Origin of the sequence: Methylobacterium sp. J-092 (genome assembly GCF_022829325.1) — a bacterium.
Taxonomy (GTDB): domain Bacteria; phylum Pseudomonadota; class Alphaproteobacteria; order Rhizobiales; family Beijerinckiaceae; genus Methylobacterium.
In genome coordinates this window covers 1-52261 of record NZ_JAKSXU010000199.1, presented here as the reverse complement: position 1 = coordinate 52261, position 52261 = coordinate 1, and the positions used below count along the sequence as shown (strand labels likewise).

Below are 52261 nucleotides of genomic sequence, written 5' to 3'. Positions count from 1 at the left end.
CCCCCGCCCCCCGCCCCACCCAGCCCCCCGCCCGAGCGCGCCCCCCCGGCGGCTCCGCGCCGCCACGCCGGCCCGCGCCGCGAGCGCTTCTAGCCCGGCGCCCGACCCGACCGCGGCGCCGAGCCGCGCCATGGCGGCCCCCGGCCGGATGCGCGCCCCCCGCGCCGCGAGCGGGCGCCCGATCCCGATTCGCCCTTCGCCAAGCTCGCCGCCCTGAAGGCGCAGCTCGAATCCGGCGAAGGCGGCAAGCGCTGAGGCATCACCGGTCCGCATGAAGGAAGGGCGGCAGCGGCTGGACAAGTGGCTGTGGTTCGCGCGGGTGGCGAAGTCCCGCTCGCTCGCCGCCCGCCTCGTCGAGGACGGCCACGTCCGCCTCAACGGAACCCGGACCACGCTGCCTGCGAAGGGCCTGGCCGTCGGCGACGTGCTGACGGTGGCCGCCGCCCACGCCACGATCATCGTGCGCGTCGTCGATCTCGGGACGCGACGCGGCTCGGCCGAGGTCGCCCGGCGATTGTATGCGGACCTGTCGGCCGGCGGCGAGGCGGCGCAGGCCCGATCGGTTTCCGAGCCCGAGCCGCCCCTGAAATCAGTGTAGACAAGTCACACTCCGGCACCGCGGGCCGGTTGCGGCATGGGTGCGCTTGTCAGCCCCCTTGGCAGGGGCTAGAGCCCTTGCCATCCAAGGGCCGACCCAAGGCCCGTCGACACGCAAGCCGAACGCGTCCTCGCCCGCCCGCGAGACCGTTCGAGCCCCCGGCGACCGCGGATGCGGCCAGCGCGGATCGAGGACGAAAATCGCACCATGACCTACGTCGTCACCGACAATTGCATCAAGTGCAAGTACATGGACTGCGTGGAAGTCTGCCCGGTGGACTGCTTCTACGAAGGCGAGAACATGCTCGTCATCCATCCCGACGAGTGCATCGATTGCGGCGTCTGCGAGCCGGAATGCCCGGCCGAGGCGATCAAGCCGGACACCGAGCCGAACCTTGAGACCTGGCTGAAGGTCAACGCCGACTACGCCAAGGACTGGCCGAACATCACCCAGAAGAAGGACGCTCCCGGCGACGCCAAGGAGTGGGACGGCGTGGCCGGCAAGTTCGAGGCGCACTTCTCCGCCGCCCCCGGCACCGGCGACTGATCACCCCCGCATCGGCCCGCGGCCTCGATGCCGCGGTTGCCTTGCCGGCTCGGTCCCGGCCTCAGCCAAACCGTGCATAACGTGCTTCGGACGGTGTCGAACCGTCGGGAGCGCGTCGCGCTGCTTTGATTCGACGGTTGATTTGTGATACACAATCCGCCTGCCGTCGCTCGCGCCTGACGTGCTGCCTGCCGCGTCCAAAAACGCGAATTCCGGATCGTCCAGGATAACAGGTGGCACGCGCTCGACTGCTGGAGGCTTCGCCTTCGGCGGCCGTTCTATCATGGGCTGCGCACGGCTGCGCCTGGGAGCTTTCGCCTGCCCGACCGATCCGGTCGGCGGCGTTGGTCGGGCGGTTGAAGCCGGGTGTCCCACCCCGGAAAGACATGGTCACGCGGGTGCTTGCAACCCCCCGCGCTTTGTTCTGGAGGCCCTTCTCGCATGACAACAGCCAAGAAGCCGACGACGGGCCGCCAGGGATTCAAGACCGGCGAGGCGGTGGTCTATCCCGCCCACGGCGTCGGCCGCATCACCGCGATCGAGGAGCAGGAGATCGCCGGCTACAAGCTCGAGCTGTTCGTCGTCTCCTTCGAGAAGGACAAGATGGTCCTGCGCGTGCCGACCGCGAAGGCCAACAGCGTCGGCATGCGCAAGCTCGCCGAGCCGGAACTGGTGAAGAAGGCCCTCGACGTGCTGACCGGCCGTGCCCGCGTCAAGCGGACGATGTGGTCGCGCCGCGCCCAGGAATACGAGGCCAAGATCAATTCCGGCGACCTGCTCTCGGTCACCGAGGTGGTGCGCGACCTGTACCGCTCGGAGGCCCAGCCCGAGCAGTCCTACAGCGAGCGCCAGCTCTACGAGGCCGCCCTCGACCGGATCGTGCGCGAGATCTCGACCGTCAACCGGATCACCGAAACCGAGGCGCTCAAGCTGATCGACCAGAGCCTGCAGAAGTCGCCCCGTCGCGGCAAGGCCGAAGCGGAGGCGGAAGCCGAGGCCGACGGCGACGAGGCCATCCAGGAAGAGGCCGCCTGAGAGCGCGCCGACCGGCCGGGATCATTCCGGCCCCGTCCCATCCCGATCAGGCCCGGCGCGCGAGCGTCGGGCTTTTTCGTCCGGGCCGTCGCCCGCTCGATGGAGCGGTGGTCGGGTAACCTTCGATCGCGCAATCGTGCGTCCGACGGAACCGGACATCCTCGGCCCTGTTGGATCGCCGGCGGAACCTTCGCCTTCGCCCTCCCGTTGTTCGGTGCCTTGCGTGGACGCCCGGTCGGACCGGTGCCTCCGCAGGACGCGGCCGAGGCCGCAGCAGCGCTCGGAAGGAAGAGGCAGGCGGCATGGCGGAAATCGCGGGAATTCGTCGGCAGTTCATTCGCACCGCGATGGAAGCGCCGTTCCTCCAGCGGGACGAGGAACGCGGGCTGGCGGTGAGCTGGAAGGACGAGCGCGACGAGCGCGCCCTCCACAAGCTGATCTCGGCGCACATGCGCCTCGTGATCGCGCTGGCCGGTCGCTTCCGGCATTACGGCCTGCCGATGGCCGACCTCGTCCAGGAAGGCCATGTCGGCCTGATGGAGGCCGCCGCCCGGTTCGAGCCGGAGCGCGAGGTGCGGTTCTCGACCTACGCGACATGGTGGATCAGGGCCTCGATCCAGGACTACATCCTGCGCAACTGGTCGATCGTCCGCGGCGGCACCAGCTCGGCGCAGAAGGCGCTGTTCTTCAACCTGCGGCGGCTGCGCGCACGCCTGATGCAATCGACCGAGGAGCGCGTCGGCGACGAGATCCACCGCCGCATCGCCACCGCCATCGGCGTCTCCCGCGAGGACGTGGCGCTGATGGACGCCCGCCTGTCCGGCCCGGACATGTCGCTCAACGCCTCGGTCGGCGAGGAGAGCGAGGCCTCGTCCGAGCGCATGGACTTCCTCGTCGACGGCGCGGCGCTGCCCGACGAGACCGTGACCGCCACGGTGGACGGCGAGCGCCGCCATCTCTGGCTGCAGCAGGCGCTGACCGTCCTGTCCGAGCGCGAGTTGCGCATCCTGCGCGAGCGCCGCCTCGCCGAGGATCAGGCCACGCTGGAAGCCCTCGGGCATCGCCTCGGCATCTCCAAGGAGCGCGTCCGCCAGATCGAGAACCGCGCCCTCGAGAAGCTCCGCCGGGCCCTGGCCGACCGCTTCCCGCAGACGACCGGCGCCGCCTACGCCGGGTAGGACGCCTCTCCGCATCGATGACGAGAAAGGCCCGACCGGATGGTCGGGCCTTTCTCGTTTTCGCGACGTCCCGTCTTCCCTCCCCCGCAGCGGGGGGAGGGAGAGCGTCGCCCCCTACTTCGTCGACGTGCCCGTCGAGCCGGTGGCGTCCACCGGGCCCGGCTTGATGCTCCACAGCTCGGTCGGCAGGGCCGCCGGGGCGTCGGGCTTGTGGAAGGCCGAGTCCTGAATGTGCGAGGTCGTGAACAGGATGGTGCCGTCCGGCGCCTCGGCGAAGGTGTCGGGCCAGCGCAGGCGCGGATCCTGGATCAGCACCGTCGGCTTCCCGCCCTTGGCGGACAGGTCGCGGACCTTCACTGCGTTCTCCTCCGGCGCGCTGACGTACATCCGGCCGTCGTGCCGGCTGATGATCAGGCCGTCGGCGGGGCCGTTCTCGCCCACCGTCTCGACCTTGCCCGACAGGCTCTTGTCGGTGAGCGCGCTCGGCACCACCGAAGACGTCAACCACCCGGTCAGCGCGTCGGTCGGGAGGCTGTAGAGCGTCTTGCCCTTGATCGCCTGCCAGTAGAGCGTCTTGCCGTCGGGCGAGAGCGCGATGCCGTCGGCCGCGAACTCGACGCCGCGCCCGTCGGGCCGGCGCAGGGGCTTGCCGTCGTAGGTCACGGTCACGCTCTTGTCGGGCATGGTGGTCGGGTCGCCGTCGAGCAGGCGACGGGCCTTGCCGCTGTCGAGGTCGACCACGACGAGGGCGCCGCTTGCGCCGGAATCGGTGAGGTAGGCGGTCTTGCCGTCGGGCGAGAAGCGCACGTCGTTCAGGTACGAGCCCTGGGGCGCCACCGTCTCGTCGAAGGCGATGGTGCGGGCGGGCTTGTTGGTGGTCAGGTCGATCTCGACGAGCTTCGGCCCGTCCTTGACCACCGCCGCCATCGCGGGGGCGGCCGGATCGAGCACCCAGACGTTGCCCTTCGGGTCGGCGACCACGCTCTGAACGCAGATCCAATGGTTGCGCGCGTCGACCTCGTCCTTCTTCGCGTTGCGCCACGCATTCCACTCGGCATCGGGGAACGGCGTCAGCTTGCCGTCCTTCAGCTCGGCGACCGAGATCGTGGTATCCTCGGTCCAGCGTGGGAAGTTGACGAAGATGCGCCCGTCCTTTCCGACGGTGACGCCGGTGACCTGATGCTCGAAGCTCGCCACCTTGGTCAGCGCCGGCGCGGTGCCGGGCTGGGACGCGACCGTTTCCTGCGCCACGGCGGCGCCGGAGAATGCGGTTCCGGCAAGGAGGGCGCTGCCGAGGACGAGGCGCGCGCGGATGCCGGTGATCGTCATGGTCATGGAGAACCTTTATTCGGGGCGGCGGACGCGCCGCATCAGCCCAGACAACGCAGCCGGAGCCGGCCAAGCTTCATCGGATTGGCATCGTTCCGGGACGATCAGCGATGGTCGGCGCCCGCCGGCCCGGCGGTGGCGGCGAGGGTGCGGGCCATCCGCTCGATCCGCTCGGCGGCCCGCGACACGCCGTCGGAGACGCGGGCCGACCGATCCGCCTCGACCGCCTGCGACGCGGCCACCTCGGCGCGCAGCCGCTCGGCCTCGGCCTCCGCCATCGCGACCCGGCGCTTCAGCTCCGACACCTCGTCGGAGATGGTCAGCGCCGCCATCACCTGCAGGCGCATGTCGCCGATCTCGCCGAAGGCCTTGCGCATGTCGGCGACCCGCGCGCCGAGGTCGGCGGCGAGCGCCGCCAGATGCGCCTCCTCGCCCTCGCCGCAGGCCATGCGGTAGCTCTTGCCGTCGATGGTGACGCTGATCTGGGGCATGCGTGCTGCAGGTCGGCCGAGGACGAGAAAATCGGGACGTCGGCGGATTGGGCGCGTGCGCGCCGCCCGGTCAAGGGTCCGGGCGGGCGAGCACGGTCTCGACGGTGCCGATCGCCCGATCCAGCCGGCGGCCGACCGTGTCGGCGGCGGCCTCGACCTCGGCGAGGCGCGCGCTCGCGGCGTCGAGCGCCGCGGCGAGGCGGGCCCGGTCCTCGGCCATGATCGCGCGCTCCGCCGCGACGTCGTCGGGGTTGGCCTCGGCCTCGAGCCGGCGGGCGACCGCAGCTTCGAGTTGCAGCAGCGCCGCGTCGAGCCTGCGCAGGGCGTCGCCGGTCGGGTCGCCGGTCGGGTCGGTCGGGGGGCTTGCGGCATCGCTCATGTCTGCCGGCAGGTTTCCCCCATGCCGCGAAGGATTTCCAGCCGAATCCGCCGCCGACGCCCAGCCAAATCCAGTCCGGTCAGGCCGCCCGGATTGTTAGGATTTCGCACAGGCGGTCCCCGTCCTTCGCTTTGACAGCCCGGGGCACCATGTTAGAGACCCGCCGCACGCGCCTGACCGGTTCTCGCGCGCGCTTTGTCCGGATACCCGACCCGTGCCAGTCAAGAGGCCCTCGCCCGCATCGTCCGTCTCACGGATGGTCCCCGGCGACCTGTGCCCGGGCCTCGCGTCGGTTCATCCCTGGTTCAATTCGGCGGTTCATAGAGCCGGCCGCAGCACCGGACGGCCGACGCGCCGTTCCGGTACCATCGAACGGCGCCCGCAGGTCGGCGCCTCATCTCGCGAAGGAGTCACGCCGTGACGGTGAAGGTTGCCATCAACGGGTTCGGGCGCATCGGCCGCAACGTTCTGCGCGCGATCCACGAGGCCGGCCGCAAGGACATCGAGGTCGTGGCGATCAACGACCTCGGGCCGGTCGAGACCAACGCGCACCTGCTGCGCTTCGACTCGATCCACGGCCGGTTCAACGCCAAGGTGGTGGTCGACCGCGAGTACATCATCGTCGACGGCAATCGCATCCGCGTCACCGCCGTGCGCAACCCGGCCGAGCTGCCGCACCGCGAGCTCGGCGTCGACATCGCGCTCGAGTGCACCGGCATCTTCACCTCGAAGGACAAGGCCAAGGCCCACCTGGATGCCGGCGCCAAGCGCGTCATCGTCTCGGCGCCCGCCGACGGCGCCGACCTGACGGTGGTCTACGGCGTCAACCACGACAAGCTGACGGCCGATCACCACGTGATCTCGAACGCCTCGTGCACCACCAACTGCCTCGTGCCGGTGGCGAAGGTCCTCAACGACCTCGTCGGGATCGAGCGCGGCTTCATGACCACGATCCACTCCTACACCAACGACCAGCCCTCGCTCGACCAGATGCACAAGGATCTGTACCGGGCCCGCGCCGCCGCGCTCTCGATGATCCCGACCTCGACCGGCGCCGCCAAGGCCGTCGGCCTCGTGCTGCCGGAGCTGAAGGGAAAACTCGACGGCACCTCGATCCGCGTGCCGACCCCGAACGTCTCGGCGGTCGACCTCGTGTTCACCGCCAAGCGCGCCACCTCCGTCGAGGAGATCAACGCGGCGATCGTGGCGGCGGCCGACGGCCCGCTCAAGGGCGTGCTGGCCTACACCGACCAGCCCAACGTCTCGATCGACTTCAACCACGACCCGCACTCGTCGACCTTCCACCTCGACCAGACCAAGGTCATGGACGGCACCTTCGTGCGCATCCTCGCCTGGTACGACAACGAGTGGGGCTTCTCGAACCGCATGGCCGACACGGCCGTGGCGATGGCCAAGCTGATCTGACGAGCCGATCTGATCCGTCTCCCCCGGCCGGCTCGCGGACACCCCGCGGGCCGGCGGTTTCGCGACCCGGCCCGACCATCCGCGAAAAGCCGCGCCCCGCCGGGCCGCCCTCCGAACCGCAGACGAGAAAGGGTCCGTGACGAATGACCGACGCCCCCAAGACCGCGACCGGGCAGGACTTCATCCCGACGACGACTTCGCCCGTCGACACCCGGCCCGTCGATACCCGGCCTGTTGAGGCCAAGCCCGTCGAGGCCAAGCCCGCGGCCGCCGGTCCGGCCGGCGCGACGCCGATCGCCGCCAACCAGCTGTTCGACCAGCTCGCGCGGATCGAGGACAAGACCTCGCGGATCGAGGACAAGTACGCCCGCTCGGAGTCGCTGCTGACCCGGGTCGAGGACAAGGTCGAGGGCGCCTCGAACCGCATGAACGAGGCGGCCCGCCAGTCCGACCTCGCGGCGCTCCGCTCGGAGATGCGCGGCCTGACCGAGCGCCTGCGGCGCCTGCCCGGCACCGGCGCCCTCGTGCTCACCGCGATCATCACCGCCGTGCTGACCGTCGTGCTGATGATCGCCGTGCAGCGGCTCAACCTCGACAGCCTGCTGCCGCCGCGCGCGAACGCGACCGCCGCGGCGCCGGCCCCCGCCCCCGCCCCTTCGCCCGCGCGCTGACCGAAAGCCGACCGGAGCCCGACCGCATGACCGCCTTCCGCACCCTCGACGATACCGGCCCGCTCGCCGGCAAGCGCGTCCTGCTCCGCGTCGACCTCAACGTCCCGATGGAGGCCGGCCGCGTCACCGACGCGACCCGGATCGAGCGCGTGGTGCCGACGATTCGCGAGATCGCGGGCCAGGGCGGCAAGGTCGTGCTGCTCGCCCATTTCGGCCGGCCGAAGGGCAAGCGCGAGGCCAAGGACTCGCTCCGGCCCGTCGTCGCCACCCTGTCGGACAAGCTCGGAAGCCCGGTGGCCTTCGCCGAGGATTGCGTCGGCGAGGCCGCCGCGACCGCCGTCGCCGCGATGCGGGACGGCGACGTGCTGCTGCTGGAGAACACCCGCTACCACGCCGGCGAGGAGAAGAACGACGCGGCCTTCGCCGACGCGCTCGCGACGAACGGCGACGTCTACGTCAACGAGGCGTTCTCGGCCGCCCACCGGGCGCACGCCTCGACGGAAGGCCTCGCCCATCGCCTGCCGGCCTATGCCGGACGCCTGATGCAGGCCGAGCTCGATGCCCTGACCAAGGGTCTCGAGGCGCCCAAGCGCCCGGTGATCGCGCTCGTCGGGGGTGCCAAGGTCTCGTCGAAAATCGACCTGTTGGAGAACCTCGTCACCAAGGTCGACATGCTGGTGATCGGCGGCGGCATGGCCAACACCTTCCTGCACGCGCAGGGCAAGGCGGTCGGCAAGTCGCTGTGCGAGAAGGACCTCGCCGAGACCGCCCTGCGCATCCTGGCCGCGGCCGAGTCCGCGAAATGCCGGATCATCCTGCCGGTCGACGCGGTCGTCGCCTCCGAGTTCAAGGCGAATGCCGCCAACGAGACGGTGCCCGTCGACGCGGTGCCCGAGGGCGGCATGATCCTCGACGCCGGCCCGAGATCGGTCGCCGAGATCGACGCGGCGATCGACGAAGCCGCGACCCTGGTCTGGAACGGCCCGCTCGGCGCCTTCGAGATGACGCCGTTCGATGCCGCCACGGTCGCCGCGGCGCGGCACGCGGCCGAGCGCACCACGGCCGGCAAGCTGGTCTCGGTCGCCGGCGGCGGCGATACCGTGGCCGCCCTGAACCATGCCGGCGTGTCGGAGCGGTTCTCCTACATCTCGACCGCCGGCGGCGCCTTCCTCGAATGGCTGGAGGGCAAGACCCTGCCCGGCGTCGAGGCGCTGCGCGCCAAGGACTGAGCCGCGAAACGATTTCGCGCCGCCCCACGCGATCCAGGCGTGCCGTGGCGGCGTTCTTCCCCCACAGACCCGAACAGAGCTTAGACGGAGCACGGACGATGGCGCGGATCACGTTGAGGCAGCTTCTCGATCACGCGGCCGAGTACGGCTACGGCGTGCCGGCCTTCAACATGAACAACATGGAGCAGGGGCTCGCCATCATGGCGGCCGCCGACGCCACCGATTCCCCGGTGATCCTGCAGGCGAGCAAGGGCGCCCGCGCCTACGCCAACGACATCGTCCTGGCCAAGCTCATCGACGGGCTCGTCGAGATCTACCCGCACATCCCCGTCTGCATGCATCTCGACCACGGCAGCGACGAGGCCACCTGCGCCACCGCGATCCAGTACGGCTTCACCTCGGTGATGATGGACGGGTCGCTCAAGGCCGACGGCAAGACCCCGGCCGACTACGCTTACAACGTCGGCATCACCCACAAGGTGTCGGAGATGGCGCACTGGGCCGGCGTCTCGGTGGAGGGCGAGCTCGGCGTGCTCGGCTCCCTCGAGAGCGGCGAGGGTGAGGCCGAGGACGGCCACGGCGCGGAAGGGGTGCTCAGCCACGACCAGCTCCTCACCGACCCGGACGAGGCGGTGAAGTTCGTCGCCGCCACGAAGGTCGACGCGCTCGCGGTCGCGATGGGCACCAGCCACGGCGCCTACAAGTTCACCCGCCAGCCCGACGGCGACGTGCTCGCGATGAACGTCATCGAGGAGATCCATCGGCGCCTGCCGACGACCCACCTCGTGATGCACGGCTCGTCCTCGGTGCCGCAGGAGCTGCAGGACATCATCAACCGGTACGGCGGCCAGATGAAGCCGACCTGGGGCGTGCCGGTCGCCGAGATCCAGCGCGGGATCAAGCACGGCGTGCGCAAGATCAACATCGACACCGACAACCGCATGGCGCTGACCGGCCAGATCCGGAAGGTGCTGGCCGAGAATCCGTCCGAGTTCGATCCGCGCAAGTACCTCAAGCCCGCCATGGAGGCGATGACCAAGCTGTGCAAGCAGCGCTTCGAGGAGTTCGGCACCGCCGGCCAGGGCTCGAAGATCCGCCCGATCTCGGTCTCGGCCATGGCCAAGCGCTACGCCAACGGCTCGCTCGACCCGAAGATCACCGCGAACTGAGGCGACCCGTCTTCGTTCCAGGCGATCGGAGGGACGAGCTCCACCCGATCGCCCCATACCCGTCATTCCGGGGCGCCGAAGGGCGAACCCGGAATCCGGATCCACCGACGGAACCGAACCGATCGCGCCCTGTGGTTCCGGATTCTGGGCCCTGCCGCGCAGCCCCGGAATGACGAGCGGGCCTGACAAGGTCTGCGCAGGACGGCGGGATCGATCGCCTTCGCAGCCCCTGAAACGTCCCTCTCCGCTTCCCCGACGCGCTGCGCGGCAGTATCAGGGCGCATGACCGACGCACCCCGCCTCACCCTGCTGACGCCGCATCGCATCGGGCCCGAGCATGTCGACGCGCTGCTGCCCGCGCTCGAGCGCGCCTGCGGCGCCGGCGATGTGGCCGCGGTGATCCTGCGGCTGGCGCCGTCCGACGAGCGCAGCCTGATCGCCCTAGTCAAGCGCGTCGCCCCCGCCGTGCAGGCGGCTGGGGCGGCCCTGGTCGTCGCCGCGGCGGGCTTCCCGGGCGACCTCGTCAGCGTCTCGGCCCGCGGCGGCGCCGACGGCATCCACGTCGACAAGCCCGAGGACGGCACGCTGCAGGAGCTGCGCGGGCGCCTGCGCGACGGCCGCATCCTCGGCGTCGGCGGGATCGAGACCCGGCACGCGGCGATGGATGCGGGCGAGGCGGGCATCGACTACTTGATGTTCGGCGGCCTCTACCCGGACGGCGTCGCCGCCGAACCCGAGGCGGTGCGTGAGCGCACCGCGTGGTGGGCCGAGATCTTCGAGACCCCCTGCATCGGCGTCGCCTGCGCCGAGACCGAGATCGCCGGGCTCGCGGCCACCGGCGCCGAGTTCGTCGGGCTGGAGAGCGGCCTGTGGATGGACGATCCCGCACGCATCGCGACGCTGCAGACGTCGCTGTCGGAGGTCGCCTCGTGAGGCGGCTCCGCGCCCTCGGATTCGCACTGCTCATGGCCGGGGGGGCCGTCTCCGCCGGCGGCCCCGCCGTCGCGTCCCCCGGCACGGTCGAGCCGGCCAAGACGCCGGGCACCGATCCGGTGAAGCCGCCGATGCGCGAGCTGCCGACCCCCTACACCATCGGCTATTCCGGCGGCGCCCGCCCGCCGCCGACCGACCGCACGCCGGACTTCGCCTACGGAGCCTATCAGCGCGGGCAGTACGTGACCGCGTTCCGGGAGGCGACGAAGCGGCTCGAGGCCGACCGCAAGGACGCGGCGGCGATGACGCTGCTCGGCGAGTTGTACAACCAGGGCCTCGGCATCAAGCCGGATCCGGTGAAGGCCGCCGACTGGTACCGCCTCGCCGCGGCGCAGGGCGAGCCCGGGGCGATGTCCTCGCTCGGGCTGATGTCCCTCGACGGGCGTGGTGTGCCCAAGGACCCGAAGGCCGGCCGGCGCTGGCTGGAGCAGGCGGCCGAGCACGGCTCGCCGACCGCGGCCTACAACTTCGCGCTGCTGCTGCTCGGCAGTGGCAGCGAGGCCGACCTGACGCGGGCGGCGACGATGTTCCGCAAGGCCGCCGACGGCGAGATCGGCCCGGCCCAGCACGATCTCGGGGTGCTCTACCTGCAGGGCCGCGGCGTGCCGCAGGACGCGACCAAGGCGGCCGAGCTGTTCCGGCGGGCGGCCGACAACGGCGACCTCGCCGGGGAGGTCGAGTTCGCGATCCTGCTGTTCAACGGCAAGGGCCTTCCGAAGGACGAGGGACGCGCCGCCCGCTACTTCCTGCACGCGGCCGCCCGCGGCAACGCCATCGCCCAGAACCGCGTCGCACGGCTCTACGCCACCGGTCGCGGCGTGCCGAAGAACCCGGTCGAGGCCGCGGCCTGGAACCTCACGGCGGCCGGCCAGGGGCTGTCGGATGCCTGGCTCGACCAGGCGCTCGCCGGGCTCACCGCCGACGAGCGCACCCGCGCCGAAAGGCTGGCCGGCGACCGGTCCGAGGCGCGCTGAGCCCGCGCGGACCGGCGGCGGCGCTCAGAGCTTGCAGGCGCCGTCGAGGGCCGCGTTCTCGGCTGCGGTGAACAGGCGCGAGCGGATGTGGAAGCGTTTCTCGCGGCCGTTCTCGAGGGAGAACATGCCGCCGCGCCCGGGCACCACGTCGAGCATGATGTGGGTGTGCTTCCAGACCGCGAATTGCGGGCGGCTGATGTAGAAGTCCGCGCCGCCGACCTGGCCGAGATGGACGTCGCCGTCGCCGGTGATGAAGTCGCCGACGCCGTAGCACATCGGCGAGGAGCCGTCGCAGCACCCGCCCGACTGATGGAACATCACCGGGCCGTGCTCGGCCCGCAGCTCCGCGATCAGCTCGAGGGCGGCGGGCGTCGCGGTGACCCGCAGCGGCGTGCCGTCGACGCCGGCCTGCTCGGCGGTGGTCTCGGTCGTCGCGGTCTCCGTCATGCGTCGCTCCCGTTCGCCGTGCTCGCCCGGCTCGATCCTATGTGGATCGCGCCGCGCCGAAATGCAGGGGGCCCGCGCCGGGCGGCGATCGGAACCGGCAAAAAGCCCCGGCCGTTGCGGGCCGGGGCAAGGTCGTCTCGGGCGACGTCGTCTTGCGGTCGAGACCGAAGCCCCCGCCTTGGCGGCCGGGGCGGTTTCTCGCAGGCCTAGAAGAAGCCGAGCTTCTTGGCCGAGTAGCTCACCAGCATGTTCTTGGTCTGCTGGTAGTGGTCGAGCATCATGCGGTGGTTCTCGCGGCCGATGCCGGACTGCTTGTAGCCGCCGAAGGCCGCGTGGGCCGGGTAGGCGTGGTAGCAGTTGGTCCAGACGCGGCCGGCCTGGATCGAGCGGCCGAAGCGGTAGGCGCGGGTGCCGTCGCGGGTCCACACGCCGGCGCCGAGGCCGTAGAGCGTGTCGTTGGCGATGGCGAGCGCGTCGGCGTCGTCCCTGAAGGTCGTCACCGAGAGCACCGGCCCGAAGATCTCCTCCTGGAAGATCCGCATCTTGTTGTGGCCCTGGAGCACCGTCGGCTGCACGTAGAAGCCGTCGGCCAGGTCGCCATCCTTCACGTTGCGCGCGCCGCCGGTGAGCACCTGCGCGCCCTCCTGCCGGCCGATGTCGATGTAGGAGAGGATCTTCTCCATCTGCTCGGACGAGGCCTGCGCGCCGATCATCGTCGTGGGATCGAGGGGCGAGCCCTGGGTGATCGCCTCGACGCGCTTGACCGCGCGCTCCATGAACCGGTCGTAGATCGACTCGTGCACGAGCGCGCGGCTCGGGCAGGTGCAGACCTCGCCCTGGTTGAGGGCGAACATGGTGAAGCCTTCGAGCGCCTTGTCGAAGAAATCGTCGTCCTCGTTGGCCACGTCCGCGAAGAAGATGTTCGGCGACTTGCCGCCGAGCTCCAGCGTCACCGGGATCAGGTTCTGCGAGGCGTACTGCATGATCAGCCGGCCCGTCGTCGTCTCGCCGGTGAAGGCGATCTTGGCGATGCGGGGCGAGGAGGCGAGCGGCTTGCCGCATTCCAGGCCGAAGCCGTTGATGACGTTGAGCGTGCCCGGCGGCAGCAGGTCGGCGATCAGCTCCAGCACCACGAGGATCGAGGCCGGGGTCTGCTCGGCCGGCTTCAGCACGATGCAGTTGCCGGCGGCGAGCGCCGGGGCGACCTTCCACACCGCCATCAGGATCGGGAAGTTCCACGGGATGATCTGGCCGACGACGCCCAGCGGCTCGTGGAAGTGGTAGGCGACCGTGTCGTGGTCGATCTCGGAGATGCCGCCTTCCTGGGCGCGGATGCAGCCGGCGAAGTAGCGGAAGTGGTCGATGGCGAGCGGGATGTCGGCGTTCACCGTCTCGCGGATCGGCTTGCCGTTGTCCCAGGTCTCGGCCAGCGCGATCAGGTCGAGGTTCTCCTCCATCCGGTCGGCGATCTTGTTGAGGATGCGGGCGCGCTCGCCGGCCGAGGTGCGGCCCCAGGCCTCCTTGGCGGCGTGGGCGGCGTCGAGCGCCTTCTCCACGTCCTGCGCGTCCGAGCGGGCGACCTCGCAGATGACCCGGCCGGTGATCGGCGAGGTGTTCTCGAAGTAGCGGCCGTTCGCCGGCGCGACCCACTGCCCGCCGATGAAGTTGTCGTAGCGGGCCGAGAACGGCGACTTGGTCTTGGCGTCGGCCAAGAATTCCGGCTTGTTCATGGTGCTGTTCCTCCGTGCGGTTCCGGCATGGCGTGCCGGCCTTTTTCGGCTTCTCGCTGGCCGATCGCAGCCAAAGCCAGATGGGAGGCCTTGGCAAGTTGGACTTTTGGCCAACCAGGTCCGCGAGCGCTCGTCGGAGGGTAGCCGGATCGCCGCCGTTTGGCGACCGCCGCCGGCAGCAGGGGTCAGCCGCCGCGATTCGCCTTGCGGGTGGCGGCCGCCTTCCTGGCGGAGGCGGAGCGCTCTTCCGGCGTGCGCGCGGCCGAGGCCTTGCCGCCCGCCTTGCCGCCCTTCTCCCCGCCCGCATGCGCCGCCGGGTGGCCGGTGGCCTTGCCCCGGCCGGAGCCGCCGGGCTTCTTGCCGCCGCCGTCGTCCTTGTTGACCGTCGCCCAGGCGCGGGCCTCGGCCTCCTCCTCGGGCACGCCGCGCTTCTCGTACGAGTCGGCGATGTGCTCGGCCTTCCGCACCTGCTTGTCGGTGTACTTGCCCTTGTCGCCCTGCGGCATGATCGACCTCGCGTCTCCGCCCGATTCACCCGTCCGCCGGCGCAGCGTCCTCAGCCGGTCCCGGTCGGCCCGTCTAGGACGGCGCGCACGCGACGGATCAGGTCCGTGCGGCGGTAGGGCTTGTTCAACACGTCGAACTCGGATCCCCCCGCGTCGGTTCGCTCCAGGCTCGCCTCGGCGTAGCCGGTGGTGAGCAGAGCCTTGAGCCGCGGCTGCCGGCGCCGCGCCTCGCGGGCGAGCATCACCCCGTTCATGCCGCCGGGCATGATCAGGTCGGTGAAGATCATGTCGATGCGGTCGTTGCCGTCGAGGATCTCCAGGGCTTCGCGCCCGTTCCCGGCCATCAGCGTGACGTAGCCGAAGTCGCGCAGGATCGTCCGGGCGAGCTCGGCCACGTCCTCGCGGTCGTCGACGATCAGGATGGTCTCGGTGCCCTGGCGCTCGATGGCGCGGGCCGCCGGCTTCGGCGCCTCCTTCACCCCGGTCTCGGTCACCGGGAACGACAGGCGCACGGTGGTGCCCTCCCCCTGGACCGATTCGATCTGGGCCGCGCCGCCCGACTGCTTGGCGAAGCCGTAGACCATCGAGAGGCCGAGCCCGGTACCCTTGCCCTCCTCCTTGGTGGTGAAGAACGGGTCCATCACCCGCGCCAGCACCGAGGGCGGCATGCCGGTGCCGGTGTCGGTGATCGAGACCCGGACGTAGCGGCCGGCGCGCAAGGGGCCGGTCCCGGTGATGTCGCGCTCGGACACGTCGAGGTTCTCGGTGACGATGCGGATGCGGCCGCCCTCCGGCATCGCGTCGCGGGCGTTGATCATCACGTTGAGCAGCGCGACCTCGGCCTGGGTCGGGTCGACCCGGCAGTTCCACAGGTCCGGCGCCGGGTCGTAGTCGACGGTGATCGCTTCGCCGACGGAGCGGGCGACCATGTCGCGCATGCCCTCGATCAGGGCGTTGAGGTTGACCGCACGGCCTTCCAGCCGCTGCTTGCGCGAGAAGGCGAGGAGCTGCTGCGTCAGCGTCGTGGCGCGCTGCGCGGCCTGGCGGATGTTGTCGGCGGCACGCCCGAGGCGACCCTTGTCGGCATCCGGCTTCTCGAGCCCGGCGCTGAGGATGTCGACGTAGCCGACGATGACCTGGAGCAAGTTGTTGAAATCGTGCGCGATGCCGCCGGTGAGCTGGCCGAGCGCCTCCATCTTCTGGGCCTGGCCCAGGGCCTCCTCGGCGTCGCGGCGGCGCGACACGTCGAGCTGCGAGGCGAAGAAGTACAGCAGCTCCCCCGCGGTGTCGTAGAGCGGCGAGACGAACAGCGCGTTCCAGAAAGTCGAGCCGTCCTTGCGGTAGTTCAGGATCTCGGTGCTGTATTCGCGCCGCTCGTCGATCGCCGCGCGCACCTGCGCGACCGCCTCGCGGTCGGTCTCCGGTCCCTGCAGGAAGCGGCAGTTGCGGCCGACGATCTCCTCGCGGCTGTAGCCGGACATCGCGATGAAGGCGTTGTTGGCGAAGATGATCGGGTTGTCAGACTGGCGCGGGTCCGTCACCGTCATCGGCATGCGGGTCGTCTCGACGGCCGCGAAGAAGATCTCGTTGCGCGGGTCCGACATGGCGGAGACGGACCCGGTGCCGACACGGGTGGTGCGGCCGGTCGGCGGTGTCTCGGGCGTCTGGGTCATGTCGACGGGGTCTCATCCTTCGGCATCGGTCGGCCGCTCCATCGCTTCGTTCGACGCCGGCGAGCCGCTGCCCCTGCGCAAACGCGTTCTGGCGCACGATCCGGATCGACGCCACCGCGATAACGCCAGGGGGCACCCGGGCGATCCCGGCATTCTGGCGAAGGTCAGGCCCGCGCCGAAGCCGAAAGCGCGGATGCCGCCCGTCGAGCCGGTCTCGCGCATCGGCGAAGGCGTGATCCGCGGTCCTCGCGGGCGAGCCGTCGCGCCGGCCGGTGCACGACGTCGCCCACATCGTCGACCGCCGCCGCTACTCGGCGGCCTGCGGCAAGCGGGGCTCGGATCGCGCGGCCGGATGCGCCGGCGCCGCCGCCGGCATGCGCGAGACCGCGATGGCGTTCTCGATCGCGTCGTTGAGCGTCGTGACCAGGAAGTCGGCCGAGGTCGCCCGGCGCAGGCGATCGAGGGTGGCGGGATCGCGCTCGCCCCAGAACCCGACGAGGACGCTGACGCCCGGCACCGCGGCGCGCGCCTGCCGCACGGTGAAGCGGATCTGCGACAGGCTCACCGGCTCGAGATAGGAGAAGCAGATCATCGCCAGGCTGCCGACATCCTTCGGCCGCGCGCCGGCGCGGATCGCGGACATCGCGATCACCTCGGAGCGCAGGCCGTGGCGGTCGAGGGTCTGGCTCAGCATCAGCGTCGCCGCCTCGTCGAACGGGCCGCGGCTCGAGACGCAGAGCACCGGCACCGCGCCGCGCCAGGCCGGCGCGAGGTCCGACGGCTTGAGCACGACGGCGGCGACCTTGCGGTCCGGCCCCGCCGCGGCGACGGCGGCGGCGGCCTCGGAGCTCCCGGTGCGGGCCTTGCCCCTGCCGGGGCGCCGGGCCACCGGCATGGTGCCGAGCCGCGCGACCACGGTGCGGATCGCGGCGCCGACCTCGCCCTGGCGCTCCCGGTCGAGCGTCCCGCGCGACAGGTCCTCCTGCGCCAGCCTGAGGCCGGCGAGCACGACCTCGTCGTAGTAGGTGACGAGCGCCCGCTCCTTGAGGAACTGCCGGCCCTGGTCGATCGCCTCGGCCGGATCGTTGGCGAGCATGCGCTGGTAGAAGATCTCCGGCGGATCGAGGGCCGGCTGGTCGCCGAGCAGCACGTCGAGATACCAGAGCCGGTCGACGTGGCGGCCGAGCACAACGAGGCAGACGGTGAGCGGGGTGGCGAGCACGAGGCCGATCGGCCCCCACAGGAAGGTCCAGATGGTCGCCGAGAGGATGACCGCGATCGGCGAGAGCCCGGTGGAGTGCCCGTAGAGCAGCGGCTCGATCACGTGGCCGGCGATCGGCTCGACCACCAGGAACAGGGCCGCGGTGGCGATCACCATAGTCCAGCCCGGATCGACCGAGGCCGCCAGCACCAGCGGCAGCAGGGCGCTGATCGCGGCGCCGATATAGGGCACGAAGCGCAGGATCGCCGCGAGCACCCCGAACAAGGTCGGGCTCGGCACGCCGATCAGCCACAGCCCGACGCCGATCACCACGCCGAAGGCGACGTTGAGGGCGAGCTGCGCCAGGAAGAACCGGCTGAGGCGGCGCGCCGCGTCGTCGATCGCCGCGGTGGTGCGGCGCAGGTCGCCCGAGCCGCCGGCCAGCCGGATCATCCGGTTCCGCAGGTCCTCGCGCTGGAGCAGGATGAAGATCGTGAAGATCAGGATCAGGCCGGTGGTGGCCAGCGGGTGCAGGATCGGCCCGGCGAAGGTCTGGAGGTTCTCGACGAAGCCGGCCCGCGCCGCGCGGATCTCGACGGTGAGCGGATGCCCGGCAGTGCCCGGATCGCCCTTCAGCTCGGGCGGAGGCGGCGGCGACAGCGTCGCGCTCAGGTCTTGGAACACGTCGACGATTCGCGACAGCGTGCCGGTGTCGGCGGTCGCCCCGCGCAGGGACTTGATCTTGTCCTGCATCACCAGGGAATAGCGCGGCAGGTCGGACACAAGCTGGCCGCCCTCGCGCGCGATCAGGGTTCCGATCCCGAACAGCGCGCCGAACACCACCACGACGACGAGCAGCACCGCCGGCACCCGCGGCACGCGGATATGCCCGAGCAGGCGCACCGCCGGCACCAGGACGAAGCTCAGCAGGATCGCCAGCGTCACCGGAACGAGGATGTCGCGCCCGAAATACAGCGCCGCCATCACCGCGACGACGAGGAGGAACGAGGCCAGCGCGACGAAGACCGGCAGGCCGTTCTTGAGGCGCTGCGCGGTGACGGGATCGTCGCTCATGGGATTACGCTCCGGTTACGCTGAAGTCCGCCGCCGCCTCTTCCCTCCCCCCTGCGGGAGAGGGTGGCCCGCGAAGCGGGTCGGGAGAAGGGAGCGCGTTGTCCGGAGAGGTCGCTCCCCTCTCCCGACCCTCGCCGACGCGAGGCCCACCCTCCCCCGCTCCAGGGGGAGGGAAGAATGGCCCGCCTCAGGCCGACGCCGTCTCGCCCAACGCCGCGCTGATCTGGCTGAGCAGCTTCGAGAAATCGACGGGCTTCGGGTGGTAGTCGTCGCAGCCGGCCTGGATCGCCTTGTCGCGGTCGCCCGACATGGCGTGGGCGGTGAGCGCGATGATCGGGATGCCGCGGGTGTCGCTGCCGGACTTCAGCGCGCGCGCCGCCGACCAGCCGTCGAGGATCGGCAGGTTCATGTCGAGCAGGATCACGTCGGGGCGCCCCGAGCGCGCCTGCTGCACCCCGGCCTCGCCGTCATGGGCCAGGATCACCTCGTACCCGCGACGCTTGAGCCGGCGGGACAGGAAATCCCAGATCTCCTCATGATCTTCGACCAGCAGTATCTTGAGCATGGATGATGGATCCCTCGACGCATGACCGTCAGACGCGTCGCCGCCGCGCGTCGATACCCAACGCACGGCGGCCCGCGATCGTCCGATTTTTGTATTTAGCCCCTCGTGGCAGATCGTCCGCCCGAGGGGAAGACGCCGAAATCAGCGATCGGATTCGTCGAGGTGGAAGTGGACCTCGTGGATGTTGGCCCGCTCGAAGGCCTGCATCACGTGCTGGTAGGACCGCTCCATCTCCGTCACCGCGTCGCCGGGCGTGTCGTCCGGCTTCAGCACGAACATCAGCATCGAGCGGCCGGTGACGTCGTAGCGCTCGCCCGAGGCGAAGCTCGCGATCTCCTGGCTGTCGGGCAGGTTGGTGTCGAGCAGGCGCGTCCAGGCCGATCCGCCGACCGATTCCGGCAGGGTGAACTGCACGAGGTCGTGGTAGGCGTTGTACATGATGAGCAGGGTGGCATCGCCGCCGCGGCGGTGAACGCCGGTCGCCTGGGCCCGCCCGTCGAGCAGCACCGCGAGCGAACGCGCGCCGCCGTCGGTCCAGTTCTCGGACCCCATCTCGGCCCCGTCCGGACGCAGCCAGGTCACGTCCTTGACGCCGAACTCCTCGTCGTACCGGCCCGTGAGGAAGCGGCCGCGGCTCAGGATCGGCAGCGCGTTGCGCAGCAGGATCAGGCGTTGGGTGAACTCGGCGAGATCGCGCTCCTCGGCGCCGATCGCCCCCCAGTCGATCCACGACACCTCGTTGTCCTGGCAGTAGGCGTTGTTGTTGCCCTTCTGCGTCCGCGCGAACTCGTCGCCGGCCAGCAGCATCGGCGTCCCGTGGGACAGGAACAGGGTCGCCAGCATGTTGCGCATCTGGCGCAGGCGCACGGCGCGGATCGCCGGGTCGTCGGTCGGTCCCTCGACGCCGTAATTGTACGAGAGGTTGTGAGAATGGCCGTCGCGGTTGTTCTCGCCGTTGGCCTCGTTGTGCTTGTCGTTGTAGGCGACCGTGTCGTGCAGGGTGAAGCCGTCATGCGCGGTGAGGAAGTTCACCGAGGCCCAGGGCTTGCGCCCGCGCTTGTTGAACTTGTCGGCCGAGCCGGTGATGCGGTTGGCGAGATCGGGCAGCAGACCCTCGTCGCCCTTCCAGTAGCCGCGGACGTCGTCGCGGAAGCGGTCGTTCCACTCGGCCCAGCCCGGCGGGAAGCCGCCGACCTGGTAGCCGCCCGGGCCGCAATCCCACGGCTCGGCGATGAGCTTCACGTCGTTCAGCACCGGGTCCTGGCGGCAGGCGTCGAGGAAGCCGCCGCCCTCGTCGAAGCCGTGCGGCTCGCGGCCCAGGATGGTGGCGAGGTCGAAGCGGAAGCCGTCGACGCGCATCTCGGTCGCCCAGTAGCGCAGGCTGTCCATGACGAGCTGCAGCACGCGCGGATGCGAGAGGTTGAAGGTGTTCCCGGTGCCGGTGTCGTTGATGTAGTAGCGCTCCTGCCCCGGCAGCAGCCGGTAGTAGGAAGCGTTGTCGATCCCCTTGAACGACAGGGTCGGGCCCTTCTCGTTGCCCTCGGCGGTGTGGTTGTAGACCACGTCGAGGATCACCTCGAGGCCGGCGCCGTGCAGGCGCGCGACCATCTCCTTGAACTCGGAGAAGGCGAAGTCCGGCACCGCCGCGTAGCGCCGCGCGGGGGTGAAGAACGAGATCGTGTTGTATCCCCAGTAATTGACCAGGTTCTTTTCCTGCAGGTAGTCGTCCTGAACGAAGGCGTGGACCGGCAGCAGCTCCACCGCGGTGACGCCGAGGCTCTTGATGTAGTCGAGCACGTCGGGGTTGCCGAGGCCCGCATAGGTGCCGCGCAGGCGCTCGGACACCCTCGGATGGTTCTTGGTCAGGCCCTTCACGTGGGCCTCGTAGATGATGGTCTTCTCCCAGGGGATGTTCGGCTTGCGGTAGGCGCCCCAGGTGAAGGCCGGGTCGATGACCTGGCTGCGACGGGTGAACGGCGCGCTGTCGCGCTCGTCGAAGGTCAGGTCGTCGCCGGTCTCCATCTGGTAGCCGAACAGGGCCGGGTTCCAGGTGATCGAGCCGACGAGCCCCTTGGCGTAGGGGTCGATCAGCAGCTTGTTGTGGTTGAAGCGGTGCCCGGCCTTGGGCTCGTAGGGGCCGTGGACGCGGTAGCCGTAGATCGTGCCGGGGCGCGCGTCGGGCAGGTACCCGTGCCAGACCTCGTCGGTGTATTCGGGCAGCGCGATACGCTCGATCTCCTTCTCGCCGGACTCGTCGAACAGGCAGAGCTCGACCTTGGTCGCATGGGCGGAGAAGACGGCGAAGTTCACGCCGAGGCCGTCCCAGGTCGCGCCGCGGGGATAGGGCTTGCCTTCCTGGATGCGCGAACGAACGGGACGGGTCGAGGCTGCGTAGCGGTTATGGTCGGCCATGTTCACTCCGGCGGCCGGGGCCGCATCACGACGACCGCTGCCTGACGCTCGGCAGCGGGGCCCCCGGGCCATTTTGTGAACGTGCGTCCGTGGGCGAAGCTCCGCCGTGCGCGAAATTTTTGCAGCGCAGCGAGGGGTGCCGAAGGTTCGGGCGGAAACCGTTCGCGGGCCTGGCATTTTTGCGCAGCCCGGGTTCTTCCACCGCTCCGCCGACCGCGGCATAGTGCGGGCTCGCCCCGGGCGCGAGGCCCGGCACACGCGGCCCCCAGCAGCGCCTCGGCGCATCGCGTCCCCCGGAGCAGCCCGCATGACCCTTGAGGCACACAACGACGAGGGCCCCGACCACGCCTCCGGGCTGCAGATCGTGGCGGATCGCCACGGCGTCAGCCTCGAAGCGGTGCGCCATCTGATGCGGGCGCTGGAGGCCGGCAACGGCACGATGGCGCAGTTCGACCACCCGGAGCTCGGCGGCATGGGCCAGTGGTTCTCCGGCGGCATGGTCATGGTCGGGCGGATGTTCGACGCGGAGCTGAAGGCCCGCGTCGCCGGCCTCTGCGCCGAGCTGGCCGACGCCCTGCCCCCGGGCGGCTGGAGCGGGAGCGGCCGGGCCGCGGGCGGCCGCGGCGGCGGCGAGTGGTGGCCGGCGGGCCTCGGCCGGCCGTCGAGCGCGGGCGCCCAGAACGGCCTGCGCTATGCCTACTTCCCGGAGACGCGGCGCCTGGCGATCGAGGCCGACGCCGGGGTCGCGCTCTACGACACCGGCGAGCACCAGATCTCGGGGGTCTCCCAGTCCGACGGCGCCCTGCGCTTCACCGGGCCGCAGGGCAGCATCGCCCTCGATACGCTGCGCCGCCTCGCGCCGGACGCGCCGACGCCCGCGCACGACGCTTCTCCCGCTTCGGCCCTCGCCCCCGCTTCCATCCCTGCCGCGCCGCCGGACTCGTCGGGCGACGGGGACGTGTTCACGAAGATCGAGCGGCTCGCCGAGCTTCACGGCCGCGGGGTGCTGACCGAGGCCGAGTTCGCCGAGAAGAAGGCCGACCTGCTCTCGCGGCTCTGAGCCGGCGCCCCATATCGCAGGGGCGGCCGCGTTCCGGGCCGCCGGACCCCGCATGGCCTCGATCGGCGACCTCCTCGACATCTCCACGATCTATCACGAGCCCGCGGTGGAGACGTTTCCGCGCGGGCGCGAGATCCTGGCGCGCTACCCAGACGCGACGCGCATCCCGGTACCCTCGCACTGGAACATCCCGGCGCTCCACGGCAACGAGGGCTCGGTCGAGGACTGGGTCCGGATCAAGCGCTCGACTCTGGTGCTCGGAGTGAAGAAGGGGCTGACGATGCGGCCCAACGGCCGCAGCGCCCACTTCATCGCGCCCTCGACCTCGAACGGCTGCGCCATGGCCTGCGCCTACTGCTACGTGCCGCGGCGCAAGGGGTTTTCCAACCCGATCTCGCTGTTCGTGAACGTCGAGGCCGCCTGCGCGGCGATCGCGCGGCATGCCCGGAAGCAGGGCGCGCTGCCGGAGCCCGACACCATCGATCCCGCCGCCTGGGTCTACGACATCGGCGAGAACGGCGACCTCTCGGTCGACGCGGCGATCTGCGACAACGTCCGCGACCTCGTCGCGCTGTTCCGCACCCTGCCCAACGCCAAGGGCTCGTTCGCGACCAAGGCGGTGAACCGCGACCTGCTCGCTTACGACCCGCAGGGGCGCACCCGCATCCGATTCTCGCTGATGCCGGCACGGATCGCCAAGGTGGTCGACGTGCGCACGACGCCGATCGCCGAGCGGATCGCGGCGATCGACGACTTCGTGGCCGCGGGCTACGAGGTCCACGTCAACTTCTCGCCGGTCATCCTCTACGAGGGCTGGGAGGCGGATTGGCGGGCCTTGTTCGCCGAGATCGACGGCACGCTGTCGGACGCCGCCAAGGCCCAGCTCAAGTGCGAGATCATCCTGCTGACCCACAATGCCGGCCTGCACGCAGTCAATCTCGGCTGGCACCCGCGCGCCGAGGAGCTGCTGTGGCGGCCCGACATCCAGGAGGCCAAGGTCTCCGAAGGCGGGGGCGCCAACGTCCGCTACCGCGCCGGCTGGAAGGGCCGCTGGCTCACCCGCTTCAAGGCGGTGCTCGCGGAGACGATGCCGTACTGCACCGTGCGCTACGCGTTCTGAGCGGCGGAATCGAACCGTTCTCCGCCCCTGGGCGTTCCCGACCGCATCCGGGAGGACCGACCATCATGAGCGATCACGCACGGTACCTGAGCGAGGCGGTGCAGCTGGCCGCCAACAACGTCTGCGACGGCGGCACGCCCTACGGCGCCGTCCTGGTGCGCGGCGACGAGGTCCTGGCCCGGGTCGCCAACAACGTCCACACCACCAACGACCCGACCGGCCATGCCGAGATGGTGGCGCTGCGCGAGGCGAGCCGGCGCCTCAACAGCCGCGACCTGTCCGGCAGCGTGATGTACGCCAGCGGCCAGCCCTGCCCGATGTGCCACGCCGCGATGCGGCTGTCGGGCATCCGCGAGGGCTACTTCGCCAACGCCGCCGCCACGGCCGGCGAGTTCGGGCTGCTCGGCGCCGAGATCTACGCCGAGCTGTGCCGCCCGCTCGACGCGCAGCCGATGCGGCTGAAGCACCTCGACGTGCCGGACGCGACCGCGCCCTACGCGGCCTGGAAGGCGCGCAAGGACGAGGCCTGAGCCGATCGGCTCGGCGCGTCCCGGTCAGTGCGTCCAGGGCGCCGTGCGGTTGAACTTGAAATTGTCGGAGTAGGACAGCCCCTTGCGCGGGGGGGCCGTCTTCGGCTCCTCGACGCGGTAGGCGATGCCGGCCTTCTTGGCGTAGGCGACCGCATCCTCGAGGGTCTCGAACTTGAGGTGGACCTGCTGCAGCATGTCGCCCGAGCCGGTCCAGCCCATCAGCGGGTCGGTCTCGCGCGGCGCGGTCTGGTCGAACTCGAGGTGCCAGACCTTGGTCCGGGCCGTCCCCGACTGGGACGCGTCCTTCGACGGCTGGAAGATGCGGGCGCTCGACATGGCCTTCAGACACCGCTCCGGAAATCGATGGTCGGGGCGATAGGATTCGAACCTACGACCCCCTGGTCCCAAACCAGGTGCGCTACCAGACTGCGCTACACCCCGACATGCCATCGGTCTTACGGGGTCGCCGGGGCGCGGGCAAGGTTCGATCGGTGTCGCGGCCCTAGACGCGGATGTCGAGGACTGTCCGCTCCATCGCGTCGGACGCGCGCAGGACCGCCGCGTTGGCCGCGAAGGCGGCCTTGTCCTCGATCAGCCGGACGGCCGTGCTCGACAGGTCGACCTGGGCCGCGCTCGGAAGGCTCGTCCCGATCTCGGCCACGCGCGTGGCGGTCGACTCGAACCTCTGCGACGCGGCAGCAAGGCCGGCACTGCTGATCGACGTCGCGCTGATCATGACCCGCCTCCCCGATGACGCGACTCAAACCATGGCGGGCCTGAAGGAAACGGCCGAGGATTGCCGCGCATTTGATCGATGGCGGCGTGAAGACGAAGATACGATTGCGAAAGGCCGACGGCCAACGTGGTCCTTGCGGTATGACCGATGCGCGGGCGGTCCCAGAGGCGCCCCGTGCCGAACGCCGCTTGATCCGCGGCGCATCCGACCCACCTGCGGCATCGAGGGCGCGACGGTCCACGTCACCTGAGGATGTTTCGATGATCGATCTCTACTACTGGCCGACCCCGAACGGTCACAAGGTGACGATGTTCCTCGAGGAGGTCGGCCTCCCCTACACGATCAAGCCGGTCAACATCGGCAAGGGCGAGCAGTTCGATCCCGGCTTCCTGAAGATCGCGCCGAACAACCGCATGCCGGCGATCGTCGACCACGCGCCGGCCGACGGCGGCGCGCCGATCACGCTGTTCGAGTCGGGCGCGATCCTGCTGTACCTCGCCGAGAAGACCGGCCGGTTCCTGGCCACGGACCTCCGCGGCCGGCAGGAGGCGCTGCAATGGCTGTTCTGGCAGATGGGGGGCCTCGGTCCGATGCTCGGCCAGAACCACCACTTCTCGCAATACGCCCCCGAGAAGATCCCCTACGCGATCAACCGCTACGTCAACGAGACCAACCGGCTCTACGGCGTCCTCGACCGACGGCTCGCCGACCGCGACTTCGTCGCCGGCGATTACGGCATCGCCGACATGGCGGCCTATCCCTGGATCGTCCCGTGGGAGAAGCAGGGCCAGACCCTCGACGATCACCCGAACCTGAAACGCTGGTTCCACGCCATCGCCGAGCGCCCCGCCACCAAGGCCGCCTACGCCCGCGCCCCGGAGGTCAACCCCGACCACGGCAAGACCATGAGCGAGGACGCCAAGAAGGTGATGTTCGGGCAGACGGCGGGGAACACCAAGCGCTGACGCGCACCTCCCTCCCCCCTTTGCGGGGGGAGGAAAGCGGCGTTACCGCCGTAGGCCGTCCAACCGCACCGGCGCCGCGTGCGGCCGCGTCGCCAGCATCTCGTCGATCAGCGCCAGGACCTCGGCACGCCCGCAATTGGCGGCGGGCTCGAACGGGGTCCAGGTCTGGGTGAAGTCGAGGCGGGCGAACACGTCGCGGTAATGGCGAAGTTCGTTCGTCGTCAGCGGCACGCCGCGCACGAAGGCCTTGTGCGCCGAGATCGTCACGGCGCGGCGGAAATCCTCCGGGTCCAGCTCGAACTTCAAAGCGTCGCCGCAGAAGCAGATCTTCCGCCGGCGATCGAACAGCACGGCGTGGCCGTCGAAGTGGCCGGCGGTGCGGTGGAGCTCGAGGCCCGGCAGCGGCTCGAGGAAGTCGTCGTAGGGCCACGAGACCTGCAGCGCGGCGCTCCAGGCGAAGTCGGCGGCGGGCAGGCACAGCTCCGGGTCGAACCGGTCCTGCAGCTGCACCAGCGCCCCGTAGGCGTGCGGGTGCGAGGCCGAGAGCACCTGCATGCCGCCCAAGCTCGCGATGTAGTCGAGCGCCGCCTCGCTGAAGACCGGGCAGCCCTCGAAGCCCATGTTGCCGGCCTCCGTGCAGATCAGGTAGCTCGACGGGCCGATGCCCGAGACCGGCTCGTTCCAGAACCGCCAGACGCCCGGCTCAAGCTCCTGCCAATGGCAGGGAAAGCGCGCCTGCGCCTCGCGCTTCGTCCAGAAGCGCCAGCCGTCCTGCGGCACGACGTGGCGGGCGTCGAGGCACATCGGGCAGGCCGGCGGGGTCTCGAAGTGGCGCTGCCAGAAGCCGCAATTGTCGCAAACGTAGGCCGGCAGATCGAGGGCGCCGGCAAAGGGCAGGTATCCGGGCACGCGTCGCCTCGTGGCAGTGGGGATGGTGCGGGGTTCCTATCAGGCGCCCCGCCGGAACGGGAGCCCGTCAGGGCCGCGGCAGCAGCCGCCGCGGGGAACGCGCCACCGCCGCGGCGCTCGCGAGCCCCGCCAGGGCGATTCCGGCCAGGCCCGCCATGAGCAGGTCGCGCTCCCGGCTGGTCCAGAACGCGGAACGGGTGCGCTTGGTCCGGGCGCCGAAGCGCCCGTCGATGCCGACGTCGCCCGGCACCGGGGCGTCGAGGTTGCCGGCCCGGTACGGCAGGTCCTCGTCGGCCATCTGCTTGGGCCACATCTCGGCGGCCTTCCGGTCGGCATAGCCCGGGACCAGGGCCTGGGCCGCCGCCATCATCACCGTGCTGCGGCCGACCCAGACCTCGCGGCGCGGATGCTCGGCGGCGTAGACGATGGCCTCGGCGCACAGGCGCGAATCGTAGACCGGGTCCGGCGCATTCTGGTCGCGGCCGGTCCGGTTGCGGGTCCAGCGGTATTGCGGGGTGTTGACCGCCGGCAGGTAGATCACGCTGAGCGAGACCGCGGACTTGTCGTGGATCAGCTCGCAGCGCAGCGAGTCGGTGAAGCCCGAGACGGCGAACTTGGCCGCGCAATACGGCGCCTGCAGCGCCGCGGCGCGGTAGCCCAGCCCGGACGAGACCTGGATGATCGCCCCGCGGTCGCGCGGCTTCATGAAGCGCAGGGCGGCGAGCGTGCCGTAGACCTGGCTGAGATAGGTCGTCTCGGTGACGCGGCGGTACTCGGCCGGCGCGATCCGGTCGGCCCGGCTCACCACCGTCGACATCGCGTTGTTGACCCAGGCGCGGACCGGCCCGAGCTCGGCTTCGATCCGGGCGGCGGCGGCGTCGACCGCCTCGGCATCCGACACGTCGGCCGAGATCGTCAGCACCGGGCGGCCGTAAGCCGCGAGGGCGGCGGCGGTCGCGCGCAGCCGGGCCTCGTCGCGGGCGATCACCGCCACCGACCAGCCGCGGGACGCGAACAGGTGGGCGGTGGCCAGGCCGATCCCGGCGGTGCCCCCTGTGACGACTGCGACCCGTGCCATGCGCGACTTCCCCCGACGTACCGCAGCGACAAGCGGTTGCGGCGCAAACGGTTGCGGCCCGCAGGCCGTGCCCAATGGACACGCCCTGCGGGCCGCGAAGGTCGCCGGCGCCGGGCCGGATCAGGTATGCGCGGGCGCCGCGTGCGCCGGGGCGCCGCCGTGGCCGTCGTCGGTGGTCTTGCCGCGCTTCTTGCCCACCCAGATCACGATGTTCCGGATCATCACGTAGAAGACCGGCGTCAGGAACAGGCCGAAGAAGGTCGCGCCGATCATTCCGAAGAACACCGCGGTGCCCAGCGCCTGGCGCATCTCGGCGCCGGGGCCGGTGGCGATCACCAGCGGCAGCACGCCGAGGATGAAGGCGAAGGCCGTCATCAGGATCGGGCGCAGGCGCAGGCGGCAGGCCTGGATCGCGGCGGCGACGGGGCCCTTGTGCTCCGCCTCCTCGATGTCGTGGGCGAACTCGACGATCAGGATGGCGTTCTTCGCCGCGAGACCGATCAGCACGATCAGGCCGATCTGGGTCAGGATGTTGTTGTCCTGCCCGCGCAGCTGCACGCCGAACAAGGCGGCCAGCACCCCGGTCGGCACCACCATCAGGATCGAGATCGGCAGCGCCCAACTCTCGTACTGCGCGGCGAGCACCAGGAACACCAGCAGGATGCCCAGCGCGAACACGTAGACCGCCGTGTTTCCGGTGGCCTTCTGCTGGTAGGCGATCTCGGTCCAGTCGTAGGCGTAGCCCTCGGGCAGCGCCTTGGCGGCGATCTCCTCCATGGCGGTGAGCGCCTGTCCGGTCGAGACGCCGGGCTTGGCCACGCCCTGCACCGGCACCGAGTAGTACAGGTTGAACCGCTGCACGATCTGCGGGCCGGCGACGGTGCGCAGCGAGGCCAGGGTCCCCAGCGGCACCAGCGCGCCGGTGGAGGAGCGGACCTTGATCTGCGAGATGTCCTGCTGCGAGGTCCGGTAGGCGGCGTCGGATTGCAGGCGCACCTGGTAGATGCGGCCGAGCGTGTTGAAGTCGTTGACGTAGGCGCCGCCCAGGTCCGCCTGCACCGAGGCGAAGACGTTGGCCAGCGGCACGTTCAGCATCCGCGCGATCGTGCGGTCGATGTCGAGGTAGAGCTGCGGCGTGTCGTTGCCGAAGGTGGTGAACACCCGCTGCACGTCGCTGCTCTGGTTGGCCTGGCCGATCAGCTCGCCGGCGGCGGCCAGCAGCGGCCCGGTCTCCGAGGATTGCCGGCTCTCGACCTGCATCTTGAAGCCGCCGCCGTTGCCGAGGCCGCGCACCGGCGGCGGCGGGATGACGATGACCCGCGCCTCCTGGATGTTGGCGGTGGCCTTCAGCACCTCGCCGGTGATCACCGCCGCGCTGCGCCCGTGGGTGGCGCGCTCCTTGGCGCCGGCCAGCGTGATGAACATCACGCCGGAGTTGGTGGTGTTGGTGAAGGTCGCGCCGTCGAAGCCGGCGATGATGACGGTGTTGGTCACGCCGTCGATCTTGCGCGCTTCCGCCGCCGCCCGGTTCACCGTCTCGGTGGTGCGGTCGAGCGAGGCGCCGGCCGGCAGCTGGACCACGCCGATGAGGTAGCCCTGGTCCTGGTCGGGGATGAAGCCTGTCGGCGTCGTCTGCACGAGGTGGATCGTGCCGAAGATGACGAAGCCGTAGAACACCATCACGGCGACGATGCCGACGCTGTAGCCGGTGAGCAGGCCGACGACCCGGGCGTAGCCGTTCGAGAGCGCCTCGAAGCCGCGGTTGAACAGGTCGGCGAGCCAGGCGATGAACCGCGTAAGGAAGAACTTCGGCTGCTTGCGGGCGTGGTGGGGCACCAGGAGCAGCTTGCAGAGTGCCGGCGACAGGGTCAGCGAGTTGAAGGCGGAGATGATCGTCGAGGCGGCGATCGTCAGCGCGAACTGCTTGTAGAACTGGCCCGAGATGCCGGGGATGAAGGCGGTCGGGATGAACACCGCGGCCAGCACGAGCGCGATGGCGACGACGGCCGAGCCGACCTCGTCCATGGTCTTGTGCGCAGCCTCGCCCGGCGACAGCCCCTCCTCCATGTTGCGCTCGACGTTCTCGACCACGACGATCGCGTCGTCGACGACGATGCCGATGGCGAGCACCAGCCCGAACAGGGTGAGGTTGTTCAGCGAGAACCCGAAGGCCGACATCGCCGCGAAGGTGCCCACGAGCGAGACGGGGATCGCGATCACCGGGATCAGCGCCGTGCGCCAGCTCTGGAGGAACACCAGGATCACGATCACCACGAGGCCGACGGCCTCGAACAGGGTCTTGTAGACCTCCTGGATCGACTCCTCGATGAACTCGGTCGGGTTGTAGGCGATGCGGTACTCGACGTCGGGCGGGAAGTTCTTCTTCAGGTTCTCCATCACCTTCTTGACGGAGGCCGCGGCGTCGAGCGCGTTGGTGCCCGGGCGCTGGAACGCGCCGATGCCCACCGCCGGCGTCGCGTTCAGGAAGGAGTTGGTGGTGTAGTCCTTCTGGCCCATCTCGGTGCGGGCGACGTCCTTCACCCGCACCAGGCGGCCGTTGGTCGCCTTCACGATGACGTCGGCGAACTCCTCCGGCGTCTGGAAGCGCCCCTGCGACTGCACCACGAGCTGGAACGCCTCGCCGGTCTGGGCGGGCGGCGCGTTGAGCGCGCCGGCGGCGACCTGCACGTTCTGCTCTTGCAACGCCGTGGTCACGTCGGTGGTGGAGAGGCCGTAGGCGGCGAGCTTGTTCGGGTCGAGCCAGATGCGCTCGGCGTACTCGTTGCCGCCGAAGATCGTAATGTCGCCGACGCCGTCCAGGCGCAGCATCTCGTCACGGATGTTCAGGTAGATGTAGTTGGCCAGGTAGTTCTGGTCGTAGGTCTTGTTCGGCGAGAGCAGGTGCACGACCAGCATCAGGTCGGGCGAGGCCTTGCGCACGGTGACGCCGAGGTTGCGCACGTCCGGCGGCAGGCGCGGCTGCGCCACCGAGAGCCGGTTCTGCACCAGCACGTTGGCGATATCGAGGTTGGTGCCGACCTTGAAGGTGACGGTCAGCAGCATGTTGCCGTCGTTGGTCGACAGCGACGTCATGTAGAGCATGTTGTCGACGCCGTTCACCTCCTGCTCGATCGGCGTCGCGATCGTCGCGGCCACCGTCTCGGCGTTGGCGCCGGGGAAGCTCGCGCGCACGGTGACCGTGGGCGGGACGATCTCGGGATATTGCGAGACCGGCAAGCTCTCGTAGGCGACGAAGCCGAGGAGCAGGAAGATGATCGACGTGACCGACGCGAAGATCGGCCGATCGACGAAGAAGTGGGCAAAACGCATCGGTCAAACCTCTGGGTCGCCGCCCCTCGCGGAGCCGGCGACCGGCGTCGTCGATGGCGCCGCACCGGTCGGGACCGGTGCCGCTCGTACGCTCGAGACCGCGGACGGCCTCAGGTCTTGCTCGGCGGCAGCGTGATCGATTCCGGCGAGACCTTGGCGCCGGGGCGCACGCGGGAGGTGCCGTTGACCACGATGGTCTCGTCCCCCTTCAGGCCGTCGCGGATCACGCGGTAGCCGTCGACCTTGGGCCCGAGCTTCACGTCCTTGGCCGTCACCGTCCCGTCCTCGCCGACGAGGTAGACGATGCGCTTGTCCTGGTTGGCGGCGACCGCCTCGTCCGGGATCATGACGCCCTGGAACGGCTTCGTCGCGGGCATCGAGACGATGCCGAACAGGCCCGGCTTGATGAAGCCGTCGGCGTTCTCGACCGTGGCGCGCAGGAGGATCGTGCCGGTGGAGTTGTCGACGCGGTTGTCGACGAAGTCGAGGGTGCCCTTGCGGGTCGGCTTGGCCTCGCCCGACAGGGCGATCAGGATCGGGACGCCCTTGCCGCGCTGGGTCTGGCCCATGCCGATGCCGAGCGAGCCCTGGTACTTCAGGAAAGACTTCTCGTCGACGGTGAAGGAGAAGTAGATCGGATCGAGCGAGACGATCGTGGTCAGCATCGTCTGGTCGGTGATGACGATGTTGCCCTCGGTCACGAGGCGCTGGCTGATCCGCCCGTTGATCGGCGACTTCACTTCCGAGAAGTCGAAGTTCAACTGGGCGTTGCGGAGCGCCGCCTCGGCGCTGTCGACGTCGGCCTGCGCGGTCTGCGAGGCCTGGCGGCGCTGGTCGGTGACCTGCTCGGAGATGTTGCCGCCCTTCGACAGGGTCTGCGCGCGCTCCAGGTCGGTCTGCGAGAACGAGAGGCGGGCCTTGGCCGAGGTCAGCGAGGCCTGCGCCTGCTCCAGGGCCGCCTTGTAGGGCCGCCGGTCGATGACGAAGAGCACGTCGCCCTTCTTCACCGTGGCGCCGTCCGTGAAGTTGATCTTCTCGAGGTAGCCCGTCACCCGCGCGCGGACCTCGACGAACTCGATCGGGTCGAAGCGGCCGGTATACTGGTCCTGCTCGATGATCTCGCGGACCACGGGCTTGGCGACCGTCACCTTCGGCGGCGGGCCGCCCGGCGCCTGGGCACGGGCCTGCGGCGCGGCGAGCGCCGCGGCGATCACGATTAGGCTTGCGAGCCGACGCTTGTACATGGATGGTTCCCCAGCAACCCGCCACCTATTCCCCGCAGCGCGCACAGGTTGTGCGACACCGCACATGGCTTCGCCGCGACCGACCGGGCGACGCGCATGCGGCCGTGCTTCGACGGGTCTACTCAATCGCTTCACCGGCCGACGACCAGTCGCGATAGCCGCCCTTGTAGTGTTCCGTGAGGCCGAGCCCGGTCTGCTGCATCGCGTTGAGCGCGTGGACCGAGCGCACGCCGGAGCCGCAGGAGAAGACCGCGCGGCGCCCGTCCGCCTCGATCAGAGCGGCCACCGCCGCCGGATCGAAGCTCGAGAGCGGGTGCATCACCGCTCCGGGGATGTGGCCGTTCTCGTATTCGTGCGGCTCGCGCACGTCGATCACCAGCATCGACCCGTCGGCGAGACCCTGCTTGATCGCATCGCGGTCGAGGTCGACAACACGCATCGAACGATTCCCTGGGAGAGAGGCCGGCCGCGCGGGCTGACGCTTTTCCTTATTCGTCAGCCGTCCGCGGTGCAACACGCCGCCGAAGGCGCGCCGCGGATCAGAGCGCATCGAGCAGCGCGTCGGCCTGCTCGAAATGCGCCGCCCAGGTCGGCGCGGCGTAGCCGTCGAGACGCTGGGCCAGCGTCTGGCGAAGCCCGGAGCCCGGCCGGCTCAGATCCTCGACCGCCTGCCCCCAGCCGAGGCCGTCGAGGGGGTCGAGGAAGGCTGCGAAGCCCTCGGCGATCTCGCGGTGGACCGGAATTCCGGAGGCGACCACCGGCACGCCGGACGCCGCCGCCTCCACGATCGGGATGCCGTAGCCTTCGGTGAAGGACGGCATCAGCAGCGCCGTGCAGCTCCGCGTGAGCGCGGCGAGGCCGTGGGTCGAGAGCCCGGAGACCTCGACGACGTGCGGGCGGATCGCCTCGCAGCGCTCCAGCAGGTCGACGACGTTCTCGGCCTCCCAGCCGCGGCGCCCGACCAGCACGAGCCGGGGCGTGGCCGGGCCGTGGCGCTCGGCGAGCTCCCGCCAGAGATGGAGCAGCAGCAGATGGTTCTTGCGCGGCTCGATCGTGCCGCAGACGAGGAAGGTCGGCCGGTCGGGGACGAAGCGCGGGCCGTCGCGCCCGAAGGCCGGCTCGACGCCGAGATGGCCGACCGCGAGCGGCGGACGCCCGAACCCGTCGGCGGCGAGGTGCGCCAGCGTCCGCTCGCCGGTATCGGCGGAATTCACGACGATGGCGGCCGCGTGCCGGCCGATGGTCCGCAGGCGCTGGCGGTGGCGCTCGGCCTCGCCGGGCCGGCCGTATTCGGGATGGGTGATCGGGATCAGGTCGTGGACGAAGAACGCCGGCCGCACGTCGGTGCGGGTGTAGAGCCAGTCGAAGCGCTCCGGCTTGTCGAGGCGCAGGTGCGAGGTGTGCAGGTAGAGGCTGGCCTCCGGCAGGGCCGAGATCGGTGCGGCGCGCAGGATCCCGAGCACGGTCTCGGCCTGGATGCGCCGTCGGCGGATCGTGCCGGACCGCTGGTCGCGCCCGGCGACGGCCTCCGCCGGGCGGCCGGTGAGCCGTGCCTCGAGGCGGCGGTAGACCGGATCGGATTCGGCCACCACGTCCTCGGTCCAGCCGTCCGCGACCGCGTCGACGATGCGGGACGCGTGGTCCCGCTCGAGGATGCGCGGCCCGAGGCCGGTGGAGACCAGCCCGAAGCGCGCGCCGGCGCCGTCGAGCACGTGGCGGGCATAGGCGAGGTCGACCCGGTCGATCCCGGACGGGCTCGCATGGCGCAGGCGGGTGACGAGGCGGGTGAGGTCGAAGGCGATCGGCCGTGTCGACATGATGCTCCGGATTGCGGCCCCCATGCGGGCCGGCCGGGTGTTACCGGGCCGAGGCGCGGAGGGCCAGCCGGTGCGATGCCTCGGGTTCGAACCGTTGACTGGTCCGGAATCGGTCGCGGTCGGCATATCGAAAGCCGGACAACGAGGAACGGGAGCCTGCGCCGGGGGCGCCCGCCGCCCGCCGCCGGCGACGGATGAAGGCCCTCGCGGCACGCGACGGACCGACCGCCGGGTTGCGCGCCCGGCTCCAGGCAGCCGTCAGCCGATCGACGCCTTTCCTCGTGCCGCCCGTCCCGGCAGGAAACGCTCCTTCATCTCCAGCACCTTCTGCACCTGGGCCCCGAGCGTCAGAAGCTGCACGAGGCGTTGCGTGTCGAGGCGGCGCACGTCGCCGTACCAGCCGGCGAACAACTCGAAGAGATCGCGCATCTCGGTCAGGCGTTGCTGGGCGTAGCGTTCGTCGTCATCGCTCGCTGCCTCCATCAGCAGCTCGCGCAGCAGCGTCAGCGTCGGGTCGATCTCGCGCTTCTTGCGCTCCTCCACCAGGGTCCGGACGATCTGCCAGATGTCCTCCGGCGTCGAGAAGTAGTCGCGGCGGTCGCCGGGCCTGTGCTGAAGGCGGACGAGGCTCCAGGCCTGGAGCTCCTTGAGACCCATGCTCACGTTCGAGCGGGACAGGCCGAGCTTGTCCACGATCTCCTCGGCATTGAGCCCCTGCGGCGACACGAACAGCAGCGCGTAGATCTGGCCGACCGTGCGATTGATGCCCCAGCGGGAGCCCATCTCGCCGAAATGCAGCACGAAGGCTTGCACGAGGGGAGGAAGCTGCATCGCCCGCTATGCCTTGAGCCAGAGGCGCAGCACGAAGGCGATCCCGCCCACGACGACGACCCCGCCGATCCAGAGGGCCACGAACCAGCTGAGCCGGCCGGCCCAACGCGGCATCAGCCCGCTCAATGGTAGCCGTCCGCGCCGACCTTGCCCCGGAAGACCCAGTACGCGTAGGCGGTGTAGGCGAGGATGACCGGGATGAGGACGCCCGCGCCGACCAGCATGAAGATCTGCGAGGATCTCGGCGAGGCCGCCTCCCAGATCGTCACCCGGCCGGGGACGATGTCGGGATAGATGCTGATTCCCAGACCGACATACGACAGGCCGAACAGCCCGAGCGCCAGCAGGAACGGCGCCCGCTCGGCCCCGCGCATGAGCGTCCGGAAGAACAGGACGCTGCCGAGCACGACCAGCAAGGGCACCTGAGCCGTCAGCAACACGTTCGGCCAGGCGAACCAGCGGGCGGCGAAGGCGGCGTCGAGCAGCGGGGTCGCCGCGCTCACGGCCGCGATGCAGGCGATGGTGGCGATCCCGAACCGGAGCGCCATGCGTCGGCCGAGTTCGCGCGTCGTTCCCTCGGTCCGCATCACGAGCCACGTGGCGCCCAAGAGCGCGTAGCCCAGCACGAGGCTGATCCCGGTGAACAGGCTGAACGGCGTCAGCCAGTCCCACCGCCCGCCGCCGTAGCCGCGCCCGGTGACGGCGATGCCCTGGAGGAGAGCGCCCAGGGCGATGCCCTGCGCCAGGGCGGCGACCAGCGAGCCGCCCGCGAAGGCGACGTCCCAGAAGGCGCGATGGCGGGGATCGCGCCAGCGGAATTCGAACGCCACGCCTCGGAAGACCAGGCCCAGCAGCATGGCGACGATCGGTGCGTAGAGGGCGGGCAGGATGATCGCGTAGGCGAGCGGGAACGCGGCGAAGAGGCCGCCGCCGCCGAGCACCAGCCACGTCTCGTTGCCATCCCAGACGGGCGCGATCGAGTTCATGGCGACGTTGCGTTCCTCCCCGGCCCGGAGGCTGGGAAACAGCAGCCCGACGCCGAGATCGAAGCCGTCCATCACCACGTAGGCGAAGACCGCGAACGCGATCACGAAGGCCCAGACCGTCGAGAGATCGAAGGCGGCGTCCATGGCTCCTACTCCGCCGGCTGCAGATGGCGATCGGGATCGACGGCGGGCGCGGGCGTGAGGCCGGCGGCGCGGATCGGCAGGCCGACCTCGGGGCCTTCCTCGCCGCGATGGGGAGCATGCGCCATCAGCCGCAGGATGTAGAGGATCCCCATGCCGAAGACCGAAAGGTAGATCACGACGAAGGCGAGCAGCGAGCTCGCGACGGCCGGCACCTGCAGCGGAGACGCGGATTGCGCGGTGCGCAGCAGGCCGTAGACCGTGAAGGGCTGGCGGCCCACCTCCGTCGTGATCCAGCCGGCCAGCACCGCCACGAAGCCCCCGGGTCCCATCGTCACCGCGACGCGGTGCAGCCAGGTCGTCTCGTAGAGGCGCCCGCGCCACCGCGCCCACAGGCTCCACAGGCCGACGCCCAGCATCGCGACGCCGAGCCCGACCATGATGCGGAACGACCAGAACACGATCGGCACCGGCGGCCAATTCGCGCGCGGGACGCTGTCGAGCCCGTCGAGGGCGGCGTCGCGCGAATGCTTCAGGATCAGCGACGAGAGCTTGGGCACCTCCAGCGCGTAGCGGACGGTCGCCGCGTCCTGGTCCGGCAGGCCGAACAGGATGAGCGGAGCGCCGTCCGGATGACCCCGGAAGTGGCCCTCCATCGCCATGACCTTGGCCGGTTGATGCGCGAGCGTGTTCAGGCCGTGGGCATCGCCCGCGAGGATCTGGAGCGGCGCGACGCAGGCCAGCATCCACATCGCCATGGAGAACATGGTGCGGGCGCCCGCATTGGCGCGGTCCCGCAGCAGGTGCCAGGCACCCACGCCGCCGACCACGAGCGCCGTCGTCAGGTAGGCGGCCAGCACCATGTGCACGAGCCGATACGGGAACGACGGGTTGAAGACGATCGCCCACCAATCGAGGGGCACGAACTGACCTTGCGCATTCGTGCCGTACCCGGCCGGCGTCTGCATCCAGGAATTGACGGATACGATCCAGAACGCCGAGAAGCCGGTGCCGACCGCCACCATCAGGGTCGCCAGCATGTGCAGGCCGCGGCCGACCTTCTTCATGCCGAACAGCATCACGCCGAGAAAGCCGGCCTCCAGGAAGAAGGCCGACATGACCTCGTAGGCCATCAACGGCCCGAGCACCGGCCCGGTCCTGTCGGAATAGACCGACCAGTTGGTGCCGAACTGATAGCTCATCACCAGGCCGGAGACGACGCCCATCGCGAAAGCGATGGCGAAGATCTTGAGCCAGTAGTGGAAGAGATTGATGAACACCTCGCGGCCGGTCGCCAGCCACAGACCTTCGAGCACCGCGAGGTAGCTCGCCAGCCCGATCGAGAAAGACGGGAAGACGATGTGGAAGGCGACGGTGAACCCGAACTGCGCCCGCGCAAGCGTCAGCGCGTCGATCTCGGATAGGAGAGACATGCCCGCGGCCTCGTCGATCTCGTCATTTCAGGAATTACCGAAATGACGATGAGAATGCAAGCCTAGACGACGCACAAGGATAGGTCGGATGTCGCATCGGCGGATGCCGCCGGGACCACGGGCCTGCGGGCGGTCGCCGAAGGTACGCGCCATCGCCGACCCCGCGATCCGATGACGAAGCCCCGACCCGCCGGCCTCGGCCGATCCGGGCGGCTTCGAGGGTCGCTTCGGAGCCCGTTCGACGACGGGCGCCGCCGAGCCGCGTCGGAAGGGCGGTGGCGGCCAGCGCCTCAGTACGTCCAGCGCTGCGCCTTCGAGACGAGGAAGTCGCGGAACGCCTGGACGCGGGCGACCGTGCGCATCTCTTCGGCGTAGACGAGATAGCTCTCCAGCGTCGGCATCTCGCTGTCGCGCAGCACCTGGACGAGGTGGTCGTCGCCGTCGACCGCGTAGTCCGGCAGGATGCCGATGCCGGCGCCGGTCTCCATCGCGCGCTGCAGCGCGCCGATGTTGTTGACGGTGAAGGCGACCGGGCGGCGCTCGCGGCCCTCACGGCCGACATTGGCGAGCCAGTGCGCCGCCAGCAGGTAGGACGGCTCGTTGCCGCCGAAGGAGACGAGGCGGTGCTCGTCGAGGTCCTCGACGGTCTTGGGCTCGCCGAAGCGCTTGACGTAATCCTGGCTGGCGAAGGCGTGGTAGTGCACCGTGAACAGCCGGCGCTGGATCAGGTCGGGCTGGGCCGGCCGGCGCATGCGGATCGCGACGTCGGCCTCGCGCATGGCGAGGTCGAGCTCCTCGTTGGTCAGGATCAGCTCGATCCGCACGTCCGGGTAGAGGTCGAGGAATTCGGCGACGCGCTGGGCGAGCCACGCGGTGCCCAGCCCCACGGTGGTGGTCACCTTGAGGTCGCCCGACGGCCGCTCGCTGGTCTCGACGAGGCGGGCGCGGGTGTTCTCCAGCCGGAGCTTCATGTCGCGCGCGGCGCGGAACAGAAGGTCGCCCTGCTCGGTCAGGATCAGGCCGCGGGCGTGGCGGTGGAACAGGGGCGCCTTAAGCTCGCGCTCCAGGGCGCTGATCTGGCGGCTCACCGCGGATTGGCTCAGGCCGATGTCGTCGCCGGCACGGGTGAAGCTGCCGGCTTCCGCGACGTTGAGGAAGATCCGGATCTTGTCCCAATCCACGGCGAGACTCCCTCACGCACCCAGACGACGCCGAGGCACGCGCGCCCCATTCCGGCCACCCGCGCCGTCGACCGACGCGGGCGTTTCCCGGACCCGCTGCGACGCATCGGACCCGGCCGCGGTCGAACGGGCCCGGCCTCGTCGCGACGCCCGCCACTCATGCGTCCTGAGCATGGTCGCGCGCAAGGCGCCGCAAAAAGAAAATGTTGACAGATCCTCGGCGCGGGGCCGAACCGCGCAGTCCTCACCCGCCCGAACGGGGATTCGGGCCGGTGGACGAGCTCGCGCCTACTCGGCGGCGGCCTGTTGCGGGCTCTCGCCGATGTCGAGGTTGGCGAGGTACTTCTCCGCTTCCAGCGCAGCCATGCAGCCCATGCCGGCCGCGGTGATCGCCTGGCGGTAGACGTCGTCGGTGACGTCGCCGGCCGCGAACACGCCGGGAATCTCGGTCTCGGCGGTGCCGGGGCGGACGCTGAGGTAGCCGCCGTGGCGCATCGCGAGCTGGCCCTCGAACACCTCGGTCGCCGGCTTGTGGCCGATCGCGACGAACACGCCGTCGACCGGCACCGCGCTGGCCTCGCCGGTGCGGGTGTCCTTGAGGCGCAGGTGCGTCACCGACGGCGCGGGCGTGGTGGTGCCGCAGATCTCGTCGATCTCGCGGTTCCACAGCACCTCGACGTTCGGATGCTTGAACAGGCGCTCCTGCAGGATGCGCTCGGCGCGGAAGCTGTCCCGGCGGTGGATCACCGTGACCTTCGAGGCGAGGTTGGCGAGGTACAGGGCCTCCTCGACGGCCGTGTTGCCGCCGCCGACCACCGCCACCGGCTTGCCGCGGAAGAAGAAGCCGTCGCAGGTGGCGCAGGCCGAGACGCCGCCGCCCTGGAACTTGGCCTCCGAGGGCAGGCCGAGCCACTTCGCCTGGGCGCCGGTGGCGATGATCAGCGCGTCGCAGGAATAGGTCTCGCCGGAATCGGCCTCGAGCCGGAACGGGCGCACCTTGAGGTCGACCTTGGTGATGTACTCCGACAGGATCGTGGTGCCGACATGCTCGGCCTGGAGCCGCATCTGCTCCATCAGCCACGGCCCCTGGATCGCCTCGGCGAAGCCCGGATAGTTCTCGACGTCGGTGGTGATCATCAGCTGGCCGCCGGGCTGGAAGCCCGAGATCAGCAGCGGCTGCACCATGGCACGGGCCGCGTAGATCGCGGCCGTGTAACCGGCCGGCCCCGAACCGACGATGATCAGCCTGGAATGGGTGTGGGCCATGACGTCCTCGAATCCCTCGCTCTAAGCCTCGGCGGCGTGCCGGCCGGCTGGCAGACCGCCCTGTGCCGCCCGGAAGGCGGCGTAGCCGTCGGCGAGCGCCTGGGCGATCACCGGCGTGGCGTTGATCGGCTTGTAGGCCAGCGGCTCCAACCGCCCGGTAAACGGCCGCAAGGCGCCGGCCATCGCCAGCCCCGCGAACATCCGCCGGTGGCGGATATAGGTACGCGGCAGGTCGAACAGCAGGACCGGTGCGCCGGTGGAGACCGCCTCGCTGACCATGTTCGCCGAATCGGAGGTGACCACCACCGCGTCGGCCAGCGCCAGCATCGCCACGTAGGGGTTGTCGCCGCCGCCGTCCCAGAGGAAGCCGCCGGTCTCCGAGACGAGCGTGCGGATCGCGTCGCGCAGGGGGTCCGGCGTGCGGCGCGAGACGGTGACCATCAGCCGGCAGCCCGACCCGGCGAGCTTGCGCAGGTCGTCGACCAGGCGCTGCATGTCGAGGGCGCGATAGCTCAGGTGCCGGCTGTCCCCGCCGATCAGCACCGCGACCCGCGGCCCGTCGAGCGCCGTCAGCCGGGGGTCTGGCCGCGCGCGGGCGGCCGCGATCCGCTCGGCGGTGACGAGGTGCGGCGCGGTCAGCGTGGTGAAGACGTTGGGGCCGCGCAGGTCGTCGTAGTCGGGCACCCAGATGAAGTCGGCGCTGTCGTGCCCGGTGCGCGGGTCCTTCAGAAAGGCGGTGAAGGTGCGTCCCGGCGCGGCCCGGCGCATCGCGCGGAGATAAGGCACCGCGCGCCGCCCGGAGGCGATCAGGATGTCGGGATAGGGCCCGGCCAGCGCGCCGCGGCTGCGATACGGGCCCTGGCGCGGGTCGATCGGCCCCCACGGCGCCGTCCAGCCGAACGGGCCGCGCGACGGCACCCGGCGGATCTCGTAGGACAGGCGAAGGGTCTCGGCGATGCCGACGCACTGGTTCTCGTCGCCGGCCTTGCCGTCGGTGACGATCCAGGCGCGGGCGCCGGAAAGCGCCGGGGCGGCGTGCGTCTCGGAGGGGGGGATCACGTCAGTCGACGGGCAGGTTGCGGACGAGCCAGTCGGCGTAGATGTCGGCGATGGCGGTCACGCGGCGGCGCTCGGATTGCGGATCGTACCACGCCCCGCCGAAGCTCGACGGGGTGGCGGTGAGCTGCGGGTGGCGCCCGAGGATCGCGCCGTCGCGGGCGACCAGCAGCGCCTCGCCGTCGAGGTAGTCGTTCTGCGAGCCGCCCCCGAAGCCGGAGCGGCCGCTGTTGTTGCCGCCGGCGTAGGGCCGCAGCGAGAAGCCGCGGACCAGGACCACGAGGCTCGGGCCGCGGCCGCCGAGGCGGGCCGCGAAGCGGCTGCGCAGGGCCGCGGTCAGGTCGGCGCGCAGCGCCTCGGCCTCTGCCCCGGCGCCGAGCGCCACGAGCGGGCGAACGTCGACGCGGACGTCGGAGAAGCGGTCGCCCCGTAGGCTCGGAAAATCGCCGGCCGAGGCCGGGGCGGCGACGGCCGAAGCGGTCACGGCCAGGGCGGTCACGGCCGGTGCGGCCAGAGCCGGGTGGGCCAGCAGCCCGGCGATCCAGCGTCGCGCCATCCGCACCGGTCAGCCCCCGTACCGGATGCCGACGACCTCGTAGGACTTGCCGCCGCCGGGCGTCGTCACCTCGACGGAATCGCCGACGCCCTTGCCGATCAGCGCCCGCGCGATCGGCGAGGTGATCGAGACCCGGCCCGAATGCACGTCGGCCTCGGGCTCGCCGACGATCTGGTAGGTCTTCTCTTCCTCGGTATCGTCGTCGACGAGCTTCACGGTCGCGCCGAACTTGATCTTGTCGCCCGAGAGCTTGGTGACGTCGATGATCTCGGCGCGCGCGATCAGGCTCTCCAGCTCGAGCACGCGGCCTTCGTTGTGGGACTGCGCCTCCTTGGCGGCGTGATACTCGGCGTTCTCGGAGAGGTCGCCGTGCGCGCGCGCCTCGGAGATCGCCGCGACGATGCGCGGGCGCTCCACCTGCTGGCGGTGCTTCAGCTCCTCCTCCATGGCTGCGAAGCCACGCACCGTGATCGGAACCTTGTCTATCGCCATCGTCTCGCGCCACAATGAAGAGGCCCGGCCGGACACGGGGATGCCGCGCCCTCCGGGCCAGATTCCAAAACCTGTCCGAGCGCAGGGTCCGCGATCGGTCAGATACGTCGTGTCGCCGCCCGGCTTCAGGCTGCGAAGTATTCCTGCAGGGCGCGGACCCGAAGGTCACCTTCGAGATAGGCCTGAATGCCCTCGGCCGCCGCCATCGCTCCGGCCAGAGTGGTGTAGTACGGCACCTTATGCAAGAGGGCCGCCCGGCGGAGCGAGCGCGAGTCCGACAGCGCGCCGGCCCCCTCGGTGGTGTTCAGGACGAGCTGGATGTCACCGTTCTTGATCGAGTCGACCACGTGCGGCCGGCCTTCGAGCACCTTGTTCACCCGGTCGCAGGCGACGCCGTTCTCGACGAGGTAGCGCTGGGTGCCGCCGGTCGCCACGATCGCGAAGCCGAGCCCGGCCAGCAGCCGGATCGAGGGCAGGATGCGCGCCTTGTCGCCGTCGCGCACCGAGACGAACACCGTCCCCGAGCGCGGCACCTTGGTGCCCGAGCCGAGCTGGCTCTTGGCGAAGGCGACGCCGAAGCCGGCATCGAGCCCGATGACCTCGCCGGTGGAGCGCATCTCAGGCCCGAGGAGCACGTCGACGCCGGGGAAGCGCGCGAACGGGAACACCGCCTCCTTCACCGCGATGTGGTTGAGGACCTTCTTCTTCAGCCCGAACGCGGCCAGGGCCTCGCCGGCCATGACCCGGGCGGCGATCTTGGCGATCGGCTCGCCGATCACCTTGGCGACGAACGGCACCGTGCGGGACGCGCGCGGGTTCACCTCCAGCACGTAGATCGTGCCGTCCTTGATCGCGTACTGCACGTTCATCAGGCCGCCGACCTTCAGCGTCAGCGCCATCGCCTTGGTCTGGCGCTCCAGCTCGGCGATGATCTCGGGCGAGAGCGAGCGCGAGGGCAGCGAGCAGGCCGAGTCGCCGGAATGGATGCCGGCCTCCTCGATGTGCTCCATGATCCCGGCGATGAACACGTCGGTGCCGTCGCAGACCGCGTCGACGTCGATCTCGACCGCATCCGACAGGTAGCGGTCGAACAGCAGCGGGTTCTTGCCCAGCACCGTGTTGATCTGGCCGGTCTTGTCGTTGGGGTAGCGCGACTTGACCTCGGACGGGATCAGGCTCGGCAGGGTGTCGAGCAGGTAGTCGGCGAACTGGGCCTCGTCGCGGATGATCGCCATGGCGCGGCCGCCGAGCACGTAGCTCGGGCGCACCACGAAGGGCAGGCCGAGGTCGGCCGCGACCATCCGGCCTTGCTCGACCGAGTAGGCGATGCCGTTCTTGGGCTGCTTCATCCCGAGCTTGTCGAGGAGCCGCTTGAACTGGTCGCGGTCCTCGGCGAGGTCGATCGCGTCCGGCGAGGTGCCGAGGATCGGCACGCCGGCGGCTTCGAGCGCGCGGGCGAGCTTCAGCGGGGTCTGGCCGCCGAACTGGACGATGACCCCGTGCAGGGTGCCGTTCTGCCGCTCAGTCTCGATGATCTCGAGAACGTCCTCCTGCGTCAGCGGCTCGAAGTAGAGCCGGTCGGAGGTGTCGTAATCGGTCGAGACCGTCTCCGGGTTGCAGTTGACCATGATGGTCTCGTAGCCCGCCTCCGACAGCGCGTAGCAGGCGTGGCAGCAGCAATAGTCGAACTCGATGCCCTGGCCGATCCGGTTCGGGCCGCCGCCGAGGATGATGACCTTCCTGGCCGCGGTCGGCTGGGCCTCGTCGGCGACCGTGCCGGCGAAGGGGGCGACGTAGGTCGAGTACATGTAGGCGGTCGGCGCCTTGAACTCGGCGGCGCAGGTGTCGATCCGCTTGAACACCGGCCGCACCTTCAGCGCGCGGCGCGCCTCGCGCACCGACGGCTCGTCGGTTCCGGCGAGGACGGCCAGGCGCGCGTCGGAGAAGCCCGCGGCCTTGAGCTGGCGGAACGCGCCCGGCGTCGCCGGCAGGCCGTGCGCCTTGACCCGGTTCTCCAGGTCGATGATGCCCTGCAGCTGCTCCAGGAACCACGGGTCGATCTTGCACGAGGCGTGGACCTCCGCATGGCTCACCCCGAGGCGCAACGCCTGCGCGACGTTGAGCAGCCGGTCCGGCGTCGGCGTGCCGATCGCCGCCTTGATCGCGTTGTGGTCGTCGCCCTTGCCGAGCCCCTCGATCTCGATCTCGTCGAGGCCGGTGAGCCCGGTCTCGAGGGAGCGCAGGGCCTTCTGCAGCGATTCGGCGAAGCACCGGCCGATCGCCATCGCCTCGCCGACCGACTTCATCGCGGTGGTCAGCGTCGGCTCGGCGCCGGGGAACTTCTCGAACGCGAAGCGGGGGATCTTGGTGACGACGTAGTCGATCGTCGGCTCGAACGAGGCCGGGGTCGCGCCGCCGGTGATGTCGTTGGCGATCTCGTCGAGGGTGTAGCCGACGGCCAGCTTGGCCGCGACCTTGGCGATCGGGAAGCCGGTGGCCTTCGACGCCAGCGCCGAGGAGCGCGACACGCGCGGGTTCATCTCGATGACGATCATCCGGCCGGTGGCCGGGTCGATGGCGAACTGCACGTTCGAGCCGCCGGTCTCGACGCCGATCTCGCGCAGCACCGCGAGGGATGCGTCGCGCATCACCTGGTATTCCTTGTCGGTCAGCGTCAGCGCCGGCGCGACGGTGATGGAATCGCCGGTGTGGACGCCCATCGGGTCGATGTTCTCGATCGAGCAGACGATGATGCAGTTGTCCGCCTTGTCGCGGACGACCTCCATCTCGTACTCCTTCCAGCCGAGCACCGATTCCTCGATCAGCACCTCGTTGGTCGGCGACGCGTCGATGCCGCGCTCGACGATGTCGAGGAATTCCTCGCGGTTGTAGGCGATGCCGCCGCCGGTGCCGCCCATGGTGAAGGACGGCCGGATGATCGCCGGCAGGCCGACCTCGGCGAGCGCGATCAGGGCCTGGCCCAGCGCGTGCTCGATGTAGCGCTTGCGCCGGTCGCCCTCGCCCGCATGCCAGGTCTTTTCGAAGGCGGCGACCGCCGCGTCCCGGTCGGCACCGGCAGGCCACTGCGCCTCGATGCGGGCGATCTCGGCGAGGCGCCTGTCGCGGTCGGCCTTCTTCGGCACCGAGGCGTTGGCGAGCTCCGATTTCGGCGTCTCGAGGCCGATCTTGGTCATCGCGTCGCGGAAGAGATGGCGGTCCTCGGCCTTGTCGATGGCCTCGGCCGTCGCGCCGATCATCTGCACGCCGTACTTCTCCAGCACGCCCATGCGCTGGAGCGAGAGCGCGCAGTTCAGCGCGGTCTGGCCGCCCATGGTCGGCAGGATCGCGTCCGGCCGCTCCTTCTCGATGATCTTGGCGACGATCTCAGGGGTGATCGGCTCGACGTAGGTCGCATCCGCCATGTCCGGGTCGGTCATGATGGTGGCCGGGTTCGAGTTGACCAGCACGATCCGGTAGCCCTCCTCGCGGAGCGCCTTGCAGGCCTGGGTGCCGGAATAGTCGAACTCGCAGGCCTGCCCGATGATGATCGGCCCCGCACCGACGATGAGGATCGAGGAGATATCGGTGCGCTTCGGCATCGGACGCCTTGGATGCGCTCACGCGTGCCCGACCGCGCAGCCCGGCTCTCGGGGCGGCGCGGATGGGCGCAGGCGGCGGGATTGTCGTTGAGACCCGCGTCTACACGCAGCCGGAGGCGTTTGAAAGGGCGTGTGCACGCATGGTTGGGCCGCCCCGAAACCGGGGACGCGTTTCCGACCCGGCCGGGATGGGTTCAAGCCCTCTCAACGCTCGACCGGATGATGCGCCCCCCTCCCGCACGCGGGAAGAGGGATCGCTTGGCTGTCGAAGCAGGAGCGGAGAAACCGCCTTGCTCGCGTCAGAGGCCGGCGTAGAGCGCGGCGACGGCGCGGTCGATCGAGAGGTAGAACACGCCGAAGGCGACCAGCGCCGCGACCGCGAACTCCATGGCGACGCTCGGAAGCGTCTGCGAGCGGCGGATCACCTCGCGGCCGAAGACCAGCGAGACCCAGGCCAGCGTCAGCAGCGCCGGCATCACGAACAGGTAGGAGACCGTGCTCTCGATGTGGTCGAGGCCGTTGGCCGGGTCGAGGATCGCGCGGATGTTGCGCACCCACGGCGCGTAGCAGGCGGCGTAGAGCGTGGTCAGCCACGACAGGCCGACGGCGACCCCGAGATGGAAGCTGAAGATGCGGTGCAGACGGGAGAAGTCGTCGCGCGCGTCGTCGAAGGTCATTCGTCAGCCCCGTTCATCGTCGAGATCGGCCCGGCGACGATCGTTGCGGCGTCGTCGTTAACGGGCGGTTGACGACGGGATGGGGGACGATCCTGTGTTTTGTGTGACGCCGGGCCCCAGGCCCGGCGCCCAAATCGTGGCAGTCCCGGTCTAGCCGACGCCCTCGAACAGCGCCGAGGAGATGTAGCGCTCGGCGAACGAGCACGCGACCGTGACGATGCGCTTGCCGTTGAACTCCGGCCGGCCCGCCAGCTCCAGCGCCGCCGCGACGTTGCCGCCGGTGGAGATGCCGCCGGGGATGCCCTCGAGGCGGGCGAGCTCGCGGGCGGTCTCGAACGCCTGCTGGTTCGAGACGGTGATCACGCCGTCGACGATCGCGCGGTCGAGGTTGTCCGGGATGAAGCCCGCGCCGATGCCCTGGATCTTGTGCGGCCCCGGCTGCCCGCCGGAGATGACCGGCGAATCCGTCGGCTCGACCGCGAACACCTTCAGGTTCGGCAGGCGCGGCTTCAGCACCGAGCCGACGCCGGTGATCGTCCCGCCGGTGCCGACGCCGGCCACGAACGCGTCGAGCTGGCCGTCGGTGTCGTTCCAGATCTCTTCCGCCGTCGTCCTGCGGTGGATCTCCGGGTTGGCGGGGTTCGAGAATTGCTGCGGCATCACCGAGCCGGGGATCTCGCCGAGCAGCTCCTCGGCCTTGGCGATGGCGCCCTTCATGCCCTGCGGGCCGGGCGTCAGCGCCAGCTCGGCGCCGAGGAAGGCCAGCATCTTGCGGCGCTCGAGCGACATCGTCTCGGGCATCACCAGGATCAGGCGGTAGCCGCGGGCGGCGGCCACGAAGGCCAGCGCGATGCCGGTGTTGCCGGAGGTCGGCTCGACCAGGGTGCCGCCGGACTTCAGCTTGCCCGAGGCCTCCAGCGCGTCGATCATGTTGACGCCGATGCGGTCCTTCACGCTGGCGATCGGGTTGAAGAACTCGAGCTTCAGCAGGATCTCGGCGTCGATGCCGCGCGCCTGCGGCAGGCGGTTCAGGCGGACGAGCGGCGTGTTGCCGATCGTCTCGGTGATCGAGCCGTAGACGCGGCCATGGCCGGGCTTGCGGGCTGGGGTCTCGACAGATGCCATGGTCGCGAATCTCCGAAGGACGCTCAGGTGACGGCGCGCCGGGCCGCCCGCGCGGGGGCGGGACCGGGCGTTTCCGGAGCCGGGATATCGCGTGCGGCGGGCGGGGGCAATCGGGCCAAGTGCCGGATACGGCGATCATTTTCTCCCGCGGCGGCGAGCCTCGCCGAAGCGTGGAAGATCGCTTCTGCGCGGCCGGCGATACGGGGAAGATCGTTCTTCGCCGGCCGGGTCGCGGCGGCTGCGTCAGCGGGCGCCGAGCGCGAGAAGGAGGCCGAGGAGCGGCACGGCGGCTGCGATCCAGGCCGCGCCGGGGTGGAAGCTCGGCGGCGCGACGTAGCGGGAGGCGTCGTGCACGCCCGCGCGGAGGGTCGCTCGCCCGAGACCGATCTTTGCCGCCATGCGCCCCTCCGACCGTGAACCGGATCGAAGAAGGCGCGGGGGCGTCTCAAGGCCTGGTGAATCGGGCCCGGCCGCGTGGAAGCGTGGTCAACGGCGCCTTAAAGCGCGCGGTCGAACTTCAGCTCGCCGTTGGGGCTCTTCAGCACGAGCTGCGAGCCGACCATGTCCCACTGCGCCGCCGTGCGGAGCGCCACGAAGTAAGCCTGCTCGGTCGCCTGGAGGCTCTTGTCGCAGGACTTCTTGGTGAGGGCGAGCGGGCCGACCGCGAGGTGCTGCTCCTTTAGCGGGAAGGCTGTCGCCGCGAAGGTGTTGCAGCCGCCGTAGCCGCGGGCGCGGTACTGCTTGTCGATGATGAAGCTCGGCCGGTCGGTGCCGCCGAACGGCTTGCCGTTGATGCTCACCGCGGTCCAGGTCGAGTCCAGCGGAAACACCTTCTCGGTCTGCTTGGCGCCGGGGATGTACTGCTCTTTCTTGTCCTCGCCGCCGGGCCGGCGGTTGCCCTTGCCGAAGCCGCTGATCGAGTTCTGCGCCCTCGTCTCGGTCGCCGTGGTGAGAACCAGCGCACCGGCGGCGCAGGCCAGAGCGGCGATCAGCATCAATTTCATGGTACGCCCCTTGTCCCTCGTTTCCGGTGCGCCACCCTCGGGATGCCTTGGAGGCATTCGGGAGCCCGTGCCTGGGCCCGTGGCGGCGCGCGGAAGCGCCAATGCGATAGGATTTCAGCACAATTGTGGTCAAGGCGGCCGCAGGCGGGCTTTTGTCGGCGTCCCGCGCGAAGTTCGCCGGCCCGTCCGCAGGATTCGGGGCCGTTCGCCGGAATTCTGAAACGATCCGCGTTCCGCTCCGTTGTCACGCACCGGATGGCGGTCGGCCAGATCGGCGAATCGAGGAGAGTTCGGCTTGGCGGGATCTGACGAAGGTGGGCAGAGCGGCGCTGCCCCGAGGCCGTTGAGCCCGGTCCAGTCGCGGGCCGCGCGGGGGCTGCTCGGCTGGTCCGAGGCCGACCTGGCCGCCAAGGCCGGTCTCGATGCGGGCTTCGTGCGCGACTTCGAGGCCGGCACCGGCGATCCGCCCTCGGGCCAGGTCGAGGTCCTGCGCAGCGCGCTGATGACGGCCGGCGTCGCCTTCAGCGAGGACGGCAGCTCCGGCGTCCGGCTCACGCAGACCGGCGGCGAGGGCACCCGCCTCGACGCCTTGACCACCGAGAACGACCGCTGACCCGGACGCGGGGGCGCCGTCGGCCCCCGCGCTCCCGTGCCGCCTATGCGGCGACACCGCGTCGGCTCAGGATCGCACGATCCGAGGGCGCGGGGTGCGGGCGATGGCGGACCACAAGGCCGAGCTCCGCGAGACCCTGCGTAAGATGGAGGTCGCGACCGGCGAGGCAGCCGCGGCCTGCCTTCCGCGCCTCGTGGCCCGGCTGCGCCACCACGAGACCCGGCTTCCCGGTCATCCGCTGATCCGCCCGTGGCGACGCTGGCGCATCCGCCGCCTCGCCGATGCCGTCGAGGATGCGCGCTGGCACGTCGAGCAGGGGCGGCTCGCCCGGAAGGGCGGGCTGTCCGGCCGCCGCTAGGCCGATCTTGCGGACAGGGCCGCCGCTCGTGCAAAGGGATGCCACGAGTGCGCCGCACCATCCGGAGACAACGCCCGTGACCGCAGACAACCCGCGCCGGCCCGACCACGCGGTCGATCCGATCTTCGTCGATCGCCGCTCCCCCCGCCTGTTCACCGGCGAGGCGGTGCCCGAGGCGGAGCTGATGCGGATGTTCGAGGCGGCGCGCTGGTCGCCCTCCTCCTACAATTCCCAGCCCTGGCGCTTCCTCTACGCTCTGCGCGACGACGCGAACTGGGAGACGTTCTACGGCCTGATCCTGCCGGGCAACCAGAAATGGGCAATTGGCACCGGCGCACTGGTGTTCCTCGTCTCCAGCGAGCGCATGAAGGTCGGCGACGAGCTCAAGCCGGCGGGGAGCCATGCGCTCGATGCCGGCGCCGCCTCGCTCGCCTTCCAGCTTCAGGCCAACCGTCAGGGCTGGCACGTCCACGGCATGGGCGGCTTCGACCGCGCGCGGGCGCCGGGGGTGCTCCACGTGCCGGAGCACCACACCATCCAGGCCGCCTACGGCGTCGGCCGCGCGGTGGCGCCGGAACACCTCGACGACGAGCAGCGTGCCAAGGAGGCCCATAACGGCCGGCGCCCGATCACCGACTTCGTCTTCTCCGGCGGCTTCCCCGCGACCGGCGGCTAGACGCGGGTGGACGCGCCCGAGGCCGGCTTCCGCTGGGACATCCCGGCCCGGTACAACATCGGCGTCGACGTCTGCGACCGCTGGGGCACCGCCGAGCCGGAACGCCCGGCGATCCTGGAGGTCGCCGCCGACGGCACCGTCGCGACCACGACGTTCGGGCGGCTTCGCACAGACTCGGATCGGCTCGCCGGAGCGCTCGCCGGCCGCGGGATCGGCCCGGGCGACCGCGTCGCGGTGCTGCTGCCGCAATCGACCGCCGTGATGGTGGCGCACGCCGCCGCCTACAAGCTCGGCGCCATCGCGCTGCCGCTCGCCGGCCTGTTCGGCCCGGAGGCGCTGGCCTACCGCCTCGCCGACTCCGGCGCGCGCGCCTGCATCACCGACGCGGCCGGGCTGGCCAAGCTCGAGCCGATCCGCGGGCAGCTGCCGGAGCTGTCCCTGCTAGTCTCGGTCGACGGCGCCTCGGGCGACGCGCCCGGCCTCGCCGACCTGCTCGCGGCCGCCGCACCCGACTTCTCGGCCCACGACACCGGCCCCGACGACCCGGCGCTGATGATCTACACCTCCGGCACCACGGGACAGGCGAAGGGCGCCCTGCACGGGCACCGAGTGCTGCTCGGCCACCTGCCCGGCTTCGACCGGATGCATGCTTTTCCGCCGCGCCCCGGCGACCTAATGTGGACGCCCTCGGACTGGGCCTGGGCCGGCGGCCTGCTCAACGTGCTGATGCCGGCGCTGCGCCACGGCGTGCCGGTGGTGGCCCGCGCCGCCCGGTTCGAGGCCGACGCCGCCTTCCGGCTGATCGAGCGCTTACGGATCACCAACGCCTTCCTCGCGCCGACCGCCCTGCGGATGCTGCGCGCGGTCGAGGCGCCGCGCACGCGCTACGACCTCTCGTCGCTGCGCAACGTCGCCTCGGCCGGCGAGGCGCTCGGCGCCGACACCTATCGCTGGGCGGAGGACGCGCTCGGGCTCGCCGTCGGCGAGGCCTACGGGCAGACCGAATGCAACCTCGTGCTCGCGGCCGCGCCGGCGGAAGGGATCGGCCGGGCGGGCTCGGCCGGCAAGCCGGTGCCGGGCCACCGCGTCGCGATCCTGCGTCCCGACGGCAGCGAGGCCGGCACGGACGAGCCGGGCGAGATCGCCGTCGCCCGCCCCGATCCGGTGATGTTCCTGCGCTACTGGAACCAGCCCGAGGCGACCGCGCGCAAGTTTTCCGGCGACTGGATGCTCACCGGCGACCAGGCCCGGCGCGACGCGGACGGCTACGTCCACTTCGTCGGCCGCGACGACGACCTGATCACCTCGGCGGCCTACCGGATCGGCCCCGCCGAGATCGAGGCCTGCCTGTGCGCCCACCCGGCCGTGGCGCTCGCCGCCGCGGTCGGCAAGCCCGATCCGCTGCGCACGGAGATCGTGAAGGCCTTCCTCGTCCTGCGCCCGGGCTACGCCGCCTCGCCGGCGCTCGCCGACGAGATCCAGGCCTTCGTGCGCACGCGGCTCTCGGCCCACGAGTACCCGCGCGAGATCGCCTTTCGCGACGCCCTGCCGATGACCACCACCGGCAAGATCATCCGCCGGGCGCTGCGCGACGCGGAGTGAGGCGGATGGCCTCCCTCCCCCTTCTGCGGGGGAGGGTGGGCCTCGCGTCAGCGAGGGTCGGGAGAGGGGAGCGACCTCTCCGGACAGCGCGCTCCCCTCTCCCGACCCGCTTCGCGGGCCACCCTCCCCCGCAGAGGGGGGAGGGAAGAGCCCTGTCGAGACTTCAGCGGCTTCCCCGGACGGGGTTTCGCCTCACACGAACAGCCGCTCGCCCTGCAGGTCCTTGTACAGCCCCGCCACCTGCTCGCCGT

General features: G+C 70.5%; 50 protein-coding genes and 1 tRNA gene. 18 read left to right on the top strand and 33 right to left on the bottom strand.

The window, feature by feature from the left end:
- The first annotated feature begins 271 nt into the window (after positions 1-271).
- From MKK60_RS24085 to MKK60_RS24070, 4 genes are all read left to right on the top strand, one after another.
- The gene (locus tag MKK60_RS24085) at positions 272-598 is read left to right on the top strand and encodes an RNA-binding S4 domain-containing protein (RefSeq protein ID WP_243988848.1); all 327 of its coding nucleotides are present in this window, start codon (positions 272-274) and stop codon (positions 596-598) included.
- A 207-nt stretch (positions 599-805) separates the two neighbouring features.
- Positions 806-1144, top strand: coding sequence for a ferredoxin FdxA (gene fdxA, locus MKK60_RS24080; RefSeq protein WP_147728546.1), 339 nt, complete (start codon positions 806-808; stop codon positions 1142-1144).
- Positions 1145-1585: 441 nt separating this feature from the next.
- On the top strand, positions 1586-2179 hold the full coding sequence (locus tag MKK60_RS24075; protein ID WP_147728545.1) for a CarD family transcriptional regulator: 594 nt from the start codon (positions 1586-1588) through the stop codon (positions 2177-2179).
- A 302-nt stretch (positions 2180-2481) separates the two neighbouring features.
- On the top strand, positions 2482-3357 hold the full coding sequence (locus MKK60_RS24070; protein WP_147728544.1) for an RNA polymerase factor sigma-32: 876 nt from the start codon (positions 2482-2484) through the stop codon (positions 3355-3357).
- Between the two features lie 114 nt (positions 3358-3471).
- On the opposite strand, the gene MKK60_RS24065 is transcribed toward MKK60_RS24070, so the two are convergent.
- The 3 genes from MKK60_RS24065 to MKK60_RS24055 all read right to left on the bottom strand — a co-directional run bounded on the left by MKK60_RS24065 (position 3472) and on the right by MKK60_RS24055 (position 5556).
- Positions 3472-4692: an SMP-30/gluconolactonase/LRE family protein gene (locus MKK60_RS24065; protein ID WP_409567449.1), complete on the bottom strand. Its 1221-nt coding sequence runs from the start codon at positions 4690-4692 to the stop codon at positions 3472-3474.
- 98 nt (positions 4693-4790) lie between these two features.
- Entirely contained in the window at positions 4791-5177 is a 387-nt protein-coding gene (locus tag MKK60_RS24060; protein WP_243988847.1) for a cell division protein ZapA, read from the bottom strand.
- Positions 5178-5247: 70 nt separating this feature from the next.
- Positions 5248-5556, bottom strand: a complete 309-nt coding sequence (locus MKK60_RS24055) for a DUF4164 family protein (protein ID WP_147860338.1) — start codon at positions 5554-5556, stop codon at positions 5248-5250.
- A 417-nt stretch (positions 5557-5973) separates the two neighbouring features.
- Between MKK60_RS24055 and gap the strand changes: the two genes are divergently transcribed.
- The 6 genes from gap (at position 5974) to MKK60_RS24025 (ending at position 12017) form a co-directional block, all read left to right on the top strand.
- Complete coding sequence (gap, locus tag MKK60_RS24050) at positions 5974-6981, top strand: type I glyceraldehyde-3-phosphate dehydrogenase (RefSeq protein WP_243988846.1); 1008 nt, start codon at positions 5974-5976, stop codon at positions 6979-6981.
- 143 nt (positions 6982-7124) lie between these two features.
- On the top strand, positions 7125-7652 hold the full coding sequence (locus MKK60_RS24045) for a hypothetical protein (RefSeq protein WP_243951470.1): 528 nt from the start codon (positions 7125-7127) through the stop codon (positions 7650-7652).
- Positions 7653-7678: 26 nt separating this feature from the next.
- Complete coding sequence (locus tag MKK60_RS24040; protein WP_243988845.1) at positions 7679-8881, top strand: phosphoglycerate kinase; 1203 nt, start codon at positions 7679-7681, stop codon at positions 8879-8881.
- Positions 8882-8979: 98 nt separating this feature from the next.
- Positions 8980-10050 carry a class II fructose-bisphosphate aldolase gene (gene fba, locus MKK60_RS24035; RefSeq protein ID WP_147860113.1) on the top strand — a complete coding sequence of 357 codons (1071 nt, stop codon included), beginning with the start codon at positions 8980-8982 and terminating at the stop codon, positions 10048-10050.
- A 282-nt stretch (positions 10051-10332) separates the two neighbouring features.
- Complete coding sequence (locus tag MKK60_RS24030) at positions 10333-10983, top strand: thiamine phosphate synthase (protein WP_243933887.1); 651 nt, start codon at positions 10333-10335, stop codon at positions 10981-10983.
- Between the two features lie 32 nt (positions 10984-11015).
- Complete coding sequence (locus tag MKK60_RS24025) at positions 11016-12017, top strand: SEL1-like repeat protein (RefSeq protein ID WP_243988844.1); 1002 nt, start codon at positions 11016-11018, stop codon at positions 12015-12017.
- Positions 12018-12041: 24 nt separating this feature from the next.
- On the opposite strand, the gene MKK60_RS24020 is transcribed toward MKK60_RS24025, so the two are convergent.
- From MKK60_RS24020 to glgX, 7 genes are all read right to left on the bottom strand, one after another.
- A complete protein-coding gene (locus tag MKK60_RS24020) occupies positions 12042-12464 on the bottom strand; it encodes a DUF779 domain-containing protein (protein WP_243933366.1) in 423 nt (140 codons plus the stop codon).
- Between the two features lie 206 nt (positions 12465-12670).
- Complete coding sequence (gene adh / locus MKK60_RS24015) at positions 12671-14194, bottom strand: aldehyde dehydrogenase (RefSeq protein WP_243988843.1); 1524 nt, start codon at positions 14192-14194, stop codon at positions 12671-12673.
- 185 nt (positions 14195-14379) lie between these two features.
- Positions 14380-14700 (bottom strand): plasmid stabilization protein, encoded by a 321-nt coding sequence (locus MKK60_RS24010; RefSeq protein ID WP_243933891.1) that lies wholly within the window; start codon positions 14698-14700, stop codon positions 14380-14382.
- Positions 14701-14750: 50 nt separating this feature from the next.
- Positions 14751-16373: a hybrid sensor histidine kinase/response regulator gene (locus MKK60_RS24005; protein WP_243988842.1), complete on the bottom strand. Its 1623-nt coding sequence runs from the start codon at positions 16371-16373 to the stop codon at positions 14751-14753.
- Between the two features lie 307 nt (positions 16374-16680).
- On the bottom strand, positions 16681-18648 hold the full coding sequence (locus MKK60_RS24000; RefSeq protein ID WP_243988841.1) for an AI-2E family transporter: 1968 nt from the start codon (positions 18646-18648) through the stop codon (positions 16681-16683).
- A 187-nt stretch (positions 18649-18835) separates the two neighbouring features.
- Positions 18836-19213: a response regulator gene (locus tag MKK60_RS23995; RefSeq protein WP_243988840.1), complete on the bottom strand. Its 378-nt coding sequence runs from the start codon at positions 19211-19213 to the stop codon at positions 18836-18838.
- A gap of 141 nt (positions 19214-19354) precedes the next feature.
- Positions 19355-21625: a glycogen debranching protein GlgX gene (gene glgX / locus MKK60_RS23990; protein ID WP_147844239.1), complete on the bottom strand. Its 2271-nt coding sequence runs from the start codon at positions 21623-21625 to the stop codon at positions 19355-19357.
- A 307-nt stretch (positions 21626-21932) separates the two neighbouring features.
- Between glgX and MKK60_RS23985 the strand changes: the two genes are divergently transcribed.
- From MKK60_RS23985 to MKK60_RS23975, 3 genes are all read left to right on the top strand, one after another.
- Positions 21933-22685, top strand: coding sequence for an SHOCT domain-containing protein (locus tag MKK60_RS23985; protein ID WP_243988839.1), 753 nt, complete (start codon positions 21933-21935; stop codon positions 22683-22685).
- 52 nt (positions 22686-22737) lie between these two features.
- A complete protein-coding gene (locus MKK60_RS23980; RefSeq protein WP_147726083.1) occupies positions 22738-23805 on the top strand; it encodes a spore photoproduct lyase family protein in 1068 nt (355 codons plus the stop codon).
- A gap of 65 nt (positions 23806-23870) precedes the next feature.
- A complete protein-coding gene (locus MKK60_RS23975) occupies positions 23871-24335 on the top strand; it encodes a nucleoside deaminase (RefSeq protein WP_243988838.1) in 465 nt (154 codons plus the stop codon).
- A gap of 24 nt (positions 24336-24359) precedes the next feature.
- On the opposite strand, the gene MKK60_RS23970 is transcribed toward MKK60_RS23975, so the two are convergent.
- The 3 genes from MKK60_RS23970 to MKK60_RS23960 all read right to left on the bottom strand — a co-directional run bounded on the left by MKK60_RS23970 (position 24360) and on the right by MKK60_RS23960 (position 25071).
- On the bottom strand, positions 24360-24671 hold the full coding sequence (locus MKK60_RS23970; RefSeq protein WP_243988837.1) for an ETC complex I subunit: 312 nt from the start codon (positions 24669-24671) through the stop codon (positions 24360-24362).
- A 28-nt stretch (positions 24672-24699) separates the two neighbouring features.
- Positions 24700-24776 (bottom strand) — tRNA-Pro (locus tag MKK60_RS23965).
- Positions 24777-24837: 61 nt separating this feature from the next.
- Positions 24838-25071, bottom strand: coding sequence for a hypothetical protein (locus MKK60_RS23960; protein ID WP_147726073.1), 234 nt, complete (start codon positions 25069-25071; stop codon positions 24838-24840).
- 260 nt (positions 25072-25331) lie between these two features.
- Here MKK60_RS23960 and MKK60_RS23955 point away from each other — a divergent pair, with 260 nt between their 5' ends.
- Positions 25332-26036 (top strand): glutathione S-transferase N-terminal domain-containing protein, encoded by a 705-nt coding sequence (locus MKK60_RS23955; protein WP_147726072.1) that lies wholly within the window; start codon positions 25332-25334, stop codon positions 26034-26036.
- 42 nt (positions 26037-26078) lie between these two features.
- On the opposite strand, the gene MKK60_RS23950 is transcribed toward MKK60_RS23955, so the two are convergent.
- From MKK60_RS23950 to MKK60_RS23855, 20 genes are all read right to left on the bottom strand, one after another.
- Positions 26079-26945: an MBL fold metallo-hydrolase gene (locus MKK60_RS23950; RefSeq protein WP_243988836.1), complete on the bottom strand. Its 867-nt coding sequence runs from the start codon at positions 26943-26945 to the stop codon at positions 26079-26081.
- Positions 26946-27012: 67 nt separating this feature from the next.
- On the bottom strand, positions 27013-28023 hold the full coding sequence (locus tag MKK60_RS23945) for an SDR family oxidoreductase (protein WP_243988835.1): 1011 nt from the start codon (positions 28021-28023) through the stop codon (positions 27013-27015).
- 120 nt (positions 28024-28143) lie between these two features.
- Complete coding sequence (locus MKK60_RS23940) at positions 28144-31353, bottom strand: efflux RND transporter permease subunit (protein ID WP_147728429.1); 3210 nt, start codon at positions 31351-31353, stop codon at positions 28144-28146.
- Between the two features lie 110 nt (positions 31354-31463).
- Positions 31464-32597 (bottom strand): efflux RND transporter periplasmic adaptor subunit, encoded by a 1134-nt coding sequence (locus MKK60_RS23935; RefSeq protein WP_147728428.1) that lies wholly within the window; start codon positions 32595-32597, stop codon positions 31464-31466.
- A gap of 118 nt (positions 32598-32715) precedes the next feature.
- The gene (locus MKK60_RS23930) at positions 32716-33036 is read right to left on the bottom strand and encodes a rhodanese-like domain-containing protein (protein ID WP_147841424.1); all 321 of its coding nucleotides are present in this window, start codon (positions 33034-33036) and stop codon (positions 32716-32718) included.
- Between the two features lie 100 nt (positions 33037-33136).
- Positions 33137-34414, bottom strand: coding sequence for a glycosyltransferase family 4 protein (locus tag MKK60_RS23925; RefSeq protein ID WP_243988834.1), 1278 nt, complete (start codon positions 34412-34414; stop codon positions 33137-33139).
- A 258-nt stretch (positions 34415-34672) separates the two neighbouring features.
- Positions 34673-35245 carry a GbsR/MarR family transcriptional regulator gene (locus tag MKK60_RS23920; RefSeq protein ID WP_243988833.1) on the bottom strand — a complete coding sequence of 191 codons (573 nt, stop codon included), beginning with the start codon at positions 35243-35245 and terminating at the stop codon, positions 34673-34675.
- Positions 35246-35251: 6 nt separating this feature from the next.
- Positions 35252-35359, bottom strand: a complete 108-nt coding sequence (locus MKK60_RS23915; RefSeq protein ID WP_243988832.1) for a DUF2474 domain-containing protein — start codon at positions 35357-35359, stop codon at positions 35252-35254.
- Between the two features lie 8 nt (positions 35360-35367).
- A complete protein-coding gene (gene cydB, locus MKK60_RS23910; protein ID WP_243988831.1) occupies positions 35368-36375 on the bottom strand; it encodes a cytochrome d ubiquinol oxidase subunit II in 1008 nt (335 codons plus the stop codon).
- A 5-nt stretch (positions 36376-36380) separates the two neighbouring features.
- Positions 36381-37805, bottom strand: a complete 1425-nt coding sequence (locus MKK60_RS23905; protein WP_243988830.1) for a cytochrome ubiquinol oxidase subunit I — start codon at positions 37803-37805, stop codon at positions 36381-36383.
- 290 nt (positions 37806-38095) lie between these two features.
- Positions 38096-38986, bottom strand: coding sequence for a LysR family transcriptional regulator (locus MKK60_RS23900; protein ID WP_147727817.1), 891 nt, complete (start codon positions 38984-38986; stop codon positions 38096-38098).
- 288 nt (positions 38987-39274) lie between these two features.
- Positions 39275-40252: a thioredoxin-disulfide reductase gene (gene trxB / locus MKK60_RS23895; RefSeq protein ID WP_243988829.1), complete on the bottom strand. Its 978-nt coding sequence runs from the start codon at positions 40250-40252 to the stop codon at positions 39275-39277.
- Positions 40253-40273: 21 nt separating this feature from the next.
- Positions 40274-41311: a mitochondrial fission ELM1 family protein gene (locus MKK60_RS23890; protein WP_243933913.1), complete on the bottom strand. Its 1038-nt coding sequence runs from the start codon at positions 41309-41311 to the stop codon at positions 40274-40276.
- Between the two features lies 1 nt (position 41312).
- Positions 41313-41864 (bottom strand): hypothetical protein, encoded by a 552-nt coding sequence (locus MKK60_RS23885; protein ID WP_243988828.1) that lies wholly within the window; start codon positions 41862-41864, stop codon positions 41313-41315.
- Between the two features lie 9 nt (positions 41865-41873).
- On the bottom strand, positions 41874-42350 hold the full coding sequence (gene greA, locus MKK60_RS23880; protein ID WP_187274882.1) for a transcription elongation factor GreA: 477 nt from the start codon (positions 42348-42350) through the stop codon (positions 41874-41876).
- A 131-nt stretch (positions 42351-42481) separates the two neighbouring features.
- The gene (carB, locus tag MKK60_RS23875) at positions 42482-45955 is read right to left on the bottom strand and encodes a carbamoyl-phosphate synthase large subunit (RefSeq protein WP_243988827.1); all 3474 of its coding nucleotides are present in this window, start codon (positions 45953-45955) and stop codon (positions 42482-42484) included.
- Between the two features lie 299 nt (positions 45956-46254).
- Positions 46255-46632, bottom strand: coding sequence for a hypothetical protein (locus tag MKK60_RS23870; RefSeq protein WP_147727012.1), 378 nt, complete (start codon positions 46630-46632; stop codon positions 46255-46257).
- A gap of 150 nt (positions 46633-46782) precedes the next feature.
- Positions 46783-47757: a cysteine synthase A gene (cysK, locus tag MKK60_RS23865; protein ID WP_243988826.1), complete on the bottom strand. Its 975-nt coding sequence runs from the start codon at positions 47755-47757 to the stop codon at positions 46783-46785.
- A gap of 243 nt (positions 47758-48000) precedes the next feature.
- A complete protein-coding gene (locus tag MKK60_RS23860) occupies positions 48001-48156 on the bottom strand; it encodes a hypothetical protein (RefSeq protein WP_187276110.1) in 156 nt (51 codons plus the stop codon).
- Between the two features lie 98 nt (positions 48157-48254).
- Positions 48255-48761 carry an META domain-containing protein gene (locus MKK60_RS23855; protein WP_243988825.1) on the bottom strand — a complete coding sequence of 169 codons (507 nt, stop codon included), beginning with the start codon at positions 48759-48761 and terminating at the stop codon, positions 48255-48257.
- A 343-nt stretch (positions 48762-49104) separates the two neighbouring features.
- Here MKK60_RS23855 and MKK60_RS23850 point away from each other — a divergent pair, with 343 nt between their 5' ends.
- The 4 genes from MKK60_RS23850 (at position 49105) to MKK60_RS23835 (ending at position 52010) form a co-directional block, all read left to right on the top strand.
- The gene (locus tag MKK60_RS23850; RefSeq protein ID WP_147841634.1) at positions 49105-49374 is read left to right on the top strand and encodes a multiprotein-bridging factor 1 family protein; all 270 of its coding nucleotides are present in this window, start codon (positions 49105-49107) and stop codon (positions 49372-49374) included.
- Between the two features lie 103 nt (positions 49375-49477).
- Positions 49478-49732 (top strand): hypothetical protein, encoded by a 255-nt coding sequence (locus tag MKK60_RS23845; protein WP_243988824.1) that lies wholly within the window; start codon positions 49478-49480, stop codon positions 49730-49732.
- Positions 49733-49808: 76 nt separating this feature from the next.
- Positions 49809-50408, top strand: coding sequence for a nitroreductase family protein (locus tag MKK60_RS23840; protein WP_243988823.1), 600 nt, complete (start codon positions 49809-49811; stop codon positions 50406-50408).
- A gap of 6 nt (positions 50409-50414) precedes the next feature.
- Positions 50415-52010 carry an AMP-binding protein gene (locus tag MKK60_RS23835; protein WP_243988822.1) on the top strand — a complete coding sequence of 532 codons (1596 nt, stop codon included), beginning with the start codon at positions 50415-50417 and terminating at the stop codon, positions 52008-52010.
- Positions 52011-52261 lie beyond the last annotated feature (251 nt).

Coding starts and splice junctions, on each gene's coding strand:
- MKK60_RS23955 (WP_147726072.1), top strand. CDS start 25,332: ATGATCGATCTCTACTACTGGCCGACCCCGAACGGTCACAAGGTGACG.
- MKK60_RS24000 (WP_243988841.1), bottom strand. CDS start 18,648: ATGAGCGACGATCCCGTCACCGCGCAGCGCCTCAAGAACGGCCTGCCG.
- MKK60_RS24040 (WP_243988845.1), top strand. CDS start 7,679: ATGACCGCCTTCCGCACCCTCGACGATACCGGCCCGCTCGCCGGCAAG.
- MKK60_RS23970 (WP_243988837.1), bottom strand. CDS start 24,671: ATGTCGAGCGCCCGCATCTTCCAGCCGTCGAAGGACGCGTCCCAGTCG.
- glgX (WP_147844239.1), bottom strand. CDS start 21,625: ATGGCCGACCATAACCGCTACGCAGCCTCGACCCGTCCCGTTCGTTCG.
- MKK60_RS24010 (WP_243933891.1), bottom strand. CDS start 14,700: ATGCCGCAGGGCGACAAGGGCAAGTACACCGACAAGCAGGTGCGGAAG.
- MKK60_RS24020 (WP_243933366.1), bottom strand. CDS start 12,464: ATGACGGAGACCGCGACGACCGAGACCACCGCCGAGCAGGCCGGCGTC.
- MKK60_RS23860 (WP_187276110.1), bottom strand. CDS start 48,156: ATGGCGGCAAAGATCGGTCTCGGGCGAGCGACCCTCCGCGCGGGCGTG.
- MKK60_RS24025 (WP_243988844.1), top strand. CDS start 11,016: ATGGCCGGGGGGGCCGTCTCCGCCGGCGGCCCCGCCGTCGCGTCCCCC.
- MKK60_RS24045 (WP_243951470.1), top strand. CDS start 7,125: ATGACCGACGCCCCCAAGACCGCGACCGGGCAGGACTTCATCCCGACG.
- MKK60_RS24030 (WP_243933887.1), top strand. CDS start 10,333: ATGACCGACGCACCCCGCCTCACCCTGCTGACGCCGCATCGCATCGGG.
- MKK60_RS24060 (WP_243988847.1), bottom strand. CDS start 5,177: ATGCCCCAGATCAGCGTCACCATCGACGGCAAGAGCTACCGCATGGCC.
- MKK60_RS24070 (WP_147728544.1), top strand. CDS start 2,482: ATGGCGGAAATCGCGGGAATTCGTCGGCAGTTCATTCGCACCGCGATG.
- MKK60_RS23935 (WP_147728428.1), bottom strand. CDS start 32,597: ATGTACAAGCGTCGGCTCGCAAGCCTAATCGTGATCGCCGCGGCGCTC.
- MKK60_RS23985 (WP_243988839.1), top strand. CDS start 21,933: ATGACCCTTGAGGCACACAACGACGAGGGCCCCGACCACGCCTCCGGG.
- MKK60_RS24065 (WP_409567449.1), bottom strand. CDS start 4,692: ATGACCATGACGATCACCGGCATCCGCGCGCGCCTCGTCCTCGGCAGC.
- MKK60_RS23960 (WP_147726073.1), bottom strand. CDS start 25,071: ATGATCAGCGCGACGTCGATCAGCAGTGCCGGCCTTGCTGCCGCGTCG.
- MKK60_RS23940 (WP_147728429.1), bottom strand. CDS start 31,353: ATGCGTTTTGCCCACTTCTTCGTCGATCGGCCGATCTTCGCGTCGGTC.
- MKK60_RS23945 (WP_243988835.1), bottom strand. CDS start 28,023: ATGGCACGGGTCGCAGTCGTCACAGGGGGCACCGCCGGGATCGGCCTG.
- MKK60_RS23930 (WP_147841424.1), bottom strand. CDS start 33,036: ATGCGTGTTGTCGACCTCGACCGCGATGCGATCAAGCAGGGTCTCGCC.
- MKK60_RS23885 (WP_243988828.1), bottom strand. CDS start 41,864: ATGGCGCGACGCTGGATCGCCGGGCTGCTGGCCCACCCGGCTCTGGCC.
- MKK60_RS24075 (WP_147728545.1), top strand. CDS start 1,586: ATGACAACAGCCAAGAAGCCGACGACGGGCCGCCAGGGATTCAAGACC.
- MKK60_RS24005 (WP_243988842.1), bottom strand. CDS start 16,373: ATGACCCAGACGCCCGAGACACCGCCGACCGGCCGCACCACCCGTGTC.
- cydB (WP_243988831.1), bottom strand. CDS start 36,375: ATGGACGCCGCCTTCGATCTCTCGACGGTCTGGGCCTTCGTGATCGCG.
- carB (WP_243988827.1), bottom strand. CDS start 45,955: ATGCCGAAGCGCACCGATATCTCCTCGATCCTCATCGTCGGTGCGGGG.
- MKK60_RS23925 (WP_243988834.1), bottom strand. CDS start 34,414: ATGTCGACACGGCCGATCGCCTTCGACCTCACCCGCCTCGTCACCCGC.
- fdxA (WP_147728546.1), top strand. CDS start 806: ATGACCTACGTCGTCACCGACAATTGCATCAAGTGCAAGTACATGGAC.
- MKK60_RS23915 (WP_243988832.1), bottom strand. CDS start 35,359: ATGCCGCGTTGGGCCGGCCGGCTCAGCTGGTTCGTGGCCCTCTGGATC.
- MKK60_RS23845 (WP_243988824.1), top strand. CDS start 49,478: ATGGCGGACCACAAGGCCGAGCTCCGCGAGACCCTGCGTAAGATGGAG.
- cysK (WP_243988826.1), bottom strand. CDS start 47,757: ATGGCATCTGTCGAGACCCCAGCCCGCAAGCCCGGCCATGGCCGCGTC.
- MKK60_RS23975 (WP_243988838.1), top strand. CDS start 23,871: ATGAGCGATCACGCACGGTACCTGAGCGAGGCGGTGCAGCTGGCCGCC.
- MKK60_RS23870 (WP_147727012.1), bottom strand. CDS start 46,632: ATGACCTTCGACGACGCGCGCGACGACTTCTCCCGTCTGCACCGCATC.
- fba (WP_147860113.1), top strand. CDS start 8,980: ATGGCGCGGATCACGTTGAGGCAGCTTCTCGATCACGCGGCCGAGTAC.
- MKK60_RS23855 (WP_243988825.1), bottom strand. CDS start 48,761: ATGAAATTGATGCTGATCGCCGCTCTGGCCTGCGCCGCCGGTGCGCTG.
- MKK60_RS23995 (WP_243988840.1), bottom strand. CDS start 19,213: ATGCTCAAGATACTGCTGGTCGAAGATCATGAGGAGATCTGGGATTTC.
- MKK60_RS24055 (WP_147860338.1), bottom strand. CDS start 5,556: ATGAGCGATGCCGCAAGCCCCCCGACCGACCCGACCGGCGACCCGACC.
- MKK60_RS23920 (WP_243988833.1), bottom strand. CDS start 35,245: ATGCAGCTTCCTCCCCTCGTGCAAGCCTTCGTGCTGCATTTCGGCGAG.
- MKK60_RS23905 (WP_243988830.1), bottom strand. CDS start 37,805: ATGTCTCTCCTATCCGAGATCGACGCGCTGACGCTTGCGCGGGCGCAG.
- trxB (WP_243988829.1), bottom strand. CDS start 40,252: ATGGCCCACACCCATTCCAGGCTGATCATCGTCGGTTCGGGGCCGGCC.
- MKK60_RS23980 (WP_147726083.1), top strand. CDS start 22,738: ATGGCCTCGATCGGCGACCTCCTCGACATCTCCACGATCTATCACGAG.
- adh (WP_243988843.1), bottom strand. CDS start 14,194: ATGAACAAGCCGGAATTCTTGGCCGACGCCAAGACCAAGTCGCCGTTC.
- MKK60_RS24085 (WP_243988848.1), top strand. CDS start 272: ATGAAGGAAGGGCGGCAGCGGCTGGACAAGTGGCTGTGGTTCGCGCGG.